51 protein-coding genes and 2 pseudogenes (1 of these 53 only partly in view) are annotated in these 57,671 nt (G+C 70.4%); 16 read left to right on the forward strand and 37 right to left on the reverse strand.

What is annotated here, in order from left to right; genetic code table 11:
- Positions 1-56: 56 nt before the first annotated feature.
- The 7 genes from pheT to infC all read right to left on the reverse strand — a co-directional run bounded on the left by pheT (position 57) and on the right by infC (position 7,583).
- Positions 57-2,585 carry a phenylalanine--tRNA ligase subunit beta gene (pheT, locus tag QMK30_RS17015; protein WP_283518955.1) on the reverse strand — a complete coding sequence of 843 codons (2,529 nt, stop codon included), beginning with the start codon at positions 2,583-2,585 and terminating at the stop codon, positions 57-59.
- Positions 2,585-3,712, reverse strand: a complete 1,128-nt coding sequence (gene pheS, locus QMK30_RS17020) for a phenylalanine--tRNA ligase subunit alpha (RefSeq protein ID WP_283518957.1) — start codon at positions 3,710-3,712, stop codon at positions 2,585-2,587. Before pheS ends, pheT begins: the two co-directional genes overlap by 1 nt.
- A 114-nt stretch (positions 3,713-3,826) precedes the next feature.
- Positions 3,827-4,954 carry a sensor histidine kinase gene (locus QMK30_RS17025; RefSeq protein ID WP_283519131.1) on the reverse strand — a complete coding sequence of 376 codons (1,128 nt, stop codon included), beginning with the start codon at positions 4,952-4,954 and terminating at the stop codon, positions 3,827-3,829.
- A 67-nt stretch (positions 4,955-5,021) separates the two neighbouring features.
- Positions 5,022-5,876, reverse strand: coding sequence for a TrmH family RNA methyltransferase (locus QMK30_RS17030; RefSeq protein ID WP_283518959.1), 855 nt, complete (start codon positions 5,874-5,876; stop codon positions 5,022-5,024).
- 175 nt (positions 5,877-6,051) lie between these two features.
- Positions 6,052-6,438, reverse strand: coding sequence for a 50S ribosomal protein L20 (gene rplT / locus QMK30_RS17035; protein WP_283518960.1), 387 nt, complete (start codon positions 6,436-6,438; stop codon positions 6,052-6,054).
- Between the two features lie 102 nt (positions 6,439-6,540).
- Positions 6,541-6,735 (reverse strand): 50S ribosomal protein L35, encoded by a 195-nt coding sequence (gene rpmI, locus QMK30_RS17040; protein ID WP_283518962.1) that lies wholly within the window; start codon positions 6,733-6,735, stop codon positions 6,541-6,543.
- Between the two features lie 122 nt (positions 6,736-6,857).
- Positions 6,858-7,583, reverse strand: a complete 726-nt coding sequence (gene infC, locus QMK30_RS17045; protein WP_283518963.1) for a translation initiation factor IF-3 — start codon at positions 7,581-7,583, stop codon at positions 6,858-6,860.
- Between the two features lie 352 nt (positions 7,584-7,935).
- On the opposite strand from infC, the gene QMK30_RS17050 reads away from it, so the two are divergent.
- On the forward strand, positions 7,936-8,298 hold the full coding sequence (locus QMK30_RS17050) for a DUF1844 domain-containing protein (protein WP_283518965.1): 363 nt from the start codon (positions 7,936-7,938) through the stop codon (positions 8,296-8,298).
- Between the two features lie 73 nt (positions 8,299-8,371).
- Here QMK30_RS17050 and QMK30_RS17055 read toward each other — a convergent pair whose 3' ends face one another.
- Positions 8,372-9,103, reverse strand: a complete 732-nt coding sequence (locus QMK30_RS17055) for an SseB family protein (RefSeq protein WP_283518967.1) — start codon at positions 9,101-9,103, stop codon at positions 8,372-8,374.
- A gap of 64 nt (positions 9,104-9,167) precedes the next feature.
- On the opposite strand from QMK30_RS17055, the gene QMK30_RS17060 reads away from it, so the two are divergent.
- The gene (locus QMK30_RS17060; RefSeq protein WP_283518968.1) at positions 9,168-9,833 is read left to right on the forward strand and encodes a serine hydrolase; all 666 of its coding nucleotides are present in this window, start codon (positions 9,168-9,170) and stop codon (positions 9,831-9,833) included.
- A gap of 313 nt (positions 9,834-10,146) precedes the next feature.
- Here the strand turns inward: QMK30_RS17060 and mycP are convergent, their stop codons facing one another.
- The gene (gene mycP, locus QMK30_RS17065) at positions 10,147-11,334 is read right to left on the reverse strand and encodes a type VII secretion-associated serine protease mycosin (RefSeq protein ID WP_283518969.1); all 1,188 of its coding nucleotides are present in this window, start codon (positions 11,332-11,334) and stop codon (positions 10,147-10,149) included.
- Positions 11,331-12,239 carry a hypothetical protein gene (locus tag QMK30_RS17070; protein ID WP_502963152.1) on the reverse strand — a complete coding sequence of 303 codons (909 nt, stop codon included), beginning with the start codon at positions 12,237-12,239 and terminating at the stop codon, positions 11,331-11,333. The genes mycP and QMK30_RS17070 overlap by 4 nt, the downstream gene beginning before the upstream one ends.
- 930 nt (positions 12,240-13,169) lie before the next feature.
- Between QMK30_RS17070 and QMK30_RS17075 the strand changes: the two genes are divergently transcribed.
- Positions 13,170-14,372: an amino acid deaminase/aldolase gene (locus QMK30_RS17075; RefSeq protein WP_283518970.1), complete on the forward strand. Its 1,203-nt coding sequence runs from the start codon at positions 13,170-13,172 to the stop codon at positions 14,370-14,372.
- A 65-nt stretch (positions 14,373-14,437) separates the two neighbouring features.
- Here the strand turns inward: QMK30_RS17075 and QMK30_RS17080 are convergent, their stop codons facing one another.
- The 3 genes from QMK30_RS17080 to QMK30_RS17090 are packed head-to-tail and all read right to left on the reverse strand — an operon-like array spanning position 14,438 to position 18,000.
- Positions 14,438-15,235 carry a 3-oxoacyl-ACP reductase gene (locus QMK30_RS17080; RefSeq protein WP_283518971.1) on the reverse strand — a complete coding sequence of 266 codons (798 nt, stop codon included), beginning with the start codon at positions 15,233-15,235 and terminating at the stop codon, positions 14,438-14,440.
- Positions 15,236-15,241: 6 nt separating this feature from the next.
- Positions 15,242-16,618 carry an aldehyde dehydrogenase family protein gene (locus QMK30_RS17085; RefSeq protein WP_283518972.1) on the reverse strand — a complete coding sequence of 459 codons (1,377 nt, stop codon included), beginning with the start codon at positions 16,616-16,618 and terminating at the stop codon, positions 15,242-15,244.
- Positions 16,619-16,626: 8 nt separating this feature from the next.
- Entirely contained in the window at positions 16,627-18,000 is a 1,374-nt protein-coding gene (locus QMK30_RS17090) for a glutamine synthetase family protein (RefSeq protein WP_283518973.1), read from the reverse strand.
- Between the two features lie 77 nt (positions 18,001-18,077).
- Here QMK30_RS17090 and QMK30_RS17095 point away from each other — a divergent pair, with 77 nt between their 5' ends.
- From QMK30_RS17095 to QMK30_RS17110, 4 genes are all read left to right on the forward strand, one after another.
- Positions 18,078-18,818 carry a FadR/GntR family transcriptional regulator gene (locus QMK30_RS17095; RefSeq protein WP_283518974.1) on the forward strand — a complete coding sequence of 247 codons (741 nt, stop codon included), beginning with the start codon at positions 18,078-18,080 and terminating at the stop codon, positions 18,816-18,818.
- A 178-nt stretch (positions 18,819-18,996) separates the two neighbouring features.
- Entirely contained in the window at positions 18,997-20,469 is a 1,473-nt protein-coding gene (gene eat / locus QMK30_RS17100; RefSeq protein WP_283518975.1) for an ethanolamine permease, read from the forward strand.
- Between the two features lie 38 nt (positions 20,470-20,507).
- A complete protein-coding gene (locus QMK30_RS17105; RefSeq protein ID WP_283518976.1) occupies positions 20,508-21,212 on the forward strand; it encodes a gamma-glutamyl-gamma-aminobutyrate hydrolase family protein in 705 nt (234 codons plus the stop codon).
- 106 nt (positions 21,213-21,318) lie between these two features.
- On the forward strand, positions 21,319-22,809 hold the full coding sequence (locus tag QMK30_RS17110; RefSeq protein ID WP_283518977.1) for an SDR family oxidoreductase: 1,491 nt from the start codon (positions 21,319-21,321) through the stop codon (positions 22,807-22,809).
- A 334-nt stretch (positions 22,810-23,143) separates the two neighbouring features.
- Here QMK30_RS17110 and QMK30_RS17115 read toward each other — a convergent pair whose 3' ends face one another.
- Positions 23,144-23,500: a hypothetical protein gene (locus QMK30_RS17115; protein ID WP_283518978.1), complete on the reverse strand. Its 357-nt coding sequence runs from the start codon at positions 23,498-23,500 to the stop codon at positions 23,144-23,146.
- 36 nt (positions 23,501-23,536) lie between these two features.
- Positions 23,537-24,415, reverse strand: coding sequence for a LysR family transcriptional regulator (locus QMK30_RS17120; RefSeq protein WP_283519135.1), 879 nt, complete (start codon positions 24,413-24,415; stop codon positions 23,537-23,539).
- A 400-nt stretch (positions 24,416-24,815) separates the two neighbouring features.
- Here QMK30_RS17120 and QMK30_RS17125 point away from each other — a divergent pair, with 400 nt between their 5' ends.
- Positions 24,816-25,961: a TDT family transporter gene (locus QMK30_RS17125; protein ID WP_283518979.1), complete on the forward strand. Its 1,146-nt coding sequence runs from the start codon at positions 24,816-24,818 to the stop codon at positions 25,959-25,961.
- Here QMK30_RS17125 and QMK30_RS17130 read toward each other — a convergent pair.
- The 4 genes from QMK30_RS17130 to QMK30_RS17145 all read right to left on the reverse strand — a co-directional run bounded on the left by QMK30_RS17130 (position 25,855) and on the right by QMK30_RS17145 (position 31,119).
- On the reverse strand, positions 25,855-26,607 hold the full coding sequence (locus tag QMK30_RS17130; protein ID WP_283518980.1) for a helical backbone metal receptor: 753 nt from the start codon (positions 26,605-26,607) through the stop codon (positions 25,855-25,857). The genes QMK30_RS17125 and QMK30_RS17130 overlap by 107 nt on opposite strands.
- A gap of 10 nt (positions 26,608-26,617) precedes the next feature.
- Positions 26,618-27,163 (reverse strand): helix-turn-helix domain-containing protein, encoded by a 546-nt coding sequence (locus QMK30_RS17135; protein ID WP_283518981.1) that lies wholly within the window; start codon positions 27,161-27,163, stop codon positions 26,618-26,620.
- Between the two features lie 184 nt (positions 27,164-27,347).
- Complete coding sequence (locus QMK30_RS17140; RefSeq protein WP_283518982.1) at positions 27,348-29,975, reverse strand: ABC transporter permease/substrate binding protein; 2,628 nt, start codon at positions 29,973-29,975, stop codon at positions 27,348-27,350.
- The gene (locus QMK30_RS17145) at positions 29,968-31,119 is read right to left on the reverse strand and encodes a quaternary amine ABC transporter ATP-binding protein (protein WP_283518983.1); all 1,152 of its coding nucleotides are present in this window, start codon (positions 31,117-31,119) and stop codon (positions 29,968-29,970) included. Before QMK30_RS17145 ends, QMK30_RS17140 begins: the two co-directional genes overlap by 8 nt.
- Positions 31,120-31,331: 212 nt before the next feature.
- On the opposite strand from QMK30_RS17145, the gene QMK30_RS17150 reads away from it, so the two are divergent.
- The 7 genes and pseudogenes from QMK30_RS17150 to QMK30_RS38475 form a co-directional block, all read left to right on the forward strand.
- The gene (locus QMK30_RS17150) at positions 31,332-32,252 is read left to right on the forward strand and encodes a 5'-3' exonuclease (RefSeq protein WP_283518984.1); all 921 of its coding nucleotides are present in this window, start codon (positions 31,332-31,334) and stop codon (positions 32,250-32,252) included.
- 50 nt (positions 32,253-32,302) lie between these two features.
- On the forward strand, positions 32,303-33,145 hold the full coding sequence (locus tag QMK30_RS17155) for a siderophore-interacting protein (RefSeq protein ID WP_283518985.1): 843 nt from the start codon (positions 32,303-32,305) through the stop codon (positions 33,143-33,145).
- 242 nt (positions 33,146-33,387) lie between these two features.
- Positions 33,388-33,972 carry a sigma-70 family RNA polymerase sigma factor gene (locus QMK30_RS17160; protein WP_283518986.1) on the forward strand — a complete coding sequence of 195 codons (585 nt, stop codon included), beginning with the start codon at positions 33,388-33,390 and terminating at the stop codon, positions 33,970-33,972.
- Positions 33,969-34,718 (forward strand): anti-sigma factor, encoded by a 750-nt coding sequence (locus QMK30_RS17165; RefSeq protein WP_283518987.1) that lies wholly within the window; start codon positions 33,969-33,971, stop codon positions 34,716-34,718. Before QMK30_RS17160 ends, QMK30_RS17165 begins: the two co-directional genes overlap by 4 nt.
- A 62-nt stretch (positions 34,719-34,780) precedes the next feature.
- Positions 34,781-36,142, forward strand: coding sequence for a cryptochrome/photolyase family protein (locus QMK30_RS17170; RefSeq protein WP_283518988.1), 1,362 nt, complete (start codon positions 34,781-34,783; stop codon positions 36,140-36,142).
- A gap of 394 nt (positions 36,143-36,536) precedes the next feature.
- The gene (locus QMK30_RS17175) at positions 36,537-37,181 is read left to right on the forward strand and encodes a fasciclin domain-containing protein (RefSeq protein WP_283518989.1); all 645 of its coding nucleotides are present in this window, start codon (positions 36,537-36,539) and stop codon (positions 37,179-37,181) included.
- 36 nt (positions 37,182-37,217) lie between these two features.
- Positions 37,218-38,079, forward strand: a pseudogene (locus QMK30_RS38475) (ADP-ribosylglycohydrolase family protein); the annotation flags it as partial.
- Positions 38,080-38,172: 93 nt separating this feature from the next.
- On the opposite strand, the pseudogene QMK30_RS17185 reads toward QMK30_RS38475, so the two are convergent.
- The 12 genes and pseudogenes from QMK30_RS17185 to QMK30_RS17240 form a co-directional block, all read right to left on the reverse strand.
- Positions 38,173-39,084 (reverse strand): annotated as a pseudogene (locus tag QMK30_RS17185) (cytochrome P450); the annotation flags it as partial.
- A 208-nt stretch (positions 39,085-39,292) separates the two neighbouring features.
- Positions 39,293-42,109, reverse strand: coding sequence for a DEAD/DEAH box helicase (locus QMK30_RS17190; RefSeq protein ID WP_283518992.1), 2,817 nt, complete (start codon positions 42,107-42,109; stop codon positions 39,293-39,295).
- Between the two features lie 1,426 nt (positions 42,110-43,535).
- The gene (gene tatC, locus QMK30_RS17195; protein ID WP_283518993.1) at positions 43,536-44,498 is read right to left on the reverse strand and encodes a twin-arginine translocase subunit TatC; all 963 of its coding nucleotides are present in this window, start codon (positions 44,496-44,498) and stop codon (positions 43,536-43,538) included.
- Positions 44,499-44,540: 42 nt separating this feature from the next.
- Positions 44,541-44,843: a Sec-independent protein translocase subunit TatA gene (tatA, locus tag QMK30_RS17200; protein ID WP_283518994.1), complete on the reverse strand. Its 303-nt coding sequence runs from the start codon at positions 44,841-44,843 to the stop codon at positions 44,541-44,543.
- Positions 44,844-45,061: 218 nt separating this feature from the next.
- Positions 45,062-45,259, reverse strand: coding sequence for a hypothetical protein (locus tag QMK30_RS17205; RefSeq protein ID WP_283518995.1), 198 nt, complete (start codon positions 45,257-45,259; stop codon positions 45,062-45,064).
- Between the two features lie 17 nt (positions 45,260-45,276).
- Positions 45,277-45,531 carry a hypothetical protein gene (locus QMK30_RS17210; RefSeq protein WP_283518996.1) on the reverse strand — a complete coding sequence of 85 codons (255 nt, stop codon included), beginning with the start codon at positions 45,529-45,531 and terminating at the stop codon, positions 45,277-45,279.
- Between the two features lie 43 nt (positions 45,532-45,574).
- Complete coding sequence (locus QMK30_RS17215; RefSeq protein ID WP_283518997.1) at positions 45,575-46,531, reverse strand: helix-turn-helix transcriptional regulator; 957 nt, start codon at positions 46,529-46,531, stop codon at positions 45,575-45,577.
- Positions 46,532-46,557: 26 nt separating this feature from the next.
- Positions 46,558-47,514 carry a helix-turn-helix transcriptional regulator gene (locus QMK30_RS17220; protein ID WP_283518998.1) on the reverse strand — a complete coding sequence of 319 codons (957 nt, stop codon included), beginning with the start codon at positions 47,512-47,514 and terminating at the stop codon, positions 46,558-46,560.
- Between the two features lie 111 nt (positions 47,515-47,625).
- Positions 47,626-48,000, reverse strand: coding sequence for an FKBP-type peptidyl-prolyl cis-trans isomerase (locus QMK30_RS17225; protein ID WP_283518999.1), 375 nt, complete (start codon positions 47,998-48,000; stop codon positions 47,626-47,628).
- Between the two features lie 96 nt (positions 48,001-48,096).
- The gene (locus tag QMK30_RS17230; protein ID WP_283519000.1) at positions 48,097-49,089 is read right to left on the reverse strand and encodes an FKBP-type peptidyl-prolyl cis-trans isomerase; all 993 of its coding nucleotides are present in this window, start codon (positions 49,087-49,089) and stop codon (positions 48,097-48,099) included.
- 185 nt (positions 49,090-49,274) lie between these two features.
- Positions 49,275-50,636, reverse strand: coding sequence for a Pup--protein ligase (gene pafA / locus QMK30_RS17235; RefSeq protein ID WP_283519001.1), 1,362 nt, complete (start codon positions 50,634-50,636; stop codon positions 49,275-49,277).
- 9 nt (positions 50,637-50,645) lie between these two features.
- Positions 50,646-51,905 carry an MFS transporter gene (locus QMK30_RS17240; protein ID WP_283519002.1) on the reverse strand — a complete coding sequence of 420 codons (1,260 nt, stop codon included), beginning with the start codon at positions 51,903-51,905 and terminating at the stop codon, positions 50,646-50,648.
- A gap of 141 nt (positions 51,906-52,046) precedes the next feature.
- Here QMK30_RS17240 and QMK30_RS17245 point away from each other — a divergent pair, with 141 nt between their 5' ends.
- Positions 52,047-53,090: a LacI family DNA-binding transcriptional regulator gene (locus tag QMK30_RS17245; protein ID WP_283519137.1), complete on the forward strand. Its 1,044-nt coding sequence runs from the start codon at positions 52,047-52,049 to the stop codon at positions 53,088-53,090.
- A 106-nt stretch (positions 53,091-53,196) separates the two neighbouring features.
- Here the strand turns inward: QMK30_RS17245 and prcA are convergent, their stop codons facing one another.
- The 6 genes from prcA to arc all read right to left on the reverse strand — a co-directional run.
- Positions 53,197-53,946, reverse strand: a complete 750-nt coding sequence (prcA, locus tag QMK30_RS17250) for a proteasome subunit alpha (protein ID WP_283519003.1) — start codon at positions 53,944-53,946, stop codon at positions 53,197-53,199.
- A 51-nt stretch (positions 53,947-53,997) separates the two neighbouring features.
- Positions 53,998-54,843, reverse strand: coding sequence for a proteasome subunit beta (gene prcB / locus QMK30_RS17255; RefSeq protein ID WP_283519004.1), 846 nt, complete (start codon positions 54,841-54,843; stop codon positions 53,998-54,000).
- Entirely contained in the window at positions 54,795-55,400 is a 606-nt protein-coding gene (locus QMK30_RS17260) for an endonuclease VII domain-containing protein (protein WP_283519005.1), read from the reverse strand. The genes prcB and QMK30_RS17260 overlap by 49 nt, the downstream gene beginning before the upstream one ends.
- 13 nt (positions 55,401-55,413) lie before the next feature.
- Positions 55,414-55,632, reverse strand: coding sequence for a ubiquitin-like protein Pup (locus QMK30_RS17265; RefSeq protein ID WP_283519006.1), 219 nt, complete (start codon positions 55,630-55,632; stop codon positions 55,414-55,416).
- A gap of 125 nt (positions 55,633-55,757) precedes the next feature.
- Entirely contained in the window at positions 55,758-57,269 is a 1,512-nt protein-coding gene (dop, locus tag QMK30_RS17270; RefSeq protein ID WP_349362078.1) for a depupylase/deamidase Dop, read from the reverse strand.
- Positions 57,270-57,516: 247 nt separating this feature from the next.
- Positions 57,517-57,671, reverse strand: partial view of a proteasome ATPase gene (gene arc / locus QMK30_RS17275; protein WP_283519007.1) — the 3' portion only. It continues 1,612 nt past the right edge of the window; only the last 155 of its 1,767 coding nucleotides appear in the window; its start codon lies off the right edge, out of view; it ends in the stop codon at positions 57,517-57,519.

Consider the following 57,671-nt stretch of genomic DNA (forward strand, 5'->3'; position numbering starts at 1 on the left):
GGGGCCGGGGGCCGGGCCCCGCCCCTCAGTACTGCTTTCCTCACACCGCTCCGGCGTTACGCCCCGCGCAGCACCGCTCCGGTGCGCTCGGCGGCGAGCGCGACGGCGGCGTCGCGGGCTGCCGAGGCCTCGTCGACGGTCAGGGTGCGGTCGGCGGCGCGGAAGCGCAGCGCGTACGCGAGGGACTTCTTGCCCTCGCCGAGCTGCTCTCCGGTGAAGACGTCGAACAGCCGCAGCGATTCGAGGAGTTCACCCGCGCCCGCGCGCAGCGCGGACTCGACGTCGGCCGAAGCCACACCGGCGGGGACGACCAGCGCGACGTCCTGGGTCGCCACCGGGAAGGTGGAGATCCGGGGCGCGGGCGGTGCGCCGCCCGCGGCCTGCTCCAGCACATCGAGCTCGATCTCCATGGCGCAGCTGCGCTCGGGGAGGTGGAGCTCCTTGATGACGCGCGGGTGCAGCTCACCGGCGTGACCCGCGAGGGTCTCGGTGCCATTGACCGTGACGTAGAGCGCGGCGCAGCGGCCGGGGTGCCACGGGGCGTGCCGGTCGCCGCGGATGATCAGCTCGACGCCCGCCTCGCGGGCGATCGTACGAGCGGCCTCGACGGCGTCCGCCCAGTCGGCCGGGCGGCCCTTGCCCCACCAGCCGGCCTGCTCACGGGCGCCCGCGAGAACAACGGCGGCGCGGCGCGGCTGACGCGGCAGCGTGGCGTCGATCCCGGCGATCTCCTCGTCGGTGGGACGACGGTCGACGGGCAGCCTTACGGCCTTGCGCTCGTCGCCGGTCGGCCGGAAGACCAGACCGGTCTCGAAGAGCGCGAGGTCGTGCGAGCCGCGGCCGTCGTTGCGGCGCAGCGCGCCGAGCAGACCCGGCAGCAGCGTGGTGCGCAGCGCCGGCTCCTCGTCGGAGATCGGGTTGACCAGCTCGACCGTGCGGCGGCGGGCGTCGTCGGCGTCCAGACCGAACTGATCGAGCACGGCGTTGCCGATGAACGGGTAGTTCAGCGCCTCGACGTAACCGGCCCCGGCGAGCGCGCGGCCGACGCGGCGGTGCAGCCGCTGACGGCCGGTGAGCCCGCGGCCCGAGGGCGGTGTCGGCAGGGTGGAGGGGAGGTTCTCGTACCCCTCCAGTCGGATGACCTCTTCCGCCAGGTCGTTGGGGAAGGCCAGGTCGGGGCGCCAGGACGGCACGGTGACGACGAGGTCGTCCTGCCCGTACACGTCGCAGCCGACCTCCTGGAGGCGGCGTACGACGGTCTCGCGGCCGTACTCGACGCCCGCCACGCGGTCCGGGTGGTTCGCGCCCATGCTGATGGAGCGGGGCGCCGAGGGCGCGATGACCTCGGTGACACCCGCTTCGGCGGTGCCGCCCGCGAGCAGCACGAGCAGGTCGACGGTCCGTTGGGCGGCTGCCGAAGCGGCCTCGGGGTCGACACCGCGCTCGAAGCGCTTGGACGCCTCGGACGCGAGCTTGTGTCGGCGCGCGGTGCGGGCGATGGAGAGCGGGTCGAAGTGCGCGGCCTCGATGACGACGTCGGTGGTGCCCTTGGCGCGGCCCGTTTCGGCGTCGGTCTCGGCGTCGGCGATCTCCGTGTTGGCGCCGCCCATGACGCCCGCGAGGCCGATCGGCCCGCGGTTGTCGGTGATGACCAGGTCCTCGGCGTCGAGCACCCGCTTCGTGCCGTCGAGGGTGGTGAACTTCTCGCCCTGCTCGGCGCGGCGCACCCCGATCGTCCCGTCGATGCGGGAGCGGTCGTAGGCGTGCAGCGGCTGGCCCACTTCGAGCATCACGTAGTTGGTGACGTCGACGGCCAGCGAGATCGGGCGCATCCCGGCCTTCTGGAGCCTGCGGCGCAGCCAGATCGGGGAGCGGGCCTCCGGGTCGAGGCCGGTGACCGTGCGGGCGGTGAAGCGGTCGCAGCCCCGCGGGTCGGAGACCTTGACCAGGTAGCCGTAGGAGTTCGGCGGGGGCACGTCGAGCAGCGCCGGGTCGCGCAGCGGCAGGCCGTACGCGGTGGCGGTCTCGCGGGCGATGCCGCGCATCGACAGGCAGTAGCCGCGGTCGGGCGTCACCGCGATGTCGAGCACCTCGTCGACGAGCTCCAGGAGCTCGATGGCGTCGGTGCCCACCTCGAATTCGGGCGGCAGCACGATGATGCCGCCGGTGCCGTCGTCGCCCATGCCCAGCTCGTCGCCGGAACAGATCATGCCGTGCGAGGTCTTGCCGTACGTCTTGCGCGCGGCGATGGCGAAGTCGCCGGGCAGGACGGCGCCCGGCAGGACCACGACGACCTTGTCGCCGACGGCGAAGTTGCGGGCGCCGCAGACGATCTCCTGCGGCTCACCGGTGCCGTTGGCCGGGCCGACGTCGACGGTGCAGAAGCGAATGGGCTTCTTGAACTCCGTCAGCTCCTCGATGGTGAGGACCTTGCCGACGACCAGCGGGCCCTTGAGGCCGGCGCCGAGCTGCTCGACAGCTTCGACCTCCAGCCCCGCGGGGACGAGCTTGGCCTGTACGTCACGGCCTGTCTCGGTGGCGGGGAGATCGACGTACTCCCGCAGCCAGGAAAGCGGGACCCGCATCAGATCTCCATCCCGAAGGGTCGAGTGAACCGGACGTCACCCTCGACCATGTCTCGCATGTCTTCCACGTTGTGCCGGAACATCAGCATCCGCTCGATGCCGAACCCGAAGGCGAATCCGCTGTACTTGGCGGGGTCCACACCGCAGGCGACGAGCACCTTCGGGTTGACCATGCCGCAGCCGCCCAGCTCGATCCAGCCCTCGCTGCCGCAGGTGCGGCAGGGTCGGTCCGGGTTGCCGACGGACTCGCCGCGGCAGACGTAGCAGACCATGTCCATCTCGGCGGACGGCTCGGTGAACGGGAAGTAGTTCGGCCGCAGCCGGGTCTTCATGCCCTCGCCGAAGAGCGCCTGGACCATGTGGTCCAGGGTGCCCTTGAGGTCGGCCATGGTGAGGCCCTCGTCGACGGCGAGCAGCTCGATCTGGTGGAAGACCGGGGTGTGCGTCGCGTCCAGTTCGTCGGTGCGGTAGACCCGCCCCGGGCAGACGACGTACACGGGCGGCTCACGGTCGAGCAGCGTGCGCGCCTGGACCGGGGAGGTGTGGGTGCGCAGCACGACGCCGGACTCGTCGCCGGTGCCGCCGTCCGCGTCACGGACGAAGAAGGTGTCCTGCATCTGGCGGGCCGGGTGGTCGGGCACGAAGTTCAGGGCGTCGAAGTTGAACCACTCCGCCTCGACCTCGGGGCCCTCGGCGACCTCGTAGCCCATGGCGACGAAGACGTCGGCCACGCGCTCCATGAAGGTGGTCAGCGGGTGGCGGGCGCCGGCCGGGACCCGGTCGTGGGGCAGCGTGACGTCCACGGCCTCCTCGACCAGCACGCGCTCGTCGCGCTCGGTCTCCAGGGCAGCCAGGCGGGCGGCGAGCGCTTTGTTCACGGCGCCGCGGGCCATGCCCACGCGCTTGCCCGCCTCGGCCTTGGCGGCCGGAGGCAGTGCGCCGATCTCACGGTTGGCGAGCGAGAGGGGCGAGGTGGGGCCGCTGTGCGCGGTCTTCGCCCGGGCCAGCTCGTCGAGATCACCGGCGGCGGCGAAGGCGGCGAGCGCCTCGTCGCGCATGCGCTCGATCTCGGCCGGTTTCAGCGCCTCGACCTCAACAGGGTCGTACGACTTATTGGGTGCGGACATCTCTTCCCGTACTTCCGATTGGCTGGTGGCGCGGCCCCGCTCGACCGCTGAGGACGCAAAGGTGCCAAAGGTCGAGTCTAAAGGTCGCGAGGGGTGGAGTGGCCCGTGGGCTGCTCAGCTCAGATAGGCAGGAGCGCCGACGGGCAGAATAAATCGGAACTCGGCGCCGCCGCCGGGCCCGCGGCCGACCGCGATCGAGCCGCCGTGCGCCTCGACGATGCCCTTGACGATGTACAGGCCCAGGCCGGTCCCGCCGCGCTTGCTCCCCCGCCAGAAGCGGGTGAAGACACGGCCCATCGACTCCTCGGGGATGCCGGGGCCTTCGTCGCTCACGGTGACGGCCGTTCCCTTCGCCGAGTTCGCCAGATGCTCCGCGTACTTCAGGTGCGCGGGTGCCATCTCGATGGTGACCGTTCCCTCGCCGTGGCGCACCGCATTTTCCAGCAGGTTGCCCAGAACCTGGTCGATCTTGTCCGGGTCGGCCCACAGATCGGGCAGCGGCTGCTGGACCCGTACCAGGAAGCGGTCGGGCTCCTGGCCCGACGCGATCGCGCCCTGCACATGGCGTCCGACGGCCGCGGCGATGTCCACGGGCTGGCGGCGCAGCTCCAGGCGGCCCGAGTCGATGCGGGAGATGTCCAGGAGCTCGGCGATCAGCCGCGTGATCCGGTTGGCGTCGGCGTCGACGGTCTCCAGCATCAGCCGCTTCTGGTCGTCGGTGAACCGCTCCCACTTGGCGAGCAGCGTCGCGGTGAAGCCCTTGACGGAGGTCAGCGGGGAGCGCAGCTCATGGGCGACGGTGGCGATCAGCTCGGCGTGGCTGCGCTCGGTGCGGCGCCTGGCCTCGGTGCCGCGGATGGAGACGACGACCCGCCGCACGGGCCCGGTCGGCTCCTCGCGCACGTACCGGGCGGAGACCAGCACCTCACGGCCGCCGGGCAGCAGCAGATTACGCTCGGGCTGGCCGACCCTGATGGCGAGGCCGCCGTACGGATCGGTCAGTGTCCACCAGCGGCGGCCTTCGAGGTCCTCCAGCGGCAGCGCGAGCTCCAGCGGCCTGCCGAGCACGGCTTCCTTGGCGATGCCGGTGATGCGGGCCGCGGCGTCGTTGAAACAGATGACACGGCCGCTCTCGTCGGAGACGGCGAGACCGTCGGGCAGGTCGTCGGGATCGATCCCGAAGCCGTCCGGTCCCTCGGCCGTGTGCAGCAAGGAATCACGCAGACCGGACAGGCCGTTCATGCCGACAGGCATCCCCGTACCCCACCTCTTTCACCTAGCGCAGTGGGCCCCCAGGCCCGTCACACTACTAGTTGGAGGTAACGCTGCGGCACCCTCCGGAAGCACGCTGCGCACGGGCCGAGGCGTAGAGGCACACCGCGGCGGCCGTCGCGAGGTTGAGGCTCTCGGCTCGGCCGTGGATCGGCACGCGCACCACGGCGTCGGCGAGTGCGCGGGTCTCCGCCGGAAGTCCCCAGGCCTCGTTGCCGAAGACCCAGGCGCTGGGGCCGCCCATGGTGCCGGCGTCGAGCTCGTCGTCGAGGTCGTCGTCGCCCGCGCCGTCGGCGGCGAGGATCCGTACGCCCGCCGCCTTCAGCCCGCTCACCGCCTGCTCGACGGGCACGCCGACGGCGACGGGCAGATGGAAGATCGAACCGACCGAGGCGCGTACCGACTTGGGGTTGTAGAGGTCGACCGAGGCGTCGGTGAGGACAACCGCGTCGGCCCCCGCGGCGTCCGCGCAGCGCAGCACCGTCCCGGCGTTCCCCGGGTCGCGTACATGCGCGAGGACGGCCACCAGCCGGGGCTTCGCGGCGAGGATCTCCTCGAAGGGCGAGTCGAGAAAGCGGCAGACGCCGACGATGCCCTGCGGCGTGACGGTCTGCGAGACCTCGGCGAGCACCTCGTCGGGCGCCAGATGCACCCGCGCACCCGCGGAGTGGGCCGCGTCGACGATGTCGGCGTACCGATCGGCCGCCTCGACGGTGGCGAACAGCTCGATCAGGGTCGCCCGGCCGTCACTGCGGTGCTCGACCGCCTCGCGCACGGCCTGCGGCCCCTCGGCGATGAACTGGCGCTCCTTGCCGCGGAAGCTGCGCCTGGTCAGCCGCTTGGCGGCGGCGACGCGCGGGGATCGCGGCGAGATCAGCTCGGGGGTGCCCATGGTCGGCGGCTCACTTCTCTGCGTACGGAAGGGGTCCTGCACGTCTGCGTAGGGAACGGGTCCTGCACGTTTACGTACGGAACGGGTTCTGCACGACGCTTCGGACCCGCAGGACGCATCGGACCCGCAGGCGACAGACGCCTGCGGGTCCGATGGGGAAGAGCTGCTGCCCTGGTCAGGCGGCGGTCTTCGGAGCGTTGACGTCGCTCGGGAGCGCCTTCTGGGCGACCTCGACGAGCGCGGCGAACGCGTTGCTGTCGTTGACCGCGAGCTCGGCCAGGATCTTACGGTCCACCTCAATGTTGGCGGCGTTCAGACCCTGGATGAGGCGGTTGTACGTCATGCCGTTCTCGCGGGCAGCGGCGTTGATGCGCTGGATCCACAGCCGACGGAAGTCGCCCTTGCGCTTCTTGCGGTCGTTGTAGTTGTAGACCAGGGAGTGGGTGACCTGCTCCTTGGCCTTCCGGTACAGACGCGAGCGCTGACCGCGGTAGCCCTTGGCCGCCTCGAGAATTGCCCGGCGCTTCTTGTGGGCATTGACTGCCCGCTTGACGCGTGCCACTTGTTGACTCCTTGTAGCGGGGCCGTGGGTGTCTTCACACGGCCCGGAAACGAATTGGTCCCGGTCTCGATGTCGCGCCCCCGGTCACCCAGGGGCCCAACATCACTTGCCGAGAAGCTTCTTGATCTTCGGGGCGTCGGCCGCGGACACGACGACCGCACCCGTCAGCGAGCGGGTCTTCTTGGAGGACTTGTGCTCCAGGAGGTGGCGCTTGCCGGCCTTCTCGCGCATGATCTTGCCGGAGCCGGTGACCTTGAAGCGCTTGCTGGCACCGCTGTGCGTCTTGTTCTTCGGCATGGCGCCGTTCTCTCCTCGTCAGTGGCGCTCCCCCGGTGCGAACACCGGAATGCTGGAGCGTCAGATCTTTGGTATGTGGTTCCGGGCGGGACCCGGGGGCGCCTGGATGGCAGCCCCGCAGGTCACGCTTCGGAGGGGGCCGGGGTCTCGGCCGGAGTCTCGGCGGCCGCGGCCGGAGCCTCGGTCACCTCGTCCGTCGACACCTCGGCGGCCTCGTCCGTCGACGCCTCGGCGTCGTCGTCCGTCGCATAGCCCTGACGCTCGGCCTTGCGGGCCGCCTGGGCCTCGCGAGCCTCGGCCATGGCCTCGGTCTTCTTCTTGTGCGGGCCAAGAACCATGATCATGTTCCGGCCGTCCTGCTTCGGGTTCGACTCGATGAAGCCGAGATCCTCGACATCGGAAGCGAGTCGCTGAAGCAGACGGAAGCCAAGCTCGGGGCGGGACTGCTCACGACCACGGAACATGATCGTGATCTTGACCTTGTCGCCCTGCTTGAGGAACCGAACGACGTGACCCTTCTTGGTGTCATAGTCGTGCGGGTCGATCTTCGGCCGGAGCTTCATTTCCTTGATGACCGTGTGCGCCTGGTTCTTGCGCGCCTCACGGGCCTTCATGGCCGACTCGTACTTGAACTTCCCGTAGTCCATGAGCTTGCACACGGGCGGACGGGCTGTCGCCGCGACCTCGACCAGGTCCAGGTCGTACTCCTGTGCAAGCTCCAGGGCCTTGGCAAGCGGCACAATGCCGACCTGCTCGCCGCTGGGTCCGACAAGTCGCACCTCGGGGACGCGAATCCGGTCGTTGATGCGGGGCTCGGCGCTGATGGATCCTCCTAAGTAGCACCACACGGCCGCCTGGCAGACAGCCGCGTAACGTCTATTTTCCTGGGACCAACCGCGAGGGCACATGAAAAAAGCCCCGGACGGGACACAGGCGGGGCTCCTGGAAATACCGGAGCACCACCGCGTACCTACCGCGGGGCGCATCGAACGGTTCCATCGTCCGTACGGAACGATGGGGACCGCTTGACCGGTGACCCGCCGTCCGCGAGGACAGCAAGGTGGGAGATCGGAGCCTCCACTTGTGGGCCGGGCACACAGGTGTCCGGCCGGTCGTTACACAAGGTTAGCAGCTCCTGCCCGGAGGGGCTAACCGGTGGCCGGGGCGGGCGCCGGGACAGCGGGGCATATCGTGGGCAGCATGAGCGACGCGACCTCCCCCAATGAATCTCCCGACTTCGACGCCATGACCCGCGACATCGCGGAGGTCCCCGCCGTCGAGGTGATCGTGACGGTCGCGGTCAACCTGATGAGCGCCGCCGCCGTGAAGCTCGGCCTGACGGAGGACGGCGACGCGCACAAGGACCTCGACGAGGCGCGCAAGCTGGTGCACGCGCTGGCCGGGCTGATGGACGCGACCACCACGGAGATCAGCTCCTTCCACGCCGGACCGCTGCGGGACGGCCTGAAGTCACTGCAGTTGGCGTTCCGTGAGGCGTCGATCGTGCCGGACGAGGTCGGCAAGGGCCCCGGCGAGAAGTACACCGGTCCCGTCTACGGCTGACCTGTCCCCCTATGGCTGCATAGCTACTGCCTGCCCCACTGTGGCTGCGTAGCTACTCGCTATGGCCGCATAGCTACTCGCGTACGAACAGGGGCTCGCCCGGTGGGGTGGCCTCGGCCGGCAGCAGTGCCAGGTCGAGACCGCGCACCAGGCGGGCCCTCAGTACGTCGTCCGCCGCCAGCGCCTCGGCGATCCGCCGCGCGGTGGTGGCCGGGTCGGCGGCCGGGTCGAGGACCAGGGCTAGGGCGCCGTCGGCGCGGCCGGGGCCGAGGTGGGCCCGGAGCACCGCCGGTTCGGCGGCGACCGCGGCGCGCACCGCCTCGGTGACGGCCGGGTCGTCGAGCGGCGCGGCGCTGGTGCGGCCCTCGGCGAGCGCCAGCAGAGCGGACCCCATGAGCTGGTACGGGACGGGACCCGCGAGGTCGATGACCACGGTGTCGGCGCCCTCGTGGGCCGCCGCCTTCAGGGCCTGGTGCAGGGGTACGGCGACGGGGCGCGCCTCGGGGTTCCAGCGGGCCAGGGCTTCGGTGGAGGTGAAGGCGGGGAGGGCGCGGCGGTCACCGGCCTGGAGAGTCGGCACGGCCATGTCGCTGGTCTTCTCGCGGCGCAGGCCGTTCTCGTCGGTCTCGACCTCGCCGAGTACGGCGACGACCGGCACCAGGAGGCGGGCGCCCGCCAGCGCTTCGAGCACCTGCGGCTCGGCGGTCGGGTCGTCCGCCCAGGCCGAGAGCGCGGCGGTCAGCCGCGGGTCGGCCGTGCCGTCGTCTTCGGAGAAACCGGGGTCCGGGATGTTCTTGAGCGCCACCCCCCGAGCCTAGCGGCCGGTCCCCGCGCGTTTGCTCACCGGGCCCGCGGGCAGGGCGCCTCCCATGAACGTCTCCTGCGCCGTGTCCGAGCCGGTCGGCGAGCGCGTGGCGACGGACGGGGACGGCCGGTTCGCGAGCGCGAGCATCGTCAAGGTCGGCATTCTCGCGGCGCTGCTGCTGCGGGCCCAGGACACCGGGCGGCGGCTCGGCGCGCGCGAGGAGGCGTACGCGGACGCCATGATCCGGCGCAGCGACAATGACGCGGCGACGGAGCTGTGGGCGGCGATCGGTGGCGCGGCGGGGCTGGACGCGGCGCTGGGGCGGCTGGGGCTCACGCAGACGCGGGCGGACCGGGCCTGGGGGCGCACCCGGACCACGGCTCGGGATCAACTGGCTTTGCTGCGGGCGGTGTTCGGGCCAGTCGGTGCGCTGCGGGGTTCGGTGCTGAGTGAGGATTCCCGTACCCGCATCGGGTGCCTGATGGAGCGGGTGGTCCCGGAGCAGGCCTGGGGGGTGTCGGCGGCAGGCTCGGGGGCGGCGGTGAAGAACGGCTGGATGCCGCGGGACCCGGACGGGCTGTGGACCGTCAACAGCATCGGGCGCGTCACCGTGGACGGCCGGACCCTGCTGGTCGCCGTGCTCTCCGACGGCCATGCCACGCGGGAGGCGGGGGTCGCGCTGGTCGAGCGGGTGGCACGGGAGGCGGTGGGCGGGTGGGTACGGCGGTAGGTGGGGCGGAGGTGCGGGGCCGGCGGGGTCGTCGGCGGAGTGGGTGCGGCTGGGGTGGCGCTGGGTGCGCCTGCGGGGTGGTTCTGTCGGTGGGGGTGGGCGCGGCAGCACTGGGTGCGCGGGGCGAGCAGGAGTGCCGGTGGGGTGGGGGCGCGTCAGTGGGTACGGCTCCGGTACCGCCCGGTGCGGGGCGAGCAGGAGGGCCGGTGCAGCCGAGCAGGAGTGCGGTCCAGCGGGGGCGCGGGACGGCTGACAGTGAGCCCGACCGCGGCAGTGCGGGGTGCGGGTCCGGTGGGGGGGGCGCCGGGCTCCGTCAGTAGGTGCGGCGGGTGGCACTGACGCGGCTGCCGCGCCACAGGACCACCGCTCCCGCCAGGAGCAGCGCGCCGAGGCCACCGGCCAGGGGGGCGAACCAGTTGGCCGGTTCGTAAGACTCACGCACGGGAGTGGGGCCCGGACCGAAGTACGTGTCCCCGTGTGTCGCCGCGGCCGGGCGGAGGCTGGCGGGGCGCAGCTTGCCACCCGCCCGGATCGCGGCCGCCGGGTCGACGAAACCGTGGCCCCTGGCGTCGTCACGTCCGCCGCGGGGCGCGTTGCGCGCGGTGTCCGCGAGGAGCTCCTTGACCTGGGCGGGGGACAGTCCGGGGTGCGCCGCGCGTACGAGTGCGGCCGCGCCGGAGACGAAGGCGGACGCGGCGCTGGTGCCCCAGCCCTCGTAGTAGCGGCGGTCGGGGTCTGCTATGACGACATCGACACCGGGTGCGCTGACGGTCGCGTACCAGCGGCTGGTGGAGAACGGGGCGTGCGAGCCGTCGCGGTCGACGGCGGCCACCGCGATCACGCCGGGGTACGCGGCGGGGTAGGAGATGTGGTTGCCGTCCTCGCCGCCGTTGCCCGCGGAGGCGACCACGACGGCGCCCTTGGCGAGCGCGTACTGGACGGCGGCGTCCTCGGCGGGCTCCGGGTGGGCGGACTTGCTGTCGTCGCCCAGCGAGAGGTTGATGACGTCGGCGCCGTTGTCGGCGGCCCAGCGGATGCCCTGGGCGAGGGCGTTGCCCCGGGAGCTGCGGGCCTTCTTGCGGGCCGTGTCGCCGCCTTCGAGGATCACCCGGACCGGCAGGATCTTCGCCCGGGGCGCGATGCCGAGCACGCCGTCGGTGCGGCCGGGGCCGTGTCCGTGGGCCGCGATGATGCCGGCCATCGCGGTGCCGTGCCGGGCCCACGGCCGGTCACCCCGCCGGGCCCCGAAGCCGATGAGGTCCTTGCCGGCGAGCACTTGCCCCGCGAGGTCCGGGTGAGCGTCGTCCACGCCGGTGTCGAGAACGGCGACAGTGATGCCCTCGCCCCTGGTCGTGCGCCAGGCCTGCTCGGTGCGCATGGCGTCGAGCGCCCACTGCTGGACGCGGATGCCGTCGGCGGCCTGCGCGGGGGCGGCGGGCAGCAGCGCGAGGACGGTGGCCGCGAGGATGGCGGCGACGGCCCGGTGGGCGGGGCGGGTCATCGCCGTGTCTCCGGGACCGGGGCGACCGTCCTACGCAGGGCGCGCTCGATCCGGTCCGCGATGCCCTTCGCCTCGTGACCGAGGCCCGCCTGGGCGGGGGCGGTGGTCGCGCCCTTGACCATGGCGGGTTCGGCGGGCTGCGGGTCGGTGACGATACGTCCGTCGGCGAACCCGGAGACGGCGTACACGACGACGGGGGCGTCGGTGAGCACGCTCACCGTCCAGCTCGCGCGCTGCCGGTCGCCGAAGCCGGCTGCCGCGGTGCCGTCGACCGGGTAGCTGCGGGGCATCAAGTCGAGGCGTTCCGCGAGGCCTTCGCCGGTGAAGCGGGTACGCAGGGTCCGCATCGCCGGTGCCTGGGCCTCGGTGAAGAGCAGCCCGACGGTGATGACGCTGCTGGTGGTGGCGTCGGTGTAGGTGGCGCGCAGCAGCCTCTCGCAGCCGACCGGTGCGAGCGCCTTGCGCAGCAGTGGGTCGAATGCGTTCGCGCAGTTGCTGTCCGGGGCTACGGCGATCCGCGTCCAGTCGCGGTCCGCGCCGCCGGGTCCCGCGCCGTTGCCCTCGATGGTGCGGGGGAAGAGTGTGTCGACGGGGACGCTGTGCCAGCTGCCGCGTGCCTCGGCGTATCCGGTGGGGGCGGTGGCGTCGGCGGCGGAGTCCCCGGTCAGCCAGCTCCCCGTGACCGCGCCGCCGATCAGCCCGAGCCCGAACACGACACAGACGGCGGCGGCCAGGACCCGCGAGGGATGGCGGGTGCGGACGGGGCGCAGCTGGGTGGTGGTCTCGGTGGGGGCCTCGTACGCCGTCCAGTGCACCGGCGGCTCGAACGCGATGGGGCGTCCGGCGTGGGGCTGCGGCGTCAGGTCGACGGCGCCGACGGCCCTGCGGCGCACAGGTCCGGGCAACGGCCCGTCGGCAAGCTGCCCGACGGGCTGCCCGGTCGGCCGGGGCGGGGCCTGGGTGGGCCGCGGACTTGGAGCGAGAGGGGCGGTGACGGGGCGAAGCCGGGTGGTGATCTCGACCGGCGGAGCGGAACGCGGGTGCCGGGTGGGCCTCGGCGGGAGGGCGGTACCAGTTCCGGTGTCGGTACCAGTCCCGAAGTCCGAGCCTGCGTCGACTCCCGCGTCCCGTGCGGCGCCACGCGCGGGCCCGAGGGCGCGGCCGGGCGCGGGTGCGGGGCCAGGGGCACGGCCGGGCGCGGGGACGCGGGGGCCGGAGGTCCGAGAGGGGGCTTCGCCGATCACGCGCGGCGGAACAAAGGCGGGGCGCGCGGGCGCGCGCGTGGGGCGGGCCGGGGGCTGCGGGCCGTCGGCCCGGGGAGCTTCCGCCGCATCGCGCGGCTGCGCGGGCCGTGTGCCGGGAGCGGCGGCGCGTTCGCCGGAAGCGGGCGGGTGCTCCGGCCGTCTGCCCGGCGGGCGGGTGGCCGGCGCCGAGGCGCCTTCGGCGGGCGGGTGCTCCGGCCGTCTGCCCGGCGGGCGGGTGGCCGGCGCCGAGGCGCCTTCGGCGGGCGGGTGGGGCGGCTGCGGCGGGCCGGGTGCCGGCGGCCACGGTGCCGGGGCGTTCGTGCGTGGGTGGTCCGGTGGGGTGGAGGGCTGTGCCGGGGCACGGTGCGCTTCGGTGCTCATCCGCCCCCCGTTCGTGTTCTCCCGACCTGTGCCCCACGATGCCCGATCGCCTTTCGGGGCAGGTCCGTTCGTATCCTCACCACGTGGGCGCCACTCTACGGGCTGACGTGGGCCGGGCGGGAACCAGTCGCAGAGGTCCGGGGGGAGTCGGGCGGATCTGACCGGATCATCCCCCTACCCAGTGGTAATCGACTCTGGCAAGCTCTGGCCATGACACCCCGCGCCGCCGACCGTGCCCGGTACGACCGGGCCACTGCCCACCTCGACGCTCCTCTCGCCGTCGTCGATCTGGAGGCTTTCGACGACAACGCCGCGGATCTGGTCCGCCGGGCGGCGGGCAAGCCGATCAGAGTGGCGAGCAAGTCCGTGCGCTGCCGCGCGCTGCTGGAGCGGGTGCTGGCCCGGGACGGGTTCGCGGGAATCATGTCGTTCACCCTCACGGAGTCCCTGTGGCTGGCGCGCTCGGGGTTCGACGATGTGCTGCTCGCCTATCCGTCGGCGGACCGTGCCGGATTCGCGGAGCTCGCCGGTGACCCCAAGCTCGCCGCCGCGGTGACCGTGATGGTCGACGATCCGGCGCAGCTGGAGCTGATCGACCGGGCCAGGGACGGCGGCACGGAGGAGGTCCGGGTCTGTCTGGAACTGGACACCTCGCTCCAGTTGCTGGGCGGCCGGGTGCGGGTCGGCGCGCTGCGCTCACCGCTGCGCGAGCCCGCTCAACTGGCCGAGATGGCAAGGTCGGTGGCGCGCCGCCCCGGCTTCCGGCTGGTGGGAATCATGGCGTACGAGGGCCATGTCGCCGGGGTGGGCGACTCGGTCGCGGGCCGGCCGGTGCGGTCCCGGGCGATCAGGCTGATGCAGAAGGCGGCCCGCAAGGAGCTGGCCACCCGGCGTGCGGCTGTCGTGGCGGCGGTCAGGGCCGTGGCGCCCGACCTGGAGTTCGTCAACGGCGGCGGTACCGGCAGCGTCCAGCACACCGCCGCCGAGAGCGCGGTGACGGAGATCGCCGCGGGCTCCGGGCTCTACGTGCCGCGGCTCTTCGACAACTACTCCTCCTTCACCGGCCGCCCCGCCGCCCTCTTCGCCCAGCCCGTCGTGCGCAGGCCGGGCGTCGGCGCGGTGACGGTGCTGGGCGGCGGTTATCCGGCTTCCGGGGTCGCGGGCCCGGACCGGCTGCCCGTCCCCTATCTCCCCGAGGGGCTGAGGTACGACCCGCAGGAGGGGCCCGGCGAGGTGCAGACCCCGCTGCTCGGCTCCCCCGCCGACGATCTGCTGATCGGCGACAAGGTGTGGTTCCGGCACGCGAAGGCCGGCGAGATGTGCGAGCGCTTCGACCAGTTGCAGCTGATCGAGGGCGACCGCGTGACGGCGACCGTACCGACGTACCGGGGCGAGGGCCGGACCTTCCTGTAGAGGCCCGCACCCGTCGGCCGGGCGCCACCCCGACGCCCGGCCGATGCACAAAGAGCAGCGCGGGGCTACACCGGTGTGACGTACGCCCCCGAGATGCCCCCGTCGACCAGGAAGTCGGTCGCGTTGATGAACGAGGAGTCGTCGCTGGCGAGGAAGGCGACCGCGGCGGCGATCTCGTCCGCCTCCGCGAACCGGCCGACCGGGATGTGCACCAGGCGGCGCGCGGCGCGCTCCGGGTCCGTGGCGAACAGCTCCTGGAGCAGCGGGGTGTTGACAGGACCCGGGCAGAGCGCGTTGACCCGGATGCCCTCGCGGGCGAACTGCACGCCCAGCTCGCGGGACATCGCCAGTACGCCGCCCTTGGACGCGGTGTACGAGATCTGCGAGGTCGCGGCGCCCATCCGCGCCACGAACGAGGCGGTGTTGATGATGGAGCCGCGGCCCTGGCGCCGCATGTAGGGCAGGGCGGCCTTGCAGCACAGGAAGACGGACGTGAGGTTGACGTCCTGGACGCGCTGCCACGCGTCGAGCCCCGTGGTGAGGATCGAGTCGTCGTCGGGCGGTGAGATGCCCGCGTTGTTGAAGGCGATATCGACCGAGCCATAGGTGTCGTACGCCGTCTTGAACAGCGCTTCGACCTGCTCGGGGTTGGTGACGTCGACGCGCACGAAGGTACCGCCGACCCCCTCGGCGGCCGCCTTGCCCGCGGCTTCGTCGATGTCGCCGCAGACGACGTTCGCGCCCTCGGAGGCGAGGCGGCGGACGGTGGCGAGGCCGATGCCGCTGCCCGCTCCGGTGACGACCGCGGTACGGCCGACCAGGCGGCGGCAGGTGCCCTCAGGAAGTGCAGGTGTTTCGCTCATGTGGGCTCAGGCCTCCGTGCTGATGAAGATGTTCTTGGTTTCGGTGAATGCGGTGAGGGCGTCGGGGCCCAGTTCGCGTCCGAGCCCCGACTGCTTGTAGCCGCCGAACGGGGTCGAATGGCGCACGCTGCTGTGCGAGTTGACCGACAGGTTGCCCGCGGCGACGGCGCCGCCGACGCGCAGGGCCCGGCCCACGTCACGGGTCCAGATCGACCCCGACAGGCCGTACGGGGTGGCGTTGGCGAGCCGGACCGCGTCCTGTTCGTCGTCAAAGGGCAGGACGACGGCGACCGGGCCGAAGACCTCCTCCATGGCCACGTCGGAGCCGGGTGCCGCGTCGGTGAGGACCGTCGGGGCGAACCAGAAGCCGGGGCCCTGGGGGGCGCTGCCCCTGATCGCCCTGCCGCCCTCGGGGACGTAGGACCGTACGCGCTCCAGCTGGGACCGCGAGATCAGCGGGCCCATCTGGGTCTTCTCGTCGGACGGGTCGCCCACGACCACCGACTCGATGGCGGGGGTGAGGAGTTCGAGGAAGCGGTCGTACACGGAGCGCTGAACGAGGATGCGGGTACGGGCGCAGCAGTCCTGGCCCGCGTTGTCCAGGAATGACATGGGGGTGGCCGCCGCCGCGGCCTCGATGTCGGAGTCGGCGAAGACGATGTTGGGGCTCTTGCCGCCGAGTTCGAGGGTGACGCGCTTCACGCGGTCGGCGCACTTCGACATGATCTTCTTGCCGACGCGCGTGGACCCGGTGAAGACGATCTTCGCCACGCCGGGGTGTTCGACCAGCGCGTCGCCCGCGACGGCGCCCGCGCCGGGCAGTACCTGGAAGAGGCCTTCGGGCAGCCCCGCTTCGAGGGCGAGCTCGGCCAGCCGCAGCGCGGTCAGCGGGGTGGTCTCGGCGGGCTTGAGGATGACGGCGTTGCCCGCGGCGAGCGCGGGGGCCGTGCCCCAGGCGGCGATCGGCATCGGAAAGTTCCACGGCGCGATGACGCCGATGACACCGAGGGGTTCGAGGAGGGTGAAGTCGATGCCGCCCGCGACGGGGATCTGACGGCCGGTGAGGCGCTCCACTCCCCCGGCGGCGTAGTCGAGCAGATCGCGTACGTTGCCCGCTTCCCAGCGTGCGTTGCCCACGGTGTGGCCGGCCTCGCTGACCTCCAGGTGGGCCAGCTCCTCGACATGGTCGTCGACCACGTTGGCGAAGCGGCGCAGCAGGCGGGCGCGGTCGGCCGGGGCGGCGGCCGCCCAGGCGCGCTGCGCCCCGGTGGCCCGTACGACGGCCGCGTCGACATCGGCGGCCGTCGAGGCCGCGATGGTGGCGATGACCTCTTCGGTGGCCGGGTTGAGGATGTGGTGCTCGGTGGCGTGCTCGAAGGGCAAGGCGGGCCTCACAGTCGTTCGAAGGAGCGGCGGAGCTCCCAGTCGGTCACCGCGGTGTCGAAGGCTTGCAGCTCGACCCGCGCCATGTTGCGGTAGTGCGCGACGACCTCGTCACCGAAGGCCGCCTTGGCGATGGGGCTGTTCTCCCAGAGCTCGGCGGCCTCGCGCAGGCTCAGCGGGACGTGCTCGTAGTCGCCGGTGTAGGCGTTGCCGGTACACACTTCGGGGAGTTCGAGCTTGTGCTCGATGCCGTACAGGCCGGCCGCGACGAGGCCGGCGACCGCGAGGTGCGGGTTGACGTCGCCGCCGGGCAGCCGGTTCTCGAAGCGCATCGAGCGGCCGTGGCCGACGACGCGCAGGGAGCAGGTGCGGTTGTCGTGGCCCCAGGCGACGGCGGTCGGGGCGAACGAGCCGGGCTGGAAGCGCTTGTACGAGTTGATGTTCGGGGCGTAGAGCAGGGAGAAGTCCCTGAGCGCCGCGAGCTGTCCGGCGAGGAAGTGCTGCATGACCGGGGACATTCCGCCGGGTCCGTCGCCCGCCATGACGTTGCGGCCGGCCTCTTCGACGGACTGGAGCGAGAGGTGGATGTGGCAGGAGTTGCCCTCGCGCTCGTTGTACTTGGCCATGAAGGTGAGCGAGACGCCCTCCTGGGCCGCGATCTCCTTGGCGCCGGTCTTGTAGATGGCGTGCTGGTCGCAGGTGGTGAGGGCTTCGTCGTACTTGAAGACGATCTCGTGCTGGCCGGGGTTGCACTCGCCCTTGGCCGACTCGACGGTCAGGCCCGCCGCCGTCATCTCGTTGCGGATGCGGCGCAGCAGGGGCTCGATCCGGCCGGTGCCCAGCACCGAGTAGTCGACGTTGTACTGGTTGACCGGGACGAGATCGCGATAGCCCTGGTCCCAGGCCTGCTCGTAGGTGTCCTTGAAGACGATGAATTCCAGCTCGGTGCCCACATGCGCGGTGTAGCCGTGCTCGGCGAGCCGTTCCAACTGGCGGCGCAGGATCTGGCGGGGCGCGGCGACGACGGGTGAGCTGTCGGCGGGCCAGGCGAGGTCGGCGATGAGCATGGCCGTGCCGTCGTTCCACGGGACGCGGCGCAGCGTCGAGAGGTCGGGGCGCATGGCGAAGTCGCCGTATCCGCTGTCCCAGGAGGACATCGCGTAACCGTCGACGGTGTTCATTTCGGTGTCGACGGCGAGCAGGTAGTTGCAGCCTTCCGTGCCGTTCTCCAGGACGTCGTCGAGGAAGAACTGGGCGGCGAACCGCTTGCCCTGCAACCGTCCCTGCATGTCGGGGAAGGCCAGGACGACTGTGTCTATCTCGCCGCTCGCGATCAGGTCGCGCAGTTCCTGGAGTGCGAGCGGTGGTGTGCGGTCTGCCACGGAAAAGTCCTCCTTCGGTCAGCCGGAAGCCATAAGGTATTCCTGAAGACCATTGCTTGGGAAGGGGAAACCGCGACGTGGCGAGCGAAATCGATTCTGCGGACCGTCTGACGCCCGTGCTGCGGCCGGTGCGGGCCGGCAATGGGTTCGAGGAGGCGCTGGAGCAGATCCTCCAGGTACTGCGGCTCGGTCTGGTGCCCGCGGGCGAGCGGCTGCCTGCCGAGCGTGATCTCGCCGAGCGCCTGCGGATCAGCCGGGTCACGCTGCGCGAGGTCCTGAAGGTGCTGCAGGACCAGGGTCTGGTGGAGAGTAGACGCGGCCGCTACGGCGGTACGTTCGTCCTGCCCCGTCCGGACACCCCGGCGGGCGGCTCCGCCGGGGCAGAGCTGCGGCGGCGCCTGGAGTCGGTCGACGTGGAGGACGTCCTGCGGTTCCGCGAGGTCCTTGAGGTCGGCGCGGCCGGGCTGTGCGCGGCGCACGGGCTGACCGACGAGGGCGTACGGCGACTGCGCGCGGCGCTCGCCGCCACGCACGACGCGCCCCTGGACGACTACCGCAGGCGCGACACGCTGCTGCACCTGACGCTGGCCGAGCTGGCCGGGTCGCCGACGCTGACCGCGCAGTACGCCGCCGTGCGCGCGGACGTGAACGGCCTGCTGGACTGCATCCCGCTGCTCGTGCGCAACCTGGAGCACTCCCAGCAGCAGCACACCGCGCTGGTGGACGCGGTGCTCGACGGAGACGCGGACGGGGCGCGCGAGGTGATGCGCGAGCACTGCGGGGGCACGGCGGCGCTACTGCGGGGCTTCTTGACGTGAATCGGCCGCCCCGACCTGAACCGGCCGCCCCGATCCGCACAGGCCGCCTCGACGTGAACCGGCCACCGCCACGTCCGCGACATCCGTAACAGCGGGTTAACGCACAGGTCTTGCGCTGGGACCAGCCGAACCACAAAGGTATGGCATCCCACCATTGCACCCGAGGCAGGAGCGGCTCATGGCCGAGAGCACCGAATCGCGTACCCCACCGTCCGCATCCTCGGCCGGCTCCGGGGACTCCCCCGACGCCCTCTACCTGAAGCGGCGCGCGCTGCGCCGCGGCAGCGCCGGCTGGCTGCTGCTCACCGGTCTCGGAGTCGCGTACGTCGTCTCCGGTGACTTCTCGGGCTGGAACATCGGTCTTGCCGAGGGCGGCTTCGGCGGGCTCGCGATCGCCACCCTCCTGATGGGCGTGATGTACGCCTGTCTGGTCTTCGCGCTCGCGGAGCTGTCCGCGATCCTGCCCACCGCGGGCGGCGGCTACGGCTTCGCCCGGCGCGCGCTGGGCACCTGGGGCGGCTTCCTGACCGGCACGGCGATCCTCATCGAGTACATCCTGGCGCCGGCCGCCATCTCCATCTTCATCGGCGACTACGTCGAGTCGCTCAATCTTTTCGGCCTCGACGCGGGCTGGCCCGTCTATCTCGCCTGCTTCGCGATCTTCATCGGCATCCATCTGTGGGGCGTCGGCGAGGCGCTGCGCTTCAGCCTGGTGGTCACCGCCATCGCGGTGGCCGCGCTGCTGATCTTCGCGGTCGGCGCGTTCACCGAGTTCAGCGGCTCCAACCTCAATGACATCCCGGTCGACAAGGAAGCCTTCGGCTCCAACTCCTGGCTGCCTTTCGGCCTGCTGGGCATCTGGTCCGCCTTCCCCTTCGGCATGTGGTTCTTCCTTGGCGTCGAGGGGGTGCCGCTGGCCGCCGAGGAGGCAAAGGACCCGGTGCGCTCGATGCCGCGCGCCCTGTCGATCTCCATGGCCGTGCTGGCGCTGCTCGCCCTGGTCACGTTCTTCGCCGCGACCGGTGCGCGCGGCTCGGCGGCCATCCAGGACGCGGGCAATCCGCTGGTCGTGGCGCTCCAGGGCGACGGCGATCCCACGGCGCTCAGCCGGTTCGTGAACTACGCGGGCCTGGCGGGTCTCGTCGCCTCCTTCTTCTCGCTGATCTACGCGGGGTCCAGGCAACTGTTCGCGCTCTCCCGGGCCGGATATCTGCCCCGCTTCCTGTCTCTGACGAGCCGCCGCAAGGCCCCTTACCTCGGGCTGCTCATCCCCGGTGCGATCGGCTTCGCCCTTGCCGCCGGATCGGGCAACGGCGGGCGGATGCTCAACGTCGCCGTCTTCGGGGCGACGATCTCGTACGCCCTGATGGCCCTGTCGCACATCGTGCTGCGCCGCCGGGAGCCCGAACTGCCTCGCCCGTACCGCACACCCGGTGGCATTGTCACCTCTTCGGTGGCCTTCGTCCTGGCGCTGTCCGCGCTGGTGGCGACGTTCCTGGTGGACAAGGACGCGGCGTTCATCGCACTCGGCGTCTACGCCGTCGCTCTCGCCTACTTCGCGTTCTACAGCCGGCACCGGCTGGTGGCGGCGGCTCCCGAGGAGGAGTTCGCGGCGCTGGCCGCGGCCGAGGCCGAACTCGAACGCAAGTGACCCACGACTGACCCACGAACGACCGGAGGACCGTGCACGTGCCCGCCCCCAAGCCGCTGATCGGCATCAGCACCTATCTGGAACCGTCCGCCAAGTGGGGCGTGTGGGACCTGCCCGCCGCCCTACTGCCCGCCGGGTACCCCCGGCTCGTACAGGCGGCGGGCGCGATCGCGGTGATGCTGCCGCCCGACGAGACCGCGTCGGCCGCAGAGGTGGTGGCCCGGCTGGACGCGGTCGTCGTCGCGGGCGGGCCCGATATCGAGCCCGTACGGTACGGAGCCGAGCGCCACCCGCGTACCGGGCCGCCCGCACGGGAGCGAGACGCCTGGGAACTCGCCCTGATCGAGGCCGCGTTGGCGTCCGGTACCCCGCTGCTCGGGATCTGCCGGGGCATGCAGCTGCTCAATGTCGCCCTCGGCGGCACGCTCGTCCAGCATCTGGAGGGCCACATCGCGTCCGTCGGCGTCCTGGGCACGCACACCGTGCGGCCGGTGCCGGGCACGCTGTACGCGTCGATCGTGCCGAGGGACTGCGACGTACCGACGTACCACCATCAGGCCGCCGACCGGCCCGGCGACGGCCTGGTGGTGTCGGCGTACGCGACGGACGGCACCCCCGAGGCCGTCGAACTGCCCGGCGCCGCCTGGGTCCTCGGCGTCCAGTGGCACCCGGAGATGGGCGAGGACCTACGGGTGATGCAGGCCCTGGTCACGGCAGCCACGAACGGCCGGCCCACGCCCTGACCGACAACCTGCACCACTCCTCCGGCCGCGCCATCGACCCGCACACCCATTCCAACCGCCACAGTGGAGAGGTACGAGCGAGTCCGACGGCAGGAGGGAAACCGGCGTGACGACGGACGAGGCGCAGGCGCCCTTGCGGTGTCTGGTGACCGGAGCGAGCGGATACATCGGCGGGCGGCTGGTGCCCGAGCTGCTCGGGGCCGGGCACCAGGTGCGTTGCATGGCCCGCACTCCGGAGAAGCTGCGGGACTTCCCGTGGGCCGGGCAGGTGGAGACCGTACGCGGAGATGTGACCGACGCGGAGTCGACGGCCAGTGCGCTCAAGGGCATCGACGTCGCGTACTACCTGGTGCACGCGCTCGGCACCGGCCGCGGCTTCGAGGACACGGACCGCAGGGCGGCCAAGGTCTTCGCGGAGGAAGCGCGGGCGGCCGGCGTGCGGCGCGTCGTCTATCTGGGCGGGCTCACCCCGGCCCGGATCCCGGAGCGCGAGCTGTCCCCGCATCTGCGCTCCCGGACCGAGGTGGGCCGGATCCTGCTTGACTCCGGGGTGCCGACCGTCGTACTGCGGGCCGCGGTCATTCTCGGGTCGGGCTCGGCGTCCTTCGAGATGCTGCGGTATCTGACGGAGCGGCTGCCGCTGATGGTGACACCCAGCTGGGTACGGACCCGGATCCAGCCCGTCGCCGTCCGCGACGTGCTGCGCTGCCTGGTGGGCTGTGCGCGACTGCCGTCGGAGGTGAACCGGACGTTCGACCTCGGCGGTCCCGACGTCCTCACCTACCGCGACATGATGCAGCGGTACGCGCGCGCGGCCGGGCTGCCGCGCAGGCTGATCTTCCCCATTCCGGTGCTCACACCGGCGCTCTCCAGCCACTGGGTGGGGCTGGTGACGCCCGTACCCAGCTCCATCGCGCGCCCACTGGCCGAGTCGTTGCGCCACGAGGTGGTGTGCCACGAGAACGACATCGCGCAGTACGTTCCCGAGCCGCCGGGCGGTGCGATCGGCTTCGACCGGGCGGTCGAGCTGGCCCTCAAGCGCGTGCAGGAGGCGGATATCACCACCCGCTGGTCCTCCGCGTCGGTGGCCCACGCGCCGAGCGACCCGTTGCCCACCGACCCCGACTGGGCGGGCGGCAGCCTCTACACGGACTCCCGTGAGCAGACCGTCGACGCGTCGCCCGAGAAGCTGTGGCGAGTGGTCGAGGGCATCGGCGGCGAGAACGGCTGGTACTCCTTCCCGCTCGCCTGGGCCGTACGGGGCTGGCTGGACCGCCTGGTCGGGGGCGTCGGGCTGCGCCGCGGCCGCCGGGACGCGTCCCGGCTGCGCGTGGGCGACTCGCTCGACTTCTGGCGCGTGGAGGAGGTCGAGCAGGGCCGGCTGCTCAGGCTGCGGGCGGAAATGCGGGTGCCGGGGCTGGCCTGGCTGGAACTGCGGGTCGAGACGGACGAGAAGGGCCGGACGGTGTACCGGCAGCGGGCGCTGTTCCATCCGCACGGGCTGGCGGGGCACGCGTACTGGTGGAGCGTAGCGCCGTTCCACGGCGTGGTGTTCGGCGGGATGGCCCGCAACATCGCGGCGGCTGCGGTGCGGTGAGGGAGGGGCGGGTGGTTGGGTCACGTGACTCGTACGGTCACGGGGCTCGGCCCGTCACGCCATGCAGCTCGTACGGTCACGCGGCTCGGCCCATGACTTGGCTCGTCCCCTGACTTGGCTTGCGCGGTCACGGGGGTACGTCGCACGGGTGCGGGGCCACGCGGGTGCTTGACCACGGAACATGGCGCGGGTCGGCTCCTCCGGTCTACGCGGGATCTGCCCCGAAACCACGACGGGGCGGGCAGGGCCCGTGCATTCGCTCGCGCCTGCCCGCCCATGTCGTACTGCCGGTACGCGAACGCCCACGGGCGTACGCGCGCGGCCCCGAGCCAGGTCAGATGCGGCCGGCGAGGAGGCGGGTGATCGGGCCCCGGTTGCGCTGCTCCAGCTTGCGGCCCGCCGCGAACGACGCGGCGCCGATGGCCACCACGCCCGCACCGGCGCCCGCCACGAACGCCTTGCGGGTCTGAATCACCGTCCACGCGGTGGTCGCGGTCGACGCGACCTTGCCCGACGCCGACTCCAGGGCGTGGCGGCCCGCCTGGACACCCTTCAGTCCGGACAGCTTCGCGCTCTCGGCCGCTTCCATAGCCTTTCCTGCGGCGTCCTTGGCCTTCGAGACCGCGGCGTCGGCGTCGACCTTCGCGGCGGCACTGGAAAAGGTGGTCTTGGTGTTGTCGTCTTCAGTCATGGCCTGCGGGTAACCGCTCGGGGCGGTGGCAAACGGTCAGCCGCCCTCCCTTGCCGGGCGGGTGAGCGACAGCAGGTCGCGGGCGGGGCCCGTGGGGCGGGGCCCGGTCGGCCAGACCGCGCGCAGGTCACGGCTGAGCCGGACGCCATCGACCGGGATCTTGACGAGGCGGCGCGAGGCGAGCTCCTCCCCCAGCGCGAGCTCGCTCAGCACGCTGGGGCCCGCGCCGCTGACCGCGGCGGCCTTCACCGCGGTGGTGGAGGAGAGTTCCAGGAGGGGGTCGGCGAGGCCGCCGTGCCCGGCCAGGGCGGCGTCCAGGACCTGGCGGGTGCCCGAGCCGCGTTCGCGGAGGATGAGATGAGCCTCGGCCAGTTCCCGCGCGGCCACCGGGCGGCGGCGCCGGGCCCAGGGGTGGGTCGGTGCCGCGACCACCACGAGCCGGTCGTGGCCGATGACGACGCCGTCGAGCCCGTCCGGCACGGCCAGGCCCTCGACGAAGCCCAGATCGGCCTCGCCGCTCAGCAGCCGCTGCGCGACCGCCGCGGAGTTGCCAGCGAGCAGCGAGACCGCGGTGCCGGGGCGCTGGCCGCTCAGGGCGATCAGCCAGCCGGGCAGCAGGTACTCGGCGATCGTCATGCTGGCCGCGACCCGCAGCCGCGAGTCCCGCCGTCCGCGCAGCGCCTGCGCGCCCGCGTCGAAGGCCTCGGCCGCCTCCACGACCTGCCGGGCCCAGTCGGTGACGAGGGCGCCCGCGTCGGTGAGCCGGGAGCCGCGGGGTGAGCGGTCCACCAGGGCGACGCCGAGCCGGCGTTCCATCGAGCGGATACGGCTGCTCGCGGCGGGCTGGGTGATGCCGAGCTCGCGCGCCGCCCGCCCGAGGCTGCCGAGCCGGGCGACGGCGAGCAGCAGCTCCATGGAGCCGAGATCGGGCACCCGGTGCGCGAGCGGCGGCCGGTCGCCGGAGCCCGGGTGGTTGTCCGCCCCGTCCGCCGATGCGGACGGAGGCCGAGCACTCCCGGGACCGTGGCCGTGGCCGTGGCCGAGCCCTGAGCCGGGACCGGGACCCGACCCGAGAGCAGGAGCCGAGCCGGGACCGCGGGCGGATCCTGATCCCATGTCCGAGCCGGGACCGGGAGCCGAACCCGCCCCCACCTCCGAACCCGAACCCGACTCCGAGCCCGGCTCCGGCTCCGAGCCCATCGCGTCACCGAAGTCCTGGTATTCGCCGAAGCCTGGGTGAGTCATAAAACCAGCTTATGACCCCATACAAGAATCGTCCCTGGTGGGGGCCGCTCCCGCCGAGGAGGGTGGTCGTATGGCCATCTCCGCGCAGCCCCACCCCCTCCTCACGGCCACCCGCCCGCGCCGCCCGGCCCTGCGCCATCTCGGCCCCAACTGGTACGCCACCGTCATGGGCACCGCCGTCGTCGCCAACGCCGGCGCCGCGCTGCCCGTCGACGCACCCGGTCTGCGCGCGGCGTACACGATGGTCTGGGCGCTGTCCGTCCTGATGCTCATGGCCCTCCTCGCGGCCCGCGCCGGCCACTGGGCCCACCACGGCGACCAGGCCAGGACGCACCTCCTCGACCCGGCCGTCGCCCCGTTCTACGGGTGTCTGGCGATGGCGCTGCTCGCGGTCGGCGGCGGTACGGCGGCGGTCGGCGGGGAAGTCGTCGGCGCCGGAGCGGCCCTGGCGGCCGCCGCGGCGCTGTGGTGCGCGGGAACGGCCGTCGGCCTGGCCGCCGCCGTCGCGATCCCGTACCTCATGGTCGTACGTCACCGGGTCGACCCCGCCGCCGCCTCACCGGTGTGGCTGCTGCCGGTGGTCTCGCCGATGGTTTCCGCCGCGCTCGGCCCGCAGCTGATCCCGCATCTGCCCGAGGGGCAGTGGCGCGAGGCGATGCTGCTGGCCTGTTACGCGATGTTCGGGCTCAGCCTGCTGGCCACGCTGCTGATGCTGCCGCTGATCTTCTCCCGCCTCGTCCATCACGGCCCGCTGCCGCTCGTCCTGACACCGACGCTCTTTCTCGTCCTGGGGCCCCTCGGTCAGTCGACCACGGCCGTCAACACGCTCGCGGATGTCGCACCGGGCGCGATAGGGGCGCCGTACGCGCACGCACTCGGCGCGTTCGCCGTGCTCTACGGCGTGCCGGTGATGGGGTTCGCGCTGCTGTGGCTGGCGCTCGCCGTCGCTCTGGTGGTCCGCGCGGTCCGCGACGGAATGACCTTCGCGATGACGTGGTGGGCCTTCACCTTCCCCGTCGGTACCTGCGTGACGGGCGCCGCGGGGCTCGCCCGCCACACCGGGCTCGACGCCTTCACCTGGCTGGCCGTCGCGCTGTATGCCGCGCTCGTCACGGCGTGGGCGGTGGCTTCGGTCCGTACGCTGCGCGGTCTGCTCGGCGGAGCGCTGCTCGCAGCACCGCCGGTGCTTCGGCCAATGACGGCCCGTACCACGTGAGGTGCCGGCCGCTGACGAGCGCCGCGGGCAGCCCGGGGAAGGCCTCGGGCCCGTCGTCGGCCGTGAAGCGGTAGGGCTCGTCCGGCAGCACCACCAGGTCGGCCCCGGCCGCGCGCAGCTCGTCGAGCGGGATGCGCGGATAGCGCTCGACGTGCCCGGCGTAGCGGTGGTCGACGCCGAGGCGGGCCAGCAGGTCCCCGGCGAAGGTGTCGCGGCCCAGGACCATCCACGGCCTGCGCCAGATCGGCACGACCGCCGTCAGCCGCCGCGCGGGGGCCGCTTCGCCCCACGCCTCCCCGGCGGCGTCGAGCCAGGCCGGGCGGGAGCGCAGCCGGCAGCCTTCGACCAGGACCCGTTCCAGCTCCGTCAGGGCCTCCGGCAGGTCGCGGACGACGGTGACCATGACCGTGAGGCCCGCCTGCCGCAGCGCGGCGAGATCCGGCTCCCGGTTCTCCTCCTCGTTGGCGATGACGAGGTCGGGGGCGAGCCGCACGATCGCTTCGACGTCCGGGTTCTTGGTGCCCCCGATGCGTACGACATCCAGCTCCGCCGGGTGGCTGCACCAGTCGGTGGCGCCGACGAGCAGCCCCGGCGCGCTCACGGCCACGGCCTCGGTCAGCGACGGCACCAGCGAGACGACGCGCACGGCGGCCCGGTCAGCCGCTGTGGCCGACGGTGCCGGCCGCCGCGACGATCAGGATGCGGGTGCCCGGCTCGGTGGCGCGCCAGCGGTGCCGTACGCCGCCGGACAGGAAGAGCGTGTCGCCGCGCTCCAGCAGGTACGCCCGGCCTTCCGCCTCCACCTCGGCGGCGCCGTCGGCGATGTACATCAGCTCGTCGCCGTGGTGCTGAAATTCGCGGCGGGCGTCCTGTTCGCCGGTGTACTCGGTGGCCTTCAGCTGATGCCGGCCGCGCACCACGCACCGCACCCCGTCGGAGTCCCCGACGTCGTCGGTGGCCCGTACGACATCGACCATGAGCCCCGAGTCGGCCGCCGCGATCAGGTCGCCCACCGTGGTCTTCAGCGCCTCGGCCACCCGCTCCAGTGAGCGCGTGCTGGGGCGGGCCCGCTCGTTCTCGACCTGGCTGAGGAACGGCACCGACAGTCCACTGCGGGCCGAGACCGTGGCAAGGGTGAGTTCCAGGGCTTTGCGACGCCTCCGGACGGCCGTACCGACCCGAAGGGTTTCCTTGTCGTCCATCGCTCCGGCTCCCTCCCTGGCTCGCGGTCCGAACCGGCTGAGTGAAGCCTACGCAGCTTCACGCGACGGTTTCGTACATACGTCAGGGAAGGTTTTCCCCGTCGGGCGGGACAAAGAACGCGAGGGGTGGCATCACCCTGTGGTGATGCCACCCCTCGGTGGTGTCGCGTACGGCGGCGAACGGTCAGCCGGCCGCCGGCGTCATCTTCTCCGCGATGCCCGGATTTTCCTTCATCCAGGCCTTCACGGCTTCTTCCTCGTGCCCTGCGCCGCGCTTCCGGATCTCGTTCTCCAGGCCGCCGAGCTGCTCCTCGGACAGCTTGAACTTCTTGAACCACTCCGTCAGCCGCGGGTAGTTCTTCGGGAACTCCTTGTTGCCGATGATGTGCAGCCGGTCACCTTCGCCGAAGAGCTTCTTCGAGTCCTTGAGCTTGGTCATCTTGAACTCGTTGTACGCCCAGTGCGGGGTCCACAGGAGCACCGCGACGGGCTCCTTCTTGGCGTACGAGCGCTTCAGCTCGGCCAGCATGCCGGGCGTGGAGCCGTCGACGACCTTGTACTCCTTGTCCAGGCCGTAGCCGGGCAGGACGTTGGTCTTGAGGTTCTCCATCGTCGCGGTGCCGGGCTCGATGCCGATGATCCGGCCCTTGAACTTGTCGCCCTTGCCCTTGAGGTCCTCGAGCGTCTTGACGTCCTTGACGTACGAGGGGACGGCGACCTCGATCGATGTCGGCCCGTACCAGGACCCGATGTCGGTCAGCTTGTCGCCGTACTTGTCCCAGTAGTTCTTCTGCGTGTACGGCAGCCAGCCGTCCAGCTGGACGTCGAGCTGGCCGCGTGACATCGCCGCGTACATCGGACCGACCTCGAACTGCTTGAGGTTGATCTTGTAGCCGCGCTCCTCCAGCACCGCCTTCCACAGGTACGTGGCGGCGATGTCCTCCTCCCAGGGGAACCAGGCCATCCCGACGGCGCGGTCGCGCTCGTCCTTGCCGTTCGCGGCCTTGGGCGTCTTGGCGACCGGGACCCACTTGTCGAGGAGGTCCGGGTTGTCTTTGAGCCAGGCGCGGACGGCCTCCTGCTCCTTGCCCTTGCCGGTCGTCTGGATCTTCGATTCAAGGTCCGTGAGCTGCTTCTCGGTCATCTTGAAGTTCTTGATCCACTTGGCGACCGCGGGGTTCTCCTGGGAGAAGCCCTTGCGCGCCAGGGTGTGCACACCGTCGCCCTTGCCCCAGCTGCCCTTGGGGTCCTTGAGCTTCTTCAGGTCGAAGTCGCTGTACGCCCAGTGCGGCGACCACAGCGTGGTGACGATGGGTTCCTTCTTGGCGTACGCGCGCTTCAGCTCGGCCAGCATCGCGGGCGTGGAGCCGTCGATGACCTCGAACTCACCCTCCAGGCCGTAGTCCTTGAGGACCTTGTCCTTGAGGAGCCCCATCATTCCGGCGCTCGGCTCAATGCCGATGATTTTGCCCTGGAACTTGCCGGACTTGCCCTTGAGGTCCGCGAGGGAGTCGACGCCCTTCACGTACGAGGGGACGCTCAGCTCCAGCGAGGTCGGGCCGAACCACGGGCCCATGTCCTCGAGCTTGTCCTGGTACTTCTTCCAGTACTTCTCGTGGGTGACCGGCAGCCACGAGTCCGTCTGCAGGTCAATCTGGCCGGCCGCCTGGCCGGTGTAGAGCGAGCCGGCCTCGTACTGCTTGGTGTCGACCTCATAGCCGCGCTGCTCCAGCATTTCCTTCCAGAGGAAGGTGGAGGCGATGCCCTCGTCCCACGGGATGTAGCCCATGGAGATCTTCTTGCCCTGGCCGACGTTCGAGGAGTCGGCGACGGACTTGGTGGAGGAGCCGCCGAAGAGGCCCATGCCGCCCGCGACCAGCGCGAGAATGACAACGCCCGCGATGGCGACGACCGGCTGCGGCCGGTAGCTCCAGATCTTCGAACCGCTGGACAGGGCCTGCTCCTTGGCGAGCGCGCGTCGGCCGAGCGGGGAGACCTGGTTGCCGAGCGCACCGGTCATCCGGTCGAGGTACATGGCCATGATGACGATGGACAGGCCGGCTTCGAAGCCGAGACCCACGTCGATGTTGCCGAGCGCCCGGTAGACGGCGCCACCGAGGCCGCCGCCGCCGACCATGCCGGCGATGACCACCATGGACAGGCCCAGCATGATGACCTGGTTGATGCCGGCCATGATCGTCGGCAGGGCGAGCGGGAGCTGGACGCGCAGCAGGGTGTTGCGCGGCGTCGTGCCGAAGGCCTCGGCGGCCTCGACCAGATCACCGTCGACCTGGCGGATGCCGAGCTCGGTCATCCGGACGCCGGGGGGCAGCGCGAAGATGATCGTCGCGACGATGCCGGGGACCGCGCCGACGCCGAAGAAGATGACGCCGGGGATCAGATACACCATGGCCGGCATGGTCTGCATGAAGTCCATGACGGGCCGGGTCACGGCGCTGACGGTCTTGGACCGCGAGGACCAGATGCCGAGCGGAATCGAGATCGCCAGGATGATCACGGTGGAGACGAGTACGAGCGACAGGGTCGACATCGCGTCGTCCCACAGTTCGACCGAGTCGATCAGCGCGAATCCGGCGAAGGCCAGCACACCGGCGGTCAGGCCGCGCAGCCACCAGGCGATGACGGCGAAGATTCCGGCGAGGAGCAGCGGCTCGGGCGCGGTGAGCGCGCCGGACACGGCGTCGTGCAGGCCGCCGACGACAGCGGTGATCGCGTCGAACAGCCAGGTGAAGTTCTCGATGAGCCACTCGACACCACTGTCGACCCACTCACCCAGGGGGAACCTAGGCACCGGCGATCACCTTGCTCACGGAGTTGACGCTCATGGGGACGACGGTCTCGGCGGCGGCCTTCGGCGCGTCGCTCGGAGTCATCGGCTCCCCCAGTACGGCGAGCAGCCGCGACCGCGGTACGACGCCGGTCAGCCTGCCCTCGGCGTCGATGACGGCGACAGGCGCGCTGCTGGCGGAGCAGGGGGTGAAGAGTTCGATGATCGGGGTGTCCGCGGTGACGGTGGCGGCCGCGGCCTTCAGGACGTCATCGGCGGTACGCAGCTCCACGCCCTCGTCGGTCTTCGTACCGAAGGCGGTGTCGGGGTCGGCCATGATGGCGCCCGCGGTGAGGACCCTGGAGCGGTCCACGTCCTGGGTGAAGGAGGCGACATAGTCGTTGGCGGGGGTGACGAGGATGTCCTCGGCGGTGCCCATCTGGACTATTCGCCCGTCGCGCATGACCGCGATGCGGTCGCCGAGGCGCATGGCCTCGTTGAGGTCGTGGGTGATGAAGACGATGGTCTTCTTCAGCCGCTTCTGGAGTTCGAGGAGCTGGTCCTGCATGTCACGGCGGATCAGCGGGTCGAGGGCGCTGAACGACTCGTCCATGAGCAGCAGGTCGGCGTCGGTGGCCAGCGCGCGGGCGAGGCCCACGCGCTGCTGCATCCCGCCGGACAGCTCGTCGGGCCAGGACTTCTCCCAGCCCTTGAGGCCGGCGAGTTCCAGGGCCTCGGTGGCGCGCTTCAGGCGCTCCTCGCGGGGTATGCCCTGTACTTCGAGGCCGTAGCCGACGTTCTCCAGGACACTGCGGTGCGGGAACAGCGCGAAGTGCTGGAAGACCATGCTGATCTTCGAAGAACGAACGCCGCGCAGCTCCGACGGGCTCAGCGCGGTGAGGTCCTGGTCGTCGAAGAGCACCCGTCCGGCGGTCGGCTCGAGCAGTCCGTTGAGCATGCGCAGCAACGTGGACTTGCCTGATCCGGACAGACCCATGACAACGAATATCTGCCCTGGCTCCACGGTGAACGTGGCGTCGATCACCGCGGCGGTCGTACCCTCGGCCCGCAGCTCGTCACGGTCGGCTCCACTTTCGAGCTTCCGAACCGCGTCTTCGGGTCGTTTGCCGAACACCTTGTACAAGTGCTCAGCCTGCAGCCTGGACACATACACCTCACGCGTTGAACTGAAAACGGCCCATCACCCCCGGTCGGCGGGCCGTCGAGCGGCACGGATTCGGCCCGTTTCACCCATCAAGAAGTTGAAACCAAAATGGGGTCCGCTCCGACGCGGCACCTGCCCGTGCTTACACAGGCCAAACACAAGAGTGATCCACTTCACGCCGTCGCCTCTTGTGTCGCGTACGGCATCATCGGAGGGTGACGCGACGCCTGATGCTCCTCGACACCGCTTCCCTCTACTACCGGGCCTATTTCGGGGTTCCCGACACCGTCCGCGCCCCCGACGGCACGCCCGTCAACGCCGTGCGCGGACTGCTCGACTTCATCACCCGGCTCGTTCAGGACCACCACCCCGACGACCTCGTGGCCTGCATGGACGCCGACTGGCGGCCGCAGTGGCGGGTCGAGCTGATCCCGTCCTACAAGGCGCACCGGGTGGCCGTGGAGACCGAGACGGGCCCCGACGAAGAGGCCACCCCGGACACGCTCGCACCGCAGGTGCCGATCATCGAGGCGGTGCTCGACGCTGTCGGCATCGCCCGGGTCGGTGTCGCTTCGTACGAGGCGGACGATGTGATCGGCACGCTCGCGGGTCGCGCGACGGGGCCGGTGGACATCGTCACCGGCGACCGCGACCTCTATCAGCTGGTCGACGACGCCCGCGGGGTGCGGGTGCTCTACCCGCTCAAGGGGGTCGGCGAGCTCCAGATCACCGACGAGGCGTGGCTCCGTGAGAAGTACGCGGTGAACGCGTCGGGGTACGTCGACTTCGCGCTGCTGCGCGGCGACCCGAGCGACGGACTGCCCGGCGTCCCCGGTATCGGCGAGAAGACCGCGGCCAAGCTGCTCGACGCGTACGGGGACCTGGCCGGGATCATGACCGCCGTCGGTGACCCGGCGTCGAGGCTGACACCGTCGCAGCGCAAGCGGCTGGACGAGTCGCGGGACTATGTCGCGGTCGCGCCCAAGGTCGTGCGCGTGGCTTCCGACGTGCCGCTGCCCGAGTTCGACCCGGCGCTGCCGTCCGAGCCGCTCGATCCGGAGCTGCTCGACGCGCTGGCGGACCGGTGGGGGCTCGGCGGCGCCCTGAAGCGGCTGCTCTCCACTCTGCGGAACTAGAGTGCTAACTTAGGCAAGCCTAACCAGACCAGCGTCAGGGGAGAACCACCGTGGCAGAACGACCGGCCCGCAAGACACCGCAGGTTCACGAGGCACAGGTGACGCGCACCGAGCGGATCACCCCGCACATGGTGCGGGTCGTCCTCGGCGGTGAGGGCCTGGCCGGCTTCACCGTGGGCGAGTTCACCGACCACTACATCAAGGTGCTCTTCCCGGCCGCGGACGTGACCTACCCGGAGCCCTTCGACATGGCCCGCATCCGGGAGGAGTTCCCGTCGGAGCAGTGGCCGGCCACCCGTGCGTACACCGTGCGGAGCTGGGACGCGACCGCGCGCGAGCTGGCCGTCGACTTCGTGGTGCACGGCGACGAGGGCCTGGCGGGGCCGTGGGCCGCGCTGGTCCGGCCCGGCGAGACGGTACGTTTCCTCGGCCCCGGCGGCGGCTACGTCCCGGACGCGGCTGCCGACTGGCACCTGCTGGTCGGCGACGAGAGTGCGCTGCCCGCGATCGCCGCTTCGCTGGAGCGGATGCGCGCCGGAGCTGTGGTGCGCGCCTTCGTGGAGGTGGCGAACGCCGAGGAGGAGCAGAAGATCGTCACGCCCGACGGCGTCGAGGTCACCTGGCTGCACCGCGGCGACAGCCCGGTGGGCGACAGCCTGATCGCCGCCGTGCGCGGTCTCGACTTCCCCGCGGGGGACGTCCAGGCGTTCGTGCACGGTGAGGCGGGCTTCGTGAAGGACCTCCGCAGCCATCTGCGCATCGACCGGGCGATCCCGCGCGAGCGGCTCTCCATCTCCGGCTACTGGCGCCTGGGCCAGGACGACGACGCCTGGCGCGCGGCGAAGCGCGAGTGGAACGAGCAGGTGGAGCGCGAGCAGGAGAGCGCGGCCTGACCCGGCGCACCCGCCCACCCACGGACCCCCGGCTGCTCAGCCGGGGGTCCGTTCGTCGCCGTGCAGACGGGCGGGCTCGTCCGTCTGCGCCATCCCGCGCGTCGAGGCGATACAGCGCCGTTTCCATGCGCTGTGGAACCATCTCCACAACAATCCGGACCCGGACCAATCCAAGGCAGCCGCGGCTCCGAATACGTCGTGAAGCCCGTCCTGGGCCTGGTCCACACCTGGAGGAACGTCGCGTGAAAGAAGCCGTGCACATCGGGGGCATCGCCTCGGCGGGGCCTGATCTGCAGGAATTGCTCGGCATGGTGGCCCGCGGTGACCGCGATGCCTTCAGCGAGGTCTACGACGCGGTCTCCGGGCCCGTCATGGGCCTGGTGCGCGCCGTGCTCCGCGACCCCGCCCAGTCGGAGGAAGTCACCCAGGAGGTGCTGATCGAGCTGTGGCGGACCGCCGCCCGCTTCCAGCCCACCAGGGGCTCCGCCATGACCTGGGTGCTCACCCTCGCCCACCGGCGAGCCGTGGACCGGGTGCGCTCGGCCCAGGCATCGTCGGACCGGGAGCACCGGGCGGCGCTGCTGGACCGCACGCCGGCGTTCGACGAGGTCACCGAAGAGGTCGAGAGCCGCCTCGAACGTGAACAGGTGCGGCGCTGTCTGCGTACTCTCACCGAACTGCAACGGCAGTCGGTGACGCTCGCTTATTACCGGGGGCTGGCCTACAGGGAAGTCGCCGAACTACTGGCCGTACCACTCGGCACGGTCAAGACACGACTGCGCGACGGACTCATCCGGCTGCGCGACTGCCTGGGGGTCAGCACATGAGCACGGCGGAACTGCATACGCTGACCGGCGCCTACGCGCTGCACGCACTGGCTCCCGATGAGCGCACGGAATTCGAGCGGCACCTGGAGGACTGCCCGGCCTGCGCCCAGGAGGTCGCCGAACTGACCGCCACGGCGGCCCGACTGGGTCTGGCCATGACCCGGACGCCACCCGCCACGCTCAAGGGCCAGGTGATGCGGCAGATCTCCACCGAGCGCCAGGAGCCCCCCAGAGTCCCGAGGCCCGTCCCGGCGACCGGCGCACGCCGGGCGCGCGTGCTGCCCCGCTTCGCACTGGCCGCCTGTCTGGCCGCTGCCGCCTCGTTCGGGGGGATCGCGGTGTGGCAGAACCAGGAGGCCCGTGACGCACAAACCCAGGCCCAGCAGTCGCAGCGCCAGGCCGAGGCACTGGCCACGGTGCTCGCCGCGCCGGACGCCAAGGTCAGCACCGGAAAGCTGACGGACGGTGCGACCGGCACCGTGGTCGTCTCACGCGACCGCAACAAGGCGGCCTTCCTGGCCTCCGGGATGCCCAAGCCGCCCAGCGGCAAGGTCTACCAGCTGTGGTTCAACGACAAGGGCACCATGCGCTCGGCCGGTCTGATGGACCTCGCGTCCTCCTCCGGCGGCGTGCTGATGGACGGGCCCGTCGACGCGGCCTCCGGCATGGGCATCACGGTCGAGCCCGCGGGAGGCTCGCCCGAACCGACCTCCGATCCGCTGGCCCTGATGAACTTCCCCGCGTAACCAGCCGTCCGGGCTGCGGAGCGGCACGGCAGAACAGCGCGAAGAACGAAAAGGAACCCCTCATGAGTGTCGCCGTGGTGCTCTTCACCTCCGATCTGCGCGTGCACGACCAGCCGGTACTGCGGGCCGGCCTGCGCGCAGCGGACGAGGTCGTCCCCCTCTTCGTCCTGGACCCGGGCGTGCGCAAGGCGGGCTTCGACGCCCCCAACCGCAGCGCCTTCCTGGCCGATTGCCTGGCCGGCCTGGACGGCGCGCTGCGCGAGCGGGGCGGGCGGCTGGTGGTCCGGGCGGGCGACGTGGTGGAGCAGGTCTGCCGGGTGGTGACGGAGAGCGGGGCGCGGGAGGTGCACGTCGCGGCGGGCGTGAGCGGCTACGCGCTGCGCCGGGAGGAGGCACTGCGCACCGCCCTGGAGCCCCTGCGGTGCGCGCTCCTTGTGCACGACGCCGTGATCACGGCGCTGCCGCCGGGGCAGGTCACCCCGGCGGGCCGTGACCACTTCGCCGTGTTCACGCCGTACTTCCGCAAGTGGGAGGCGGCCGGGACACGCGAGACCCTGGCCGCTCCGCGCACCGTGCGGGTCCCGGAGATCGCCGGCCGCCCGCTGCCCCCACGCGACGCCGTCACCGGGGTCTCCCCGGGGCTGGTGCTGGGCGGTGAGCGCCAGGGCCGGGCCCTGCTGCGCGGCTGGCTGGCGGACGCCGTCACGGCGTACGAGGAGCGCCACGACGACCTGCCCGGCGACGCCACTTCGCGGCTATCGCCCTACCTCCACTTCGGGTGCCTGTCGGCGGCCGAGCTGGTCCACCGGGCGCGGAGCAAGGGCGGCCCTGGCGCGGATGCCTTCGTACGGCAGCTGGCCTGGCGGGACTTCCACCACCAGGTCCTCGCGGCCCGCCCGGCCGCCTCTTGGGCCGACTACCGCACACGCGGCGACCACTGGCGTGCGGACAAGGACGAGATCTCCGCCTGGCAGGAGGGCCGCACCGGGTATCCGGTGGTGGACGCGGCCATGCGCCAGTTGCTGCACGAGGGCTGGATGCACAACCGGGGCCGGCTGCTGGTGGCGAGCTTCCTGACCAAGACCCTGTATGTGGACTGGCGGATTGGCGCCCGCCACTTCCTGGGCCTCCTGGTGGACGGGGACCTGGCGAACAACCAGCTCAACTGGCAGTGGGCGGCGGGCACCGGCACCGACACCCGCCCCAACCGCATCCTCAATCCGCTCACCCAGGCCAAGCGCTTCGACCCCCGCGGCGACTACGTACGACGCTGGGTTCCCGAGCTGGCCGAGCTCGCGGGTGCGGCCGTCCACCAGCCGTGGAAGCTCCCCGCGCCCGACCGCGCCCGCCTCGGCTATCCGGAGCCGATCGTGGACCTCGCGGACGGCCGGAGCAGGTTCGAGCAGGCACGCGGACTGGGCTGACGCCACGGGCGAATTATTCGCTCGGTGGTACGAGAAGTAATTCCTTCGAGGGAACGACCAATCCGAGGGCGGCCCGGCCCCGAATAACGGGTGTGAGCCAAGATCAGGAAGTTCCGGCAGCACGGGGCGGCGCCCCGGGCAGGACCGCGCGCCCGGCGCGTGTCCGCCCCGCCGCTCCGGGCGGATCAGCCGGGGACTTCCGATGCGCGAGGACCGGCGCGAAGCCGTCCTCGCAGGGCGACCGGCCGACCAGCCGGACACCCGCTCGCCGCACGGCACGAGCGAGGTACAGGTGCGGGCCGGCAGCAGGTGGTCCCCCGTGACATAGGCCCACCGGCCACGCGCCACCGCACCTCACGTTCCGTACACACACCACCCCCTCAAGGAGTACGTCATGAACACCACTCGCTTCCAGCGCATCGCCCTCGCCGTCGTCGGCGCCGCAGTTCTTCCGCTGTCGCTGACGGCCTGCTCCAGCGACGACGGCAAGGACACCAAGGCCGACTCCACCCCGACGGCCGCCGAGGAGAAGTCGACTCCCCCCGCCGACGACGCCGCCATGACGGACAAGCCCTTCGGCCCCGCCTGTGCGGGTGTCCCGGCCGACGGCGCCGGCAGCTTCGACGGCATGGCCAAGGACCCGGTCGCCACCGCAGCGTCGAACAACCCCGAGCTGTCCACCCTGGTCACCGCCGTCAAGAAGGCCGGCCTGGTCGACACGCTGAACAACGCCAAGAACATCACGGTGTTCGCGCCGACCAACGCCGCCTTCGCGAAGATCCCGAAGGCCGACCTGGACAAGGTCCTCGCCGACAAGGCCACCCTCACCAAGATCCTCACCTACCACGTCGTCGGTGAGAAGCTCGCTCCCAAGCAGCTCGAGAAGGGCACCTACCCCACCCTCGAGAAGAGCACCCTGGCCACTGCAGGCTCGGGCGAGTCCTACACCGTGAACGACACCTCCAAGGTCGTCTGCGGCAACGTCCCCACCGCCAACGCCACGGTTCACATCATCGACACCGTCCTGATGCCCAAGTAGTAGCCGACGCCCAGCCATCAGGCCGAAGCGGCCTTGATGCCGGAGCAACCGGCCCGCGACGCATCGCTGCCCCATCCCCCTTACGCCTGCCCGGTGAACCTGACGGACCGGGCGGGCCGGGTGGTGGGGACAGTCGTCGGTTCGGCGGTCGGGGACGCGCTGGGCGCGCCCTTCGAGTTCGGACTCGCGGGTGCGCTCTCCGAGCGCTTCCCCGACGGCGTCGCCACGATGTGCGGGGGCGGCGGCTGGGACCCCGGCGAGGCCACCGACGACACACAGATGGCGGTGCTCGTCGGAGAGTCCCTGCTGGAGTGCGACGGTCTGCGACTGCCGGACGTCTTCCGGCGGTTCCAGCGCTGGGCCGCCGGCGACCCAAGGACATCGGGCTCCAGACGGAGGACGTCCTGACCAACGGCGAGCCGTGGGACTTCGCGACCGCGCCGCATTTCCAGCTCAACGGGCGGCCCGCGGGCAACCGTTCGCTGATGCGGGCCGCCACCTCCGCCGTGTACTTCGCCGGTGCGGGCCAGGAAGCCACGATGGGCGCCGCCCGGAGCATCGCGGCCCTCACCCACGGGGATCGCGCGGCCTGGGAAGGCACCGCGATCTTCCACGACTTGGTACGAGTCGCCCTGGACGGCGCCGGTCCGCTCGCCGCCGTCCAGGGCGCTCTCGCGCGCGTCCACCCGGATTCACCGCGCCCGGTGGTCCACCGTGCTCGCGCCGGGCTGGCATCCGGACGACGCCACCGAGTTCAACGGCGCGGTCTGGCCGTGCCTGGGCTCCGCGCTGTGGGCGCTGCGCACGACCGGCGGCTCGAGGACGCGCTGTGCGCCGCGATCGACCTGGGTGGGGAACGGACACGGTGGCGGCGGTCACGGGCGGCCTCGCGGGCGCGGTGTACGGCGCCTCGGCCGTCCCGGAACGGTGGACCGGCCCGCTCCATGTGCCGCTGCCCGGGTACGACGGGCGCGTGCTGCGCGCCGCGGATCTCGCCGAGCACCCGCTCCAGCTCCTCGGCCAGTGCCGCCCGCACCCGCGGATCGCGCGCGAGCAGATACCAGGCACACACCAGCGTGCTGCTGGTCGTCTCGTGCCCGGCGATGTACAGGGTGACGGTCTCGTCGCGGATCTCGTCGTCCGAGAGGCGGGCTCCGGTCTCGTCCTGCGCGGCGAGCAGCCGGCTCAGCAGGTCGGGCCGTTCGCCGTCGCCGCTCCGGTGCCGCTCGACCACCTGGGCGACCTCCGCGTCGATGACCGCTGCGGCCCGGTTGATACGGGCCCGCCCCGGCGTCGGCACCCAGTCGGGCAGCAGGGCGCCGATCCCGCTGAACTCCGCGCCTATCTCCTGCTGCGCCACATCCATCGCCCGGCCGATCGCCTCGGCGTCGGCCGCGGTGCCCGCGCCGAAGACGGTGCGTACGGCGATCCGCTGGGTCAGGACGGCCATCTCGCGCTTGATGTCGACGCGTTCACCGTCCGACCAGCCGTCCGCGAGCTCAACGGCGCACTCCGTCATGGTGGTCGCGTAGGACCGTACCTGCTTGGGGCGGACCGAAGGCTGCACCAACGACCGCTTGCCCCGCCAGTCGGGGCCACGGGCCACGATCACCCCATTGCCCATCAACGTCCGGAAGGCGATGCCCAGTTCGGGCTGGTCGAAGCTCCGCTCGACCTCGGTGATCAGCTCACCGACGAGCTGCGGATCGGCGACAAACAGACACGGCGTGCGGCCGAACCGCCACCGCACCAGGTCCCCGTACCTCCGCAGCCGCTCGAAGAAGGCCAGCGGGTTCTTACCGAACTGCGCCAGGTTGCCGAGGAACGGCAGCCCGCGCGGCCCCGGCACGGTCCGGTACTCCTGCGGCTGTACGTCGACGGCCGCACCGGCGTCCGTGGTCATGTTGGGGTCTCCCCTGCTCGGATGGCGCGCAGTGGGTGCTGCGCGCGACTGACCCCATCGAAGCCGACGGGTCCGACACGCCACCAGCCCCTGTGGACAACTCCACCGGCCGGATGGCTGGTTGACGCCCGCCTCCGGACAAAAACGCCGGTGCGCCGCCCCCGAAAAGAGGGACGGTGCACCGGCGTTCCGCAACTTCCGGTCGGCCTCAGCCCACCGACGAGTACGCGACGACGCCGCGCAGCACGGCTTCGACGGCCTTGCGAGCGTTCTTCGCGACCGTACTGCCGTCGTGCGGCGCTGCCGCCGCGACCTGGCCCAGCACATCGATGACCTGCTTGCACCAGCGGACGAAGTCGCCGGCCGGCATCTCGGCCTCGCGCAGCACTTCGTCGAGCCCCTTCCCTGAGGCCCACATGAACACCGCCCAGGCGAAGCCGAGGTCAGGTTCGCGCTGCCCGACCCCCTCCGTCTGGTTGATCTCGAAGTCCTCCTCCAGGGCGTCGAGCCTGCCCCAGATGCGGACCATTTCCGCCATGGCGGACTTCGCGGGACCGGTGGGCAGCTTGGGCGCGACCGCGTCGTCCGACTGCCGCGCCTCGAAGACCAGGGCCGAGACGCACGCGGCCAGTTCGGCCGGGCTGAGTCCCTCCCACACACCCTCGCGCAGGCACTCCGAAGCCAGCAGATCGAGCTCGCCGTACAGCCTGGCGAGGCGCTTGCCGTGCTCGGTGGCCTTGTCGCCGCGCAGATAGTCGAGCTCGGTCAGCAGGGCGTAGATCCGGTCGAAGGTACGGGCGATGGTGTTCGTCCGGCCCTCGATGCGCCGCTCCAGCTGCCGCGTGTCCCGCTGCAGCCGGTAGAAACGCTCGGCCCAACGAGCGTGGTCCTCGCGCTCGTCGCAGCCGTGGCACGGGTGCGCCCGCAGGGCCGTGCGCAGCCGGGCGATCTCACGGTCGTCGGCCGCGACCGCCCGCGGCTTGCGGTGCCGGTCGGGATCGATGTGCCCGGCCTTGGTGCGCAGCGCGGACGCCAGGTCGCGGCGGGACTGCGGGCTGCGCGCGTTGAAGGACTTGGGGATCCGCATCCGCTCCAGCGGCTCGACGGGCACCGGGAAGTCGATCGAAGCGAGCCGTTTGACCTGCCGCTCGGCGGTGATCACCAGAGGCCGGGGGCCGTCGTGGTGCTCCATCCCGCGGTGCCCGTTGGCGCGCCCGGCGGGCAGCCCCGGATCGAGCACCAGCGCCAGACCGGCGAACTTACCGGTCGGCACATGAATGACGTCACCGATCTTGAGCTTCTCCAGCGAGTTCGCCGCGGCGGCCCTGCGCTGCGCCACCCCCTGCTTGGCCAGCTCGGTCTCACGGTCCTTGAGCTCGCGGCGCATCCGCGCGTACTCGTCGAAGTCCCCCAGGTGGCAGGTCATGCCCTCCCGGTAGCCCTCGATGCCCTCTTCGTTCTTCTGGACCTGCTTCGAGATCCCGACGACCGACTTGTCCGCCTGGAACTGCGCGAACGACGTCTCAAGGAGTTCACGCGAGCGGTGCTGCCCGAACTGCTGCACCAGGTTCACCGCCATGTTGTACGACGGCTTGAAGCTGGACCGCAGCGGATAGGTACGCGTGCCGGCAAGGCCGGCCAGCGCGCCCGGGTCCATGCCGCGCTGCCACAGCACGACCGCATGGCCCTCGACGTCGATGCCACGGCGTCCCGCACGGCCCGTCAGCTGGGTGTACTCACCGGGTGTGATGTCGGCGTGCTGCTCGCCGTTCCACTTGACGAGCTTCTCCAACACCACTGATCTGGCGGGCATGTTGATGCCGAGCGCGAGGGTCTCCGTCGCGAAGACCGCCTTGACCAGGTTCTTGACGAACAGCTCCTCGACGACCTCCTTGAAGGTCGGCAGCATGCCCGCGTGGTGCGCGGCGATTCCCCGCTCCAGGCCTTCGAGCCACTCGTAGTACCCGAGGACATGCAGGTCCTCGTCGGGGATCGACGCCGTGCGCTCCTCGACGATCTCGCGCACCCGCCGGCGCCCGTCCTCGTCGTTGAGCCGCAGGCCCGCGAACAGGCACTGCTGTACGGCGGCCTCGCAGCCCGCACGGCTGAAGATGAAGGTGATCGCGGGCAGCAGTCCGGCGGAGTCGAGCCGCTCGATGACCTCGGGCCTGGCGGGCGTCCAGATGCGTCCGCGCGCTCTGCGCTCGCGCTCCCGGTCGGCCTCGCGCGGCTCCCTGCCGCGGCGGCCACGCGCGTGGAACGTGGTGCTGTTCTCCGTCCGCGCCATGCGCACCAGGTCGGGGTTGACCTCGCGCCTGCCGCCCCTGCCGTCGTCGGACTCCTCGAAGAGGTCGTACGTCTTGCGCCCGGCGAGCACGTGCTGCCACAGCGGCACGGGCCGGTGCTCGGAGACGATGACCGCGGTGTCACCGCGAACGGTGTCCAGCCAGTCGCCGAACTCCTCGGCGTTGGACACGGTCGCCGACAGCGAGACCAGCGTCACCGACTCGGGGAGGTGGATGATCACCTCTTCCCACACGGCTCCGCGGAAGCGGTCGGAGAGGTAGTGCACCTCGTCCATCACCACATAGCCGAGCCCGAGCAGCGACTGCGAGCCCGCGTACAGCATGTTCCGCAGGACCTCGGTGGTCATGACGACCACCGGGGCATCGGAGTTGACGCTGTTGTCACCGGTCAGCAGGCCGACCTTGTCGGCGCCGTAACGCCTGACGAGGTCCTGGAACTTCTGGTTGGACAGCGCCTTGATGGGCGTGGTGTAGAAGCACTTGCGGCCCTCGGCGAGCGCCAGGTGCACGGCGAACTCGCCGACGATCGTCTTGCCCGAGCCGGTCGGGGCGGCGACAAGCACACCCTTGCCGGACTCAAGGGCCTTGCACGCCTCGATCTGGAACGGGTCGAGATCGAAGTCGTACAGCTCACGGAAGGGTGCGAGCGCGGTGGCCTGCTCGGCGGTGCGCGCTCGAGCTGCGGCGTACCGCTCAGCTGGGGAGAGTTCCTCTGTCATCTTGTTCAAGAGCCTACCCGCCAGGTATGACACTCAGCCCGATCATTTACGCCCAGACGGATCGTCGCGCACGAACCCCCGGACAGCGCCAAACACGTACTTCGCGGCAAGCGCCGCCAGCCCGCCCATACAGTCGGCGCCCTTCGCCACCCGACCGTCTCGACTTGGCATCGCCCACTGAACGACGACCCTCGGATAGAAGGTCGGTCGTCAGGACCATAACTCACGGTAAGCGCCAGCCGAGTTGCCCAAAATATCTCCCTTGACTACCACTTCACCAATCGGCAAGATCAGAACGTGGTCACATGATCACTCAGAGATTCCGCTCAAACATGAGGACGCACGAAGATTCGTTCGATCCACTTTCGCCGCACCCGCTGCCATTACCGCTCTCGCCCTTGCGGGGTGATAGCTGTACCGACACCGGCAGCAGCCGCAGCGGCAACAAAATGCACTGGTGAGCAGCATAAAGAAATAGACACGGTCGGACCCAACCTCGACCTCTATGTCACGCTCTGCATCACCCGTGACGGGTCCAACAACAAGGCGACAGTCAAGTTCGCTGGTCGGACGGGGCGGCGGGGCAAGTGCCGACATGGAGAAAATCGACGTCATGCTTCACCTCCAGCGCAACGAAACCGACTACCGGTAGTTCGTTAAACCCGGCGGTAGAGATCAAGAGGTCTGCCGGAGGTGACTGCGTCGACCAGGGGCTGGAGTTCGGCGGGTCGGTCCTTATCCATCCAGGCCCGCCACCAGCAGTTGAGGGTGGTGGCGGGGGTGAGCCAGGAGCGGACCGCAAGCAAGGCCCTTTAGCTGCATTAACAGCATTATCTGCCGGACTGTCGGCCGCTATCGCCGGAGTGAGTGTGGCCAGAAGCGCAGTAGCGACAATCGCTGTACCAGAAAGCAGTCTTCGGCTGCCGTACAGTGAACGCATTATTCCCCCATGCCAAATCAGACAGACTTCGGGGGGCTGGCCCGACCCCCCGGGCCTGGAGTTGATAGGGAATTCTCAAGAATCGGCAAGCCACCCCTCGACTGCACGAACATATGGGGCGATCGCCTCAGAATCCGATACTTGATACCGAGCGGCTTGCGAAAGCTCGGCGCAGTATGTGTGATTCGCGTCGACACTGAGGCAGTGCCTGCCCCTATGCGCATCGGCCACGAACCTGACGGAGTCGGGAAGTGTTGGCCACTCAACGGCGACATATAACGGCTGCGCCGGAGGATGGACTGCGGACGCCAAGATTTGGTACAACATCCAGAACGATGGTGCCGGTGACCAGACTTGGTTCTTGGGCGGAACGCCGGCCATCTAAGTTCCCTGTAACTACCGGAAGGCCCACCAGTATCACTGGTGGGCCTTCCTATCAGCTCTTGGGCAGATACGGGCCGTCAAAACTGATCCGCAGGCTGCAGCTCAGGTGACGTCGTCGTACCCGTTCAGCTGCTTGGGCCGCGGTGCGCCGCTCTGCTCGCCCGCCTGCTCGGGCAGCGCGCGCGACGCGGGGACCGTCTCGACTTCGTCGACCGCTTGGGGCGTGAGGTCGAGCTCGGACGCCTCGTCGTCGTCCAGGTCCCGGTCCGGGTTGCGCAGTTTCCGGCGGCGGTCGTTGAGGAGCGAGAAGCCGACCGCGATGAAGTAGAGGACGGCCAAGGGGCCGGCCAGCAGCAGCATTGAGATGGGCTCACCGCCGGGGGTCGCGATGGCGGAGAACGCGGTCAGTCCGACGAGCATTCCGCGCCACCAGCGCAACATGCGTTCACCGGTCAGAACGCCGGTGATGTTGAGCAGGATGAGCAGCAGGGGCAGCTCGAAGGCCAGCCCGAAGACGACCACCATGCGGGTGATCAGATCCAGGTAGTCGTCGAGCGGCAGCAGGTTCTGCGCGTCGTCCGGCGTGAAGCTGAGCATGATCTCGGCGGTCTGCGGCAGGATCGAGTACGCGAGGTAGGCGCCGCCCACAAAGAGCGGAACACCCGCCGCCACGAAGGCCATCGAGTAGCGCTTCTCCGTGCTGTGCAGCCCGGGCGCGACGAACGCCCACAGCTGGTAGAGCCACACGGGAGTCGCCACCAGCACACCGGCCATCAGCGAGACCTTGAGCGCGATGGTGAAGGGCGACAGCAGGCCGTTGGTCGTCATCGACGCACACGGCTTGCCGTTGACCATGGTCGTCGCACCGTTCGTGCAGCCGACCGAGGACAGGATGGGCTCCATCAGGAACCTGAAAATTTCCCGCTGATAGAACGCTGCGACGATCACCGCCACAACGATGGCCAGGACAGACTTCAGCAATCGGTTACGCAGCTCACGCAGGTGCTCGCCCAGCGGCATGCGCCCCTCGGCATCCTTGTCCTGCTTGCGGGCGGACTTGAGCAACCCACGTCCCTTGTCTCGTGTGGCAGCCGTCGGACGGCTACATCAGCTCTTGGTGGTGTGGTTCGGCTCGTTGACCGGACGGGAGCTGGTGACGTCGCCGGGAGCCGCCTGGATCGTACGAGGGACCGCCGCGTCCTGTGGGGGCGTCGTCTTGGACGCGTCGGTGGCCGCGTCGTTGTCGGCCGCAGGCTCGTCGTCCTTCTTCATCGCCTTGGCCTCGCTCTTGAGGATCCGAGCGGACTTGCCGAGCGAGCGCGCCATGTCGGGGAGCTTCTTGGCACCGAAAAGCAACAGAATGACGGCGATGATCAGAATGATCTCGAGAGGCTTCAGGTTGCCGATCATGTGCTACTTCCTTCTCACCGAGGCGGCTGGGAACTGAGCTGCGACGCTGCCGTTCCGGTCGGACAGATGTCCGCCCTTCCTGCTGACAGCGATCGTAACCCGTAGGGGTAAACACAGGGCAATGCCCGCGCGTACTCCTGATTGCGGCCCGCGCCTCACCAAATGGGCCGCCATCTGCAGGGTACGCCGCAGGGACGCTCCGGTGGAGGGCGCATCCCCTACCGCAGCGTCTCGCCCGTGCGGGCCAGATCCTCCGCTGCCCGCTCCAGATTCTCGGCGGCCCGGTTGATCTGCTGCGAGGTGTCGGCGACCTGGGTGCCGAGGCGCTGGACTTCGAGGAAGACCTTGACCGCCAGGACGCCGAGTACGGCGAGACCACAGAAACCAAGAGCGATTGCGAGCATCGGCCAGAGCATACGCAGAGCCTAGACGCTCAGAAGGTGGTGTGGAGGCGCAGCGTCCGTACACCGCCCACGGTGAGGAGCTCCACGATGCGCTCACCGGCCGGCTTGCGCACCGCGGAGCCGCACTCCGGGCAGGTGAAGGAGTAAAAGGTCTTGCGGCTGCTGGCGCCGATGGCCAGCCGCAGCGAGCCCGCCGACAGCTCGAAGTGGGCCCGGCAGTCCGGGCACGCCGCCTTGAAGAGGACCGGGCCCACCGCGGTGGTCGTTCCGGGCATCATCGACATCTCTCCGAATCTCCTGAACCTGCTTACGTCGACCGGTGCGCCCTCACGCCTGCCGGTCGTAGGCGGTGAGCGCCTCACGCGCCGCCTGACGTGCGCTGACGGCCAGATATCCGGGCGCCACGATGTGCCCGTCCCTGCCGAGCCGCAGTGCGAGCCGCCGCAGCGAGGCCGGGTCGGGGGTGCGCAGGGTGATCCGCAGGCCGCCATCGGGCAGTTCCTCGGCGCTGTCGTGCGGGTAGTACTCGGCCACCCAGCGGCCTCCGGGGCCGACCTGCACCACGACCTCCGGGTCGTCCGCAGCGGGCTGCACCAGCCCCTCGGAGAGGTCGCGCAGCTCGATCTCCGGCGGTACGGACGGCTCGTCCAGCAGCCTGATCTCGGCGACCCGGTCGAGGCGGAACGTACGCCGCGCCTCGGACAGTCTGCACCAGGCCTCCATGTACGTGTGGCCCACGGCGAAGAGCCGGATTGGGTCGACCTCACGCTCGGTCAGCTCGTCGCGCGCCGGTGAGTAGTAGCGCAGCCACAGCCGGCGCCGCTCGGAGATCGCGCGGTCGACGTCTGCGAAGACCCCGCCCTCGGACTCGAAGGTCACCGAGAGGCGGGAGCTGGCGCTCGCCTCCTCCCCCGCCGCGGCCTCCAGCTTCGCGGTGGCGCGCAGCAGGGCCTGCCGGTCGCCCTCGCGCAGTCCGGGCAGGGTGGAGACGGCCCGGGCGGCGACGAGCAGCGCGGTGGCTTCGTCGGCGGCGAGCTTCAGCGGCTCGGCGACGTCGTCGGGGTTGTGCCACCAGATGCGGTCGCCGTCGGTGTCGATGTCGAGCAGGTCACCGCCCCGGAAACTGGTGCCGCACATGGGCAGCACATCCAGGTCCGAGATCAGCTCGTCCTCGGTGATCCCGAAGGCTCGGGCGACGTCGGTGACGTGGGCGCCGGGGCGCTCACGCAGATAGGTCACCAGCGAGAGCATCCGGCGGGTCTGGTCGATCGCGTTCGTGGCCATGAAGTACGGGTCCCCCTCAGTCCTTCTCAGTCCTTGGCCACGGCGCGCAGCCGGTCCACGACGTCCGCCCGCAGATCAGCGGGCTCAAGTACGACCACGTCCGGGCCGAATTCGACGAGCCAGGCGTCGAGCCCGTGCCCGTACGGGATGGCCAGCTCGTCCCAGCCGCCGCCCAGGTCGCGCACGGCCGTGGCGCGGGCGCGCAAGGGGTAGCCGGAACCGGAGCGCAGCTTGATCAGGGCCGTGCGGGTCGCCGTCTCCCCCGCCCAGCTCTCGACGGTCTCGCGGACCGTCACCACGTCCGGCACGGGCGCGGTGAACGCTCCGGTGCGGGAGCGGACCTTGCCGGTGATCCGCGAGAGCCGGAAGACGCGCTCGGCACCGCGGTCGCGGTCCCAGCCCGCGAGGTACCAGTGGCCGCGCCAGCACTCCAGCGTCCATGGCTCCACGTGCCGGGTCTCGGGGCGGGCCGCGGTGGCCTTGCGGTAGTCGAAGACGACGGGGCGGCGGTCGCGGCAGGCGAGCATCAGCGGCTCGAAGGCCGCCTCGTGCACGGGGATCCGCGGTTCCAGGGCGCTGTGGTGGACTTCGTACGGGTCGTCCGCCTCCGGCATCCCCGCGGCGCGCAGCTTCTGCAGGGCGCCGCTGGCGGCGCCGGCCAGCCGGGCCTGCTGCCAGACCTTCGCGGCGAGGCCGAGCGCGGCGGCCTCTTCGGCGTCGAGGGTGATGGCGGGCAGCCGGTTGCTGTCGCGGCGGGCGAGGTAGCCCGTGTCGCCGTCGAGGTTCTCGACCGTGTCGATGACCAGACCGAGTTCGCGCAGATCGTCCTTGTCGCGCTCGAACATCCGGTTGAAGGAGTCGTCCGTACTGGCTTCCAGGTAGGCCTCGATGGACCCCCGCAGTTCCCGCTTGCTGAGCGGGCGCCGGGTCCCGAGCAGGCACAGTGCCAGATTCATCAACCGTTCGGCCTTGGCAATCGCCATCGGCACCCTCTCTCTTGCTCTACGACCGTTGACCGTACCGCCCCGGGGTGTCGCGGCAAAAGCCGAGGGCCCACGCCACAAGGCGTGGGCCCTCGTAGTGCTACCGGTTGATCAGGCCGCGACGAGGTCGCAGACGAAGATCAGCGTCTCGCCCGGGGCGATGACGCCGCCGCCGGCGCCGCGGTCGCCGTACGCGAGGTGCGCGGGGATGGTCAGCTTGCGACGGCCGCCGACCTTCATGCCCTGCATGCCCTGGTCCCAGCCGGCGATGACCTGGCCGGCGCCGAGCTGGAACTGGAGCGGGGCGCCGCGGTTCCAGCTGGCGTCGAACTCTTCACCGGTGGAGAAGGCGACACCCACGTAGTGGACCTTGATGGTGGCGCCCGCCTTGGCCTTCGCGCCGTCACCCTCCCAGATTTCCTTGATCTCGAGGTCGGCCGGCGGCTGACCTTCCGGGAAGTCGATCTCGGGCTTGTCGATGCTCACGAAAGTGCTCCTACGAATGAATCTTGTGGACAACCGAGCCAGTCTGCCACGGGCGGGCGGTCGGCACGGGGTCGGACGGGATCAGGGACGACCGGCTCAGACGGTGTCGATGATGTCGACGACGAAGAGCAGGTTGTTCTTGGCCAGCTCGCTCTGCGGGTTCGAGCCGTACGCCTGGGCGGCCGGAATGCTCAGCAGGACACGGTCGCCGATGTGCTTGCCGACCAGGCCCTTGTCCCAGCCCGGGATGACCGCACCGGCACCGATCTGGAAGCCGGTGGCGCCACCGTGGTCCCAGGAGGAGTCGAACTTCTTGCCGTCCTCCCACTTGACGCCGGTGTACTGCGCGACGAGGCCCTGACCCGCCTTGACCTCGGCGCCTGAGCCCTTGATCAGGACCTGGTCCTTGAGGTCCTTGGGGGCCTTCTCACCCTTGGGGATGGTGATCGTCGCAGCCTTCTGCGGGTTGGTCTTCACCGCGGGCAGGCCGGCTTCGGACGCCGCCTGCTCGCCCTTGGCCTCGGCCTTCTTGTCGATCTTCTTGGCAGCGACCACGTCGACGACCCAGACCAGGCCGTCCGTCGGCTTGATCCCGGACTGCGGGTTCAGCTGCTGGCCGATGATCGCGTCGGCGGTGCCCTCGATCTCGACCCGGCTGCCGACCTTCTGGCCGACCAGCGAATCGAGCACCTTGGCGGGCAGCATCTGGCTCGGCGCGCCGATCTCCTGCACGACCTGGGTGCGCGGCGCCTTGGGGTCGGCTCCCGGAGCCTTGGTCCAGCTGCTGCCGAGGGGCTTGGAATCCTTCATCGCCTTGCCGCTGTGATCGACGCGTACGAAGTCGCCCTTCTTCACCTCGGCGCCGTCACCATCACTGACGGTGCTGACAACGAGCTTCTTCGAGGGCTTCGCGTCCTTGGCAATCTCGATCTTGGGCTCGGCGCCGAACTTTCCGGAAACCGTGGCGGCGCTGCTCTTCTTCGCCTCGCCGTCCTCGGAACCTGAGTCAGACCCGCAGGCCGCGGTCAGCAACAGAGCGGGAACTACCAGTACCGCAGCGGCACGGCGGACAGTCTTAGTGGGGTTCATTCAGTCCAACTCGCGAGTAGAGGGGGTCCGGGCACTGCCCGCCACTCTACGACTTCGCCCCAGAAGCACCACGAGTACTCACACGGCTGCGCGCCGGGACATGTACATCCCGGCGCGCAGCCGTGTCAGGTGTTGACCGCTACTGTCCGGTGCTGACCGTGTGCACGGCTCACCACCGGTGCGGCTCACATCCCGGCGATGAGCTTTTCGACACGCTCGTCGACCGACCTGAACGGGTCCTTGCACAACACGGTGCGCTGCGCCTGGTCATTGAGCTTGAGGTGCACCCAGTCGACGGTGAAGTCCCGCCGCTGCTCCTGGGCCCTGCGGATGAAGTCGCCGCGCAGCCGCGCCCTTGTGGTCTGCGGGGGCACCGATTTGCCCTCGAAGATCTTCAGGTCGTTGCAGATACGGGCGGCCTGCCCCCTCTTCTCCAGGAGGTAGTAGAGCCCGCGGCGGCGATGGATGTCGTGGTACGCCAGGTCGATCTGCGCGACCCGCGGATTCGACATCGTCATGTTGTGCTTGGCCCGGTACCGCTCGATGAGCTTGTACTTCATCACCCAGTCGATCTCGGTACCGATCCGGTCGAGGTCCTCGGCCTCGACCGCGTCCAGGGTGCGGCCCCACAGTTCGAGGACCTGAGCGACATTGCCGGTGCGGATGCCCCGCCGGTCGACGAAGTCCACAGCCTTCTCGTAGTACTCGCGCTGTACTTCGAGGGCCGATGCCTCGCGCCCGCTCGCCAGGCGCACCTTGCGCTGGCCGGTGATGTCGTGGCTGACCTCGCGGATGGCCCGGATCGGGTTCTCCAGGGTGAGGTCACGCATCACCGTGCCCGCTTCGATCATGCGCAGCACCAGGTCGGTGGCTCCGACCTTGAGCAGCATGGTCGTCTCGGACATGTTCGAGTCGCCGACGATGACGTGGAGCCTGCGGTAGCGCTCGGCGTCCGCGTGCGGCTCGTCGCGGGTATTGATGATCGGCCGGGAGCGGGTGGTCGCGGAACTGACGCCCTCCCAGATGTGCTCGGCACGCTGGCTGACGCAGAAGACCGCGCCACGTGGCGTCTGGAGTACCTTGCCGGCACCGCAGATCATCTGCCGTGTGACAAGGAACGGGATGAGGATGTCCGCGAGCCGGGAGAACTCTCCGTGGCGGGCCACCAGATAGTTCTCGTGGCAGCCGTAGGAGTTCCCCGCAGAGTCGGTGTTGTTCTTGAAGAGATAGACGTCGCCCGCGATTCCCTCCTCGTGCAGGCGGCGTTCGGCGTCGACAAGCAGGCCTTCGAGAATGCGCTCGCCTGCCTTGTCGTGCGTAACCAGCTCGGTCAGGTTGTCGCACTCAGGAGTTGCGTATTCCGGATGCGATCCCACGTCGAGATAGAGGCGGGCGCCGTTCCGCAGGAAGACGTTGCTACTGCGGCCCCATGACACAACACGGCGGAAGAGGTAGCGCGCCACTTCGTCGGGAGACAGTCGGCGCTGTCCCCTGAACGTGCATGTGACGCCGTACTCGTTCTCCAGCCCGAAAATGCGGCGGTCCATGACTGAACATTACGCCTTATGGCCTGTCCTGAAACCGGGTTCGGCCGCACGGATTCGATCATTTCCGGAAGGGATTACCACCGGGTCGGCGGCAACGGGAGGAGTGAGAACCCGTTGGGTGGTCAGCAGCACCACCAGCGCCGCGACTCCGGCGGCCGACGCGACGGCGAAACTCGCGGCGGTGCCTCCGTGCTCCACGGCCGGTCCCGCCGCGCCCGTACCGACCGCCGCGCCTACGCCAAAGGTGGTCACCAGCCAGGAGAACGCCTCGGTGACAGTGCCGCGCGGGGAGTGCCGGTCGACGACGATGAACGCGCAGGCGAGTGCGGGCGCCAGGAAGACACCGGCGACGCCGGCGAGCACGGTCATCGCGGCAACGCCCGGAGTGAGCATCAGCGGCAGATAGCCGAGCGCGAGCAGCGCCACGATGACCCGCAGCCGCCGCTCGGGGGCGCCGGCCCACTGGCGGGCGCCGTACAACAGGCCTCCGAACAGGGCGCCGAGGCCGAGCGCGGCCATCAGCAGGCCGTACACCGACTCCCGGCCGTGGTCGTCGGCGTACGCGACTCCGGCGACCGTGATCGAGCCCAGCGCGAGGCCGACGAAGAAGAAGGCGCCGAGCAGGGCGAGCAGACCGGGTGAGCGCAGCGCGCCGAGCCAGTGGGCCTCACGGGGTGCGGAGCGCCACGCGCGCGAGGGCTTCGACAGGACGACCGAGAGCGCGCCGAGGACGCCTATCGCGTTGATCACGAGCAGCGCGGCGGCGGGCGACCGGAGCGACACGAGCAGGGTGACAAGCAGCGGCCCGACGGTGAACATGACCTCCTGCGCCACGGCGTCCATGGCGTACGCCCGGTGCACCCGGTCCTCGCGGCCCAGTACGTCCGTCCAGAGTGCCCGCAGACCCCCTTCGAGGGGCGGGGTGAAGAGGCCGGCCACGATCACGGCGGCGTACGCGAGGAGCAGCGGGTCGATGCCGGCGAGCGTGAGCAGGACCATGCCCAGGGCCGAGAGGACGGCGGAGGGGAGCTGAACGCGGGGCTGTCCGTACAGGTCGACGGCGCGGCCGAGCAGCGGCTGACCGACCGCGTTGGAGAGTCCGTAGATCGCAGCCAGAGCGCCTGCCAGGGAGTAACTGCCGCCCTCGGCACGGACGAAGAGCACGATCGCGATCGGCGCGGTGGCGTTCGGCAGGCGCCCCACCAGCGTCCCGGCCAGCAGGCGGGCGGCGTACCGGGTTCTGAGCAGCTCCGCGTATCCCGCAGCCATGTCCGCCCCTCTCCTCCGGCGGGCGCCGAAGTTTTACGTATAACTTCCAGGGTCATACGTACCATGGGCCGAGTCCGCGGGTCCACCCCGCGACAGCGAAACCGTTGACGCGCGGAGGCACGAGTGACCAGCCCGGACGACATCCACGGCGCCGCCACGCCTCGCCGGGCGAGGCCCGAATCGGCCGCCGAAGCCCCCCCGACCAGCAGGGACGTTGGACGGGCCGCCGGAGTGTCACAAGCCACCGTGTCCCTGGTCCTCGGCGACAAGTGGCGCGGACGGGTCTCGGAGCGCACCGCGGAACTGGTTCGCGAGGCGGCGCGGGAACTGGGCTACCGGCCCAACCTGGCCGCCCGCAATCTGCGGCTCGGCCGCACCAGGACCGCCCTGCTCGTCGTCCCCGCCCTCACCAACGAATTCTTCGCCCGGGTCTACACGGGCGCCGCCCGCACCGCCGCCGAGCACGACTTCGGCGTGGTGCTCTACCCCTCCCCCGACGGCACAGGCCCCGCCAGGGACCCCTTCGCCTCGGCACGGGCCGCACTGGACGGCGTCATCGCCTCGTCCATGGCAGCCGGGGCGCTCGGCGCGATCCGGGGCGCCGCACTGCCCTTGGTCATGCTCGACAGCGACCCGGCGGACCCCGGCGCCGCCGCCCATGTGAACCTCGACATCGCCGACGGGATGCGCCAAGTGACGGAGCATTTGCTCGCGCTGGGCCACCGCAGGTTCGTCCACCTCGCGTCGGCCGTGGACTCCTGGACCTTCGAGGTGCGGGCCCGGGCGATCGGGGAGGCACTGCGCGGAGTCCCGGACGTCGTTCTGCGTACGGTGCCGACGGCGCTGGACGTGCACAGCGGCCGGCAGGCCGCCCAGACTGCGCTCACCGGGCCCGGCCCACGGCCCACGGCGCTCGTCTGCGACGACGACATCATCGCGGCCGGCGCCTGCAAGGCGGTGCGGCGCCTCGGTCTGCGGGTGCCCGAGGACGTCTCGGTCTCCGGCTTCGACGACCTGGCCCTGGCCACCGCTGTGGAGCCCGAACTCACCACCGTACGACTGCCGGCCGAGCGGGTCGGAGAACGCGGCATGGCAGCGCTGCTGGCCGTCCTGGACGGCCGCACACCCGAAGGGGGCGACCTCCCGGTGGAACTCGTCACCCGCGGCTCCACAGCCCGCGCCTGAGGTCCCCCGCCCAGCGGTCCGGAGACCAGACGCGACCCGCGCGCGACCGGTCCCCGGACCGCTGGGCGGGCCGGGGACCAGACAAAGCGCCCGGAGAGCGGCCGGGCTACTCCTCCTCGGTGTCCGAAGGCACCTCGGTCGGCTCGGCCGCGTTGCCGTCCGCCTCAAGGAGGCGGGTCAGCTGGCGGCCGACGATGCGCTTGAACTTGCGCTTCTGCGGCCTCGTACGGTCCAGGACCGCGACCTCGAGGCGCTCGGCGGGAATCTCCCGCTCACTGCCGTTGGTGTCCCGCGAGAGGGCCTGCACGGCGAGCTTGAGTGCCTCCGCGAGCGTCATTCCGTCGCGGTGACGCTGATCGAGGAAGGTACTGATCTGCTCCGCGTTGCCACCGACCGCGACCGAGCCGTGTTCGTCCACGATCGAACCGTCGTGCGGCAGGCGATAGATCTGGTCACCGTCGGCCTCGGCACCGACCTCGGCGACGACCAGCTCCACCTCGTACGGCTTCTCCGCGTTGCTGGAGAAGATCGTGCCCAGCGTCTGCGCGTAGACGTTGGCGAGGCCACGGGCCGTCACATCGTCGCGGTCGTAGGTGTATCCACGCAGATCGGCGTACCGGACACCGCCGATGCGCAGGTTCTCGTACTCGTTGTACTTGCCGGCGGCCGCGAAGCCGATCCGGTCATAGATCTCGCTGAACTTGTGCAGAGCACGGGACGGGTTCTCGCCGACGAACACGATGCCGTCGGCGAACTGCAGCACAACAAGGCTGCGACCACGGGCGATGCCCTTCCGGGCGTATTCCGCCCGGTCGGCCATGGCCTGCTGGGGTGAGACATAGAACGGCGTCGACACCGGCTATCCGTCCCTTTCTGTCAGTGGCAAAAGCATCGGAGAGGCACAGACTCAGAGCAGCGCGGCGCGCGGTCCGTCGGGCTGTTCCATACGCCGCTCCAGAATCGCCCGGGCCACCTCCGAGGACTCCGCCTCGGTGAGCCTGCGGAAACCGTCCTCGGTGATGATGGTGACGATCGGATAGATCCGTCGGGCCACGTCGGGACCGCCGGTCGCCGAGTCGTCGTCGGCGGCGTCGTAGAGCGCCTGGATGACCAGGGTGGTGGTCTGCTGCTCCGTCAGATCCTCGCGGAAGAGCTTCTTCATCGACCCACGGGCGAAGACCGAGCCCGAGCCGGTGGCCGCGTACCCGTTCTCCTCGGAACGGCCGCCCGTGACGTCGTACGAGAAGATCCGTCCCTTCTCGCGGTCGACGTCGTACCCCGCGAAGAGCGGGACCACGGCCAGTCCCTGCATCGCCATGCCCAGGTTGCTGCGGATCATCGTGGAGAGCCGGTTGGCCTTGCCCTCCAGGGAGAGCGTGGCGCCCTCGACCTTCTCGAAGTGCTCCAGCTCCAGTTGGAAGAGCTTGACCATCTCGACGGCGAGCCCGGCGGTGCCCGCGATGCCCACCGCGGAGTACTCGTCGGCAGGGAAGACCTTCTCGATGTCGCGCTGCGCGATCATGTTGCCCATGGTGGCCCTGCGGTCACCGGCGAGCACCACACCGCCGGGGAACGTCGCGGCGACGATGGTCGTGCCGTGCGGCGCCTCGATGACCCCCTTGACGGGCGGCAGGGTGCGCCGGCCCGGGAGCATCTCGGGCGAGTGATCGCCCAGGAAGTCCATGAACGACGACGAGCCCGGCGTCAGGAAGGCAGCTGGTAGACGCCCGGTGCTACGAGTGTTGGCTTCCACGCGTTTCCCTCCAGGTATGCGATGGCCCGACGCAAGGTATCGGGGTCGTCCCCCAACTTGCCGATGGCCGAATTGCAGTTGAAGCAAAGTACGCCTCGGACCCTACCCGTCTCGTGACAGTGATCTACATGAACTGCTGGGGCAGCCAGGCAGATCGAACAGGCCCCCATCTGGGATGAGATCAGGTCATCCCGTTCGGCCTCCGTCATCCCGTATTGGCGCCTCAGATGATCGGCTCTCCCCAGAGCAGCCCGACATACCTTGCACCGCGTCGACGGTCCTTCCGAGGCCGTGGTACTGCGATGCCACTCGCTATGCGGCTTGATCTCGCCACAGCCGCGGCATTCCTTATGGCCCGCCGGGGCATCCCTCTTCTCCCGCACGACCTTGCCGTTAGCTGCCTGACGACGCCGGTAGTGCTCGGCGCCGTACTCGGCAACGCATTGGCGACATCGCACCTGAAGGCCGTCACGCCGGTTCCTGTCAGCGGCGAAAGCCGTTAGCGGCAGTGTTCGCTGGCAGCCTGTACACGGTTTCGAGTGGGCCGATTCCGCCATGCCCGTTTCGCCCTCACTCGCCACCTTTTTGCACAAATGAGCGTACGAAATCCTCCGCATTTTCCTCAAGTACGTCGTCGATTTCGTCCAGCACCGAGTCGACATCGTCGCTCAGCTTTTCCTGCCGCTCCTTGAGGTCCTCGGAACCCTGCGCGTCCTGCGCGGTCTCCTCGACCTCCTCGGTGGAACGCGTCGCCTTCTGCTGTCCGCCGTCGTTGTCCTTGGCCGCCATCTCTACCTCACCCCGCTCGCTCGGTTCGATGTCCTTGATCAGACCCTACAAGTGGGGTCCGACATTCGCGCCGTACTTCCACAACGCGCGGTCACCACCTCAATGATTCCCACCCGCTGCCCCTTTCAGCCGCCCGAGAGCACCCGGACCAGATCCTCGGCCGTACGGCACCGGTCAAGGAGCTCCTTGACGTGATTGCGTGTACCACGCAACGGTTCCAGGGTGGGTACCCGCTGGAGCGAGTCCCTGCCCGGCAGGTCGAAGATGACCGAGTCCCAGGAGGCCGCCGCGACGTCGTCCGCGTACTGCTCCAGGCAGCGTCCGCGGAAGTAGGCACGGGTGTCCTCAGGAGGCTTCGTCTCGGCCCGTTCGACCGCGCCCTCGCCCAGCAGCCGCTGCATCTTGCCCCGGGCCACCAGCCGGTTGTAGAGGCCCTTCTCGGGGCGTACGTCGGCGTACTGGAGGTCCACCAGATGGAGTCTGGCCGCGTCCCAGTCCAGGCTGTCGCGGCGGCGGTAGCCCTCGAGGAGCTCCCGCTTGGCAATCCAGTCCAGCTCTCCCGACAGGCTCATCGGGTCGTTCTCCAGCCGGTTCAGCACGTCCTCCCAACGGATCAGGACGTCCTTGGTCTGCTCGTCCGCGTCGACGCCGTACCGCTCCTCGGTGTACTTGCGCGCCAGCTCGAAGTACTCCATCTGAAGCTGCACGGCGGTGAGGGTACGGCCGCTGCGGAGCGTGATCAGCTGCTTCAGCGTCGGGTCGTGCGAGACCTGGTGCAAAGTGCGCACCGGCTGCTCGATCGCGAGGTCCACATTGATGAAGCCGTCCTCGATCATCGAAAGCACCAGGGCCGTCATGCCCAGCTTCAGGTACGTCGAGATCTCGGAGAGGTTGGCGTCGCCGATGATCACGTGCAGCCTGCGGTACTTCTCGGCGTCGGAGTGCGGCTCGTCGCGCGTATTGATGATGGGTCGCTTGAGGGTGGTTTCGAGACCGACCTCGACCTCGAAATAGTCGGCGCGCTGGCTGATCTGGAAGCCGTGCTCGTGGCCGTCCTGGCCGATGCCGACCCGGCCGGCGCCGGTGACGACCTGCCGGGACACGAAGAACGGCGTCAGGTGGCGCACGATGTCCGAGAAGGGAGTCTCCCGCTTCATCAGATAGTTCTCGTGGGTGCCGTACGAGGCGCCCTTGTTGTCGGTGTTGTTTTTGTACAGGTGGATCGGCTGGGCCCCGGGAAGCTGCGCCGCGCGCTCCGCGGCCTCCGCCATGATGCGCTCGCCGGCCTTGTCCCAGAGGACCGCGTCCAGCGGGTTGGTGACTTCCGGTGAGCTGAACTCGGGGTGCGCGTGATCGACGTACAACCGCGCGCCGTTGGTGAGGATGACATTGGCCAGACCGATGTCCTCGTCGGTGAGCTGGCTGGAGTCGGCGGACTCGCGTGCGAGGTCGAAGCCCCGTGCGTCCCGCAGCGGGTTCTCCTCCTCGAAGTCCCAGCGGGCGCGTCGCGCCCGGTGCATCGCCGCCGCGTAGGCGTTGACGATCTGGGACGAGGTGAGCATGGCATTGGCGTTGGGGTGGCCGGGGACAGAGATGCCGTACTCCGTCTCAATGCCCATTACTCGCCGTACGGTCATGCGGCCCTCCTTGCCCGGCGTCGCCCCCGGACGGAGGCGACGCTCAAGTACCGCTGGTTGTCCGGTGCGTGTGCGGTGCCCGTCCCCGCACTGCGCGACCCGGCGGTACCGGAGAGCCTAGAACGCCCATGCGCTGGTGGGGAGATCAATTCCGTCATTGCTTGCCGTGGTCGAGGCGCGGGTCGCCGTGTCGGAGAAAGCAACCGGCTGCGGATGCCCGTGCAGGCACCCGCAGCCGGTCTGTGATCTACAGGTACTGCCCGGTGTTTGCCACCGTGTCGATGGAGCGTCCGGTGTCCGCGCCCTGCTTTCCGGTGACAAGGGTGCGGATGAACACGATCCGCTCGCCCTTCTTGCCGGAGATCCGGGCCCAGTCGTCCGGGTTCGTGGTGTTCGGCAGGT

Origin of the sequence: Streptomyces sp. H27-C3, assembly GCF_030063415.1 — a bacterium.
GTDB lineage: Bacteria > Actinomycetota > Actinomycetes > Streptomycetales > Streptomycetaceae > Streptomyces.

Coding starts and splice junctions, on each gene's coding strand:
- QMK30_RS17080 (WP_283518971.1), bottom strand. CDS start 15,235: ATGAGCGAAACACCTGCACTTCCTGAGGGCACCTGCCGCCGCCTGGTC.
- QMK30_RS17115 (WP_283518978.1), bottom strand. CDS start 23,500: ATGACTGAAGACGACAACACCAAGACCACCTTTTCCAGTGCCGCCGCG.
- QMK30_RS17120 (WP_283519135.1), bottom strand. CDS start 24,415: ATGGAGCTGCTGCTCGCCGTCGCCCGGCTCGGCAGCCTCGGGCGGGCG.
- dop (WP_349362078.1), bottom strand. CDS start 57,269: ATGACCGTACGGCGAGTAATGGGCATTGAGACGGAGTACGGCATCTCT.
- QMK30_RS17240 (WP_283519002.1), bottom strand. CDS start 51,905: ATGGCTGCGGGATACGCGGAGCTGCTCAGAACCCGGTACGCCGCCCGC.
- QMK30_RS17210 (WP_283518996.1), bottom strand. CDS start 45,531: ATGTCGATGATGCCCGGAACGACCACCGCGGTGGGCCCGGTCCTCTTC.
- QMK30_RS17230 (WP_283519000.1), bottom strand. CDS start 49,089: ATGAACCCCACTAAGACTGTCCGCCGTGCCGCTGCGGTACTGGTAGTT.
- QMK30_RS17190 (WP_283518992.1), bottom strand. CDS start 42,109: ATGACAGAGGAACTCTCCCCAGCTGAGCGGTACGCCGCAGCTCGAGCG.
- QMK30_RS17075 (WP_283518970.1), top strand. CDS start 13,170: ATGACACCCCGCGCCGCCGACCGTGCCCGGTACGACCGGGCCACTGCC.
- pheS (WP_283518957.1), bottom strand. CDS start 3,712: ATGTCCGCACCCAATAAGTCGTACGACCCTGTTGAGGTCGAGGCGCTG.
- QMK30_RS17025 (WP_283519131.1), bottom strand. CDS start 4,954: ATGAACGGCCTGTCCGGTCTGCGTGATTCCTTGCTGCACACGGCCGAG.
- QMK30_RS17260 (WP_283519005.1), bottom strand. CDS start 55,400: ATGGCGGAATCGGCCCACTCGAAACCGTGTACAGGCTGCCAGCGAACA.
- pafA (WP_283519001.1), bottom strand. CDS start 50,636: ATGGACCGCCGCATTTTCGGGCTGGAGAACGAGTACGGCGTCACATGC.
- QMK30_RS17265 (WP_283519006.1), bottom strand. CDS start 55,632: ATGGCGGCCAAGGACAACGACGGCGGACAGCAGAAGGCGACGCGTTCC.
- QMK30_RS17220 (WP_283518998.1), bottom strand. CDS start 47,514: ATGGCGATTGCCAAGGCCGAACGGTTGATGAATCTGGCACTGTGCCTG.
- QMK30_RS17060 (WP_283518968.1), top strand. CDS start 9,168: ATGAACGTCTCCTGCGCCGTGTCCGAGCCGGTCGGCGAGCGCGTGGCG.
- eat (WP_283518975.1), top strand. CDS start 18,997: ATGGCCGAGAGCACCGAATCGCGTACCCCACCGTCCGCATCCTCGGCC.
- QMK30_RS17050 (WP_283518965.1), top strand. CDS start 7,936: ATGAGCGACGCGACCTCCCCCAATGAATCTCCCGACTTCGACGCCATG.
- QMK30_RS17135 (WP_283518981.1), bottom strand. CDS start 27,163: ATGGACGACAAGGAAACCCTTCGGGTCGGTACGGCCGTCCGGAGGCGT.
- QMK30_RS17030 (WP_283518959.1), bottom strand. CDS start 5,876: ATGGGCACCCCCGAGCTGATCTCGCCGCGATCCCCGCGCGTCGCCGCC.
- tatA (WP_283518994.1), bottom strand. CDS start 44,843: ATGATCGGCAACCTGAAGCCTCTCGAGATCATTCTGATCATCGCCGTC.
- rpmI (WP_283518962.1), bottom strand. CDS start 6,735: ATGCCGAAGAACAAGACGCACAGCGGTGCCAGCAAGCGCTTCAAGGTC.
- QMK30_RS17165 (WP_283518987.1), top strand. CDS start 33,969: ATGAGCACGGCGGAACTGCATACGCTGACCGGCGCCTACGCGCTGCAC.
- pheT (WP_283518955.1), bottom strand. CDS start 2,585: ATGCGGGTCCCGCTTTCCTGGCTGCGGGAGTACGTCGATCTCCCCGCC.
- QMK30_RS17170 (WP_283518988.1), top strand. CDS start 34,781: ATGAGTGTCGCCGTGGTGCTCTTCACCTCCGATCTGCGCGTGCACGAC.
- mycP (WP_283518969.1), bottom strand. CDS start 11,334: ATGACCCGCCCCGCCCACCGGGCCGTCGCCGCCATCCTCGCGGCCACC.
- QMK30_RS17175 (WP_283518989.1), top strand. CDS start 36,537: ATGAACACCACTCGCTTCCAGCGCATCGCCCTCGCCGTCGTCGGCGCC.
- QMK30_RS17205 (WP_283518995.1), bottom strand. CDS start 45,259: ATGCTCTGGCCGATGCTCGCAATCGCTCTTGGTTTCTGTGGTCTCGCC.
- QMK30_RS17125 (WP_283518979.1), top strand. CDS start 24,816: ATGGCCATCTCCGCGCAGCCCCACCCCCTCCTCACGGCCACCCGCCCG.
- QMK30_RS17215 (WP_283518997.1), bottom strand. CDS start 46,531: ATGGCCACGAACGCGATCGACCAGACCCGCCGGATGCTCTCGCTGGTG.